Below are 57671 nucleotides of genomic sequence, written 5' to 3' on the forward strand. Positions count from 1 at the left end.
GGCAACAATGGCCATTGATTATTGTCTGATGATGTTCCTAAAACTCTTCCTTCAACGGCCAGTGGTGCTCTTATATGAGAGATAAATTCAGTGTTATTAGAATAAGGAGCTAGAATTGCTTCTAGCTCCTTATTTAGGGCTATACTTTTAATAACTAAGCCGCCCCGATCCATAATTGAAAGATACCTTGTTAAAACCACCCACCCATGGGTCCAATTTGCGACTGGAGAGAAACGCCATCAGCGGTGACAAGGCCCGTACGCGCATGCAAGGAAAGGACTGCCTTTTTATCAACCGGGGTAAGTTCCAGTTTGGCGACATACGCCTCGGGATCAGCTTCGAAATCCTTGCGGGCGGACTCATCTCTGAATATGGTCTGGACTAAATCGGCCAAGTTCATAACAACTCCTCCTTAATTAATTTTAGTTACGGATTATAAACTCAGAATGTCAACACGTCAATAGATATCAGACATATCGGTAATATTTATTTATATGGGAGTAACTGAAGGCATATTCGAAACGTCTCAATCATAACTCGGCTAAGGAAGGCTGACAATAGTACTATCGTTATGGGGGAAGAGGTGAATCGAAGAAGGAATCTGGTCGGGGTGGACGGATTTGAACCGTCGACCACCTGAACCCCATTCAGGTGCGCTACCAGGCTGCGCTACACCCCGATTTGGAAAGCGCTAGAATGTTATCATAGACATCTGGGTGTCGCAAGCCGCTTTGCCAGTCAAACATAAACCATATATAATAAGCTTACATAAAACTTGAGTGAAACGAATGGCAATACGAACTATCTGCAAATATCCTGATCCAGTACTCAGACAAAAAGCCAAAAAGATACCTCTGGTAGACAAGAGTATTCGAATTCTTGTCGAAGACATGATAGAGACAATGAAGGATAATTGCGGCTGCGGCTTAGCAGCGCCGCAGGTAGGGGTGTCCCTTCGATGTATCGTCATCGGAATGCCGGAAGAAGAACCGTATGCCATCATTAATCCTGAGTTTGTCAAACGAGTCGGAGAGCGTGAAATAGAAGAGGCTTGCCTTTCCGTTCCCGAACTTGCCGGGAGTGTTAAGCGTTCCGAGTCGGTGATCGTTAAAGGCCTAGACAAAAACGGTAAACCCATACGCGTTAAAGGACGGGAACTCCTGAGTCAAGCGTTGGAACATGAAATAGATCATCTAAACGGCGTACTGTTTATTGACCGGGTCGAATCTCCTGAAAAACTTCGTAAACGGAAAAAAATGAAAGAAGAAGAAGAGACGACCGAGACAAGCACTTCCGCCTCACCGGATAAGTAAATATGCAGAAAACATTGTTACAATGTGATTTCGACGGGACGCTGACAGAAGAAGATGTCAGCTTTTTAATTCTAGACCGCTACGCAGAAGGTGATTGGCGAGCAATACTGAAAGAGTATCAATCGGGCACGATCAGCGTCGGCGCATTTAATAACCGGGCCTTCTCTATGGTAAAACAGGAGAAAAAGACTCTTGAAACGCTTGTCTGCAATGAAGCTAAGTTACGCCCCGGTTTGATAGAACTGGTTGAGTATTGCCGGTTAAACCAGATCGAAATGGTTATCGTTTCGAACGGACTAGACTTCTATATCCGGGCATTGCTTGAGAAAAGCAGATTGAATCATATCAGAGTAATCGCAGCCACCACCGCGTTCACGCCATCAGGACTCGATTCACATTATATTGGGTCGGATGGCGGTGAATTGATGGTCGCGTTCAAAGAGCACTACACTGAGAAATTCATTGAACGTGGATTTAGAGTGTTTTACGCCGGAAACGGCCCCTCCGATATACCTGCCTCAAAACTTGCCGTACACACTTTTGCGACCGACTCGCTACTGGATTATTATATTCAGCATGGGGCTCGTCACACACCTTTTAAGGACCTGCGCGATATTGTTGAGGGCCTCAAATCCTTCTAAAGCCGCGGCCCGAAAATAGCCTCCCCCAACCTTACCAGATTAGCACCTTCTTCAATAGCAACACGGTAGGACTCGGTCGTACCCATTGACAGGTACCGGATATCCGCAAAGCCTGCGCTTTCTTCTTTGAGAGCATTGAACAAACCTCTGGCTTCAGAAAAAAATGGCCTCATCATTTCGCCTGGAAGATTCGGGCCAAGAGTCATGAGTCCTTCTAATGTTAGGTTAGGCATTTTCCCGATCTCATGAGCCAAAGCGATCAGGTTTTCAGGAGCAACACCAGATTTCCGCTGTTCTCGTGCGATGTTGACTTCAATGAATACGGGCATGATTTTGCGTGCTTCAAAGGCGCGTCGGTCGATTAAGCGAGCTAGATAGGGGCTGTCAACAGTCTCGATCACATCAAACAGTTCAACGGCTTTTTTGATTTTATTGGATTGCAGGCGTCCGATAAAGTGCCAGCAGCCTCGGGAGAGTAAATAGCGTCTGGCAGCTTCAGTTTCCTGAACATAATTTTCACCAATTATCGAAATCCCGGCATCAAACGCGGCCGCGATTTCCGCCGGCGAGCGAGATTTAGCTGCGGCAACAATAGCGACATCTCCGGGAATTTCAGCCAGCAGGCGACGGACATTATCGCCTATGGACTGCGAGGCAAAATCAGTTTGGTACCGCATTGGGGACAATACTTCATTCCAGCATTCAAAGATGATGAACATACTGAACAGGCAGGCGCCGTCAACGCTGTTCCACCTGCCAGTTCGCCCAATAATTTATGTAGTTGTTCTTTCGTCATCAGACGTTCGGCAATGTCCGTTTTAAGTTCCTCAGCAATTTCATATCTGGTTACACAGCGGGCGCAGGTCATATATTGTTTGACGCGATATTGTATTGTAGGAACAAAATAGACAGTAAGTTTCTTGCGTTCCTGATGCACCGCGAAAACCTGGTCCGACCGACAGTTGGGACAGCGAGTTACAATAAAACCCAGATGATCGCCATAGTTCTTGTTACCGAAAAGCAAGACCATAAACGAGTATAGCGGAACAATGGCGCCCATTGTCAACCTACCCGACATGAAACCTCTCTTTTGACTTAGTCGCTGTAGCTCAGCTATGTTAATATTATTCCCGTTGGGGGAGTGCCGGAACTGGCAGACGGGCATGACTTAGGATCATGTGCCGAAAGGCGTCGGGGTTCGAGTCCCCGCTTCCCCATTATTACCTGATTAACTGCATAAAGCCATGAATGAAACCGCAGTCTACGAACACCTCACAACCGAACTAAAGTCAATCAATTGCATGCATGGATTTCTGGAAATCAGAAGAGTTCCGGAATTGAAACGGGAACTCGAATCCCGGTTGCATAAAGGCCAACTTGATACTGCTTTCTTTGTAAAAAATCTTGAACGGCTGGAGGTTTCAGCGCCGACCCGTTTTGCCGAAGTCAACTCACTCATAATTATTGCCGCGCCTTTACCGCTCACGAGGTTGATTTTCGAATATCAGGGCAGAGGTCGGCCGGTACAAATTCCTCCCTTTTATGTTTTCAAAGATAAATTGGCAGCTATCCGAAAAGCGCTTGGACGAAGTTTAGGTGCCGCTGGGTATCAAATCGCAGACGCCCGGGTACCTTTGAAGTTAGCGGCGATACGCAGCGGCCTGGCACGTTACGGGAGAAACAACCTGGCTTACATCCAGGGGATGGGCAGCTTCCATAGATTGGTAGCATTTTATACCGATTTACCCGCACCGGCCGACGCCTGGTTTCGACTCAGTGAGATGGAAGAATGCACCAGTTGCGGCTTTTGTTTAGGTAACTGTCATACTGATTGCCTTAATCCCGATGCAGGCAACCGTTTTCTTGCACGAGCTGAAAAGTGTCTAACTCTTTACAATGAAGAACCGGGAGAACTGCCGAGTTGGATCACGCCCTGGCTCCACAACTCCTTGATAGGCTGCATGCGCTGCCAATCCAGTTGCCCTTTGAACCGGACCTTTATACGAAATGTTCCGATTTCTGACACGTTTAACGAACCGGAAGCTATGGCAATATTAGCGACGCCGGTATTCGGCGACCTTCCAGGAGCCCTCCAGGAGAAGTTAGTTAAGTATGATCTTCAAGACTACTATGACCTGGTGCCGCGGAACCTCAAATTCCTGCTGGAGTGGGAACTGTGATTTCCACATTGGCAGAAAAGGTGACGGATGAGCTGGAGCTTTCCGGCTATCGCGCGGCTAACGCAAGCATTGACCGACTGGCTACCATTGAACAAGAATTCCGTTCCATAGCCAACCGTGATGAATGGCGCAAATCTCCTCACCTTTCACAGCACATATTCGATTTCACTTTACCCCAAGAATATCAAGCTAAATCGATACTCGTCGTTGCAGCACCGGTCGCACCGGTTAATATCGGTTTCGTATTTGGTGGGGAATATTTTTCCTTCGATGCTCCTCCTTTGTCAGAAGACTATGAACAAGATGCCGCCAATATTTTTTCTGAGATTAAGAAGATAATCTCGCCGCAGGGATATCGCCTGTCCGAGTCCAATTTACCCACCAAGATTCTTGCCAGCCACTGCGGATTAATTTCCAACGGCGTCAACAATATTGGCTACATAGACGGGATGGGCAGCTATTTTCGGTTGAGCGCGTATTTTTCGGACATTGAACCAGGAAATGAAAAATGGCTAAATAACCACTCGGTGAACCCCAAATGCGCCGGGTGCTCAAGGTGCATCGACACCTGCCCAACAAAATGCATCGAGCGCTCCTCTTTTCAAGTAAACCGGTGCCTTTCACTTCTTTCAAAGGAACCTACCGATTTTCCGGTTTGGATAAACAGTAAATGGCATAATGCATTAATAGGATGCCGGATTTGCCAAAAAGTTTGTCCACTAAATCAGGAGGTTTCGTTTAAGGCGAGCATCGGCGCTGATTTCGATGAAACTGAAACCGCGGCAATCCTTTCAGGTGAGCCTCTGGAAAATCTCTGTTCTAAAACCAGAGAAAAACTGCGATACTTCACTCTGGAGCCATTGTACCCTGTGGTATCGCGCAATTTACGCTTATTGTTCAAAAAACATGGACTGACAGTAAATTGAATCTATCTCAAGCTGTTGATGCACTTGGAGCCAGTTTTCTCTTCAGCAATATCGGTAAAGATGCTGCCTTAAAGCTGGCCCAGTCAGCTGAAGAGCTACGGTTTGGCGCGGGGGATTTCATATTCTGGGAGGGCGACCCTCCGGTACGATTCTATATGCTTACATCCGGCCGGATAAAAGTGATAAAACACGGCTCACAGGGGCGGGAAACACTGGTAGCTGTTTTCAACCCGGGGGATATTTTTGGCGAAGTTGCGGTGTTTGAAAATAAGCCTTACCCATCCTCGGCAACAGCTTCAGAACCTTCAACTGTACTAGCCTTTAACCGCGACTCGTTCAGTTGTTTACTAACTGAGCACCCGGCAACAGCAATGGCGATGATCGGCATTTTATCTTCAAGGTTGCGGGAAGCACAAAACCGGCTCCATGACTTATCCGGGAAGAGAGTTGAACAGCGCCTGGCACGGACTTTACAAAGATTAACAGCCAAACTCGGAACTGAACTACCATTTACGCGTCGAGATTTAGCGGATATGTCCGGAACTACCATTGAGACGGCGGTACGAGTCCTCAGCAGATTTAGCGAAATGGGAATAATCACTTCCAGCCGGGGGAAAGTTACAATCAAAGACCAAGCCCGTTTGAATGCTATATCAGACGATTTGTCACAGACCCAATAAGGCTGATTCCCACTAGTTCGGAACTTGATATAAATCATATAAATACCCCTAGCCCAAGGTTATAATTAGCGCGTGTTGAGTCTGGAGGTCTAGATGTCGAGCGGGTGCCCGGGGAACGATTTCCGTAAACTCAAGGTTCGGGTTGTAAATTGCCCCGAGTGCAAGGCGGACGTTGAGATATTTTCAGATGAGTTAAGGGTGCGTTGCCAGAAATGCGGCTCGCAAGTATATATCGACCGCTTACCGTCTTGTATCGAATGGTGTGCTTCAGCAAAAAACTGTTTGGGCGACCCCCGTTGGCAGAGTATTCAAATTGAGCCTACTGAAAGGGAAACCGATGGCCATACGTAAAATTGTTCGGATTGACGAAGAAAAATGTAATGGCTGCGGGGTATGCGTACCATCCTGCGCCGAAGGAGCGATTCGGGTTATCGATGGCAAAGCAAAGCTTGTATCAGAGGTTTATTGCGATGGATTAGGAGCTTGCCTTGGTGAATGCCCTCTCGATGCCATATCCATAGAAGAACGCGAAGCCCCGGACTTTGATGAAATTAAAGCGATGAAACATGCCGCCGGAATAGAATCACAGAGAGAAACGGTACATGCTTGCCCTTCTTCGCGAGTGTTAATGTTTGGCGGACCTAAGGATCAAAAAAATAATCAAACTCAAAAGAATCATACGCCGTCAACTCTAGGTAATTGGCCGGTTCAGCTGGGATTAGTGCCGCCTCACGCTCCTTTTCTGAAAGGAAGCGAAATCCTTTTAGCGGCGGACTGCGTGCCATTCGCTTACCCGGATTTCCATAGTGAATTTCTTGAAGGAAAAAGACTGCTTATCGCATGCCCCAAACTGGATGATTACGATTCACATCTGAATAAACTGGTACAAATACTGCAACAGGCGAAACCCGTTGGTATTTCCGTGCTTCGAATGGAAGTCCCTTGCTGCGGCGGATTGACTCATATGGTTTATGAGGCATCCCGGATGGCCGGGGTAACTGTACCGATCGACGAAATCACCATCGGTATTAGAGGTGAAGTGCTTACCCGAGTGTAAGTAATAACTATCTGATTCTTGATAAATTGATGTTGACAACCATTCGGTATAAGTATATACTGAGTGGTTGTTAATTATGCTTCTAAGCCGCTTCTATCATATACAGGCTTTTCCCGGCACCATTTTCCCAAGGCTTTAGTCCGTTTTTCCTTAAGTAATCGCTTTTAAGGAGTAGACATGGTCTCATTACTGCCAGCTACCGGCTTGCCGTCGGTAGCCGCTCCCCGCAAATCATATTCCAAGATTCCGGATGTAGTGGAAGTCCCTAATCTCATCGACATCCAGTTGGCATCGTTCCGCTGGTTCATGGAAGATGCCTTAAAAGACCTGATTGAAGAGATATCGCCAATCAAAGATTTTAACGGCAATCGTATGGAATTGGAATTCATAGGTTATGAATTTCGAGAGCCCCGTCTTTCCGAAGAGGATTGCCGTGAACGCGATCAGAGCTATTCCGTTCCGCTTTACGTAAAAGCGAGATTGATCATCAAGGCCACCGGAGAAATCAAAGAACCTTTTGAACTTTTCTTCGGAGATTTGCCGCTGATGACCCGCAACGGCACATTCATCACTTCCGGGACCGAACGGGTCATCGTGAGCCAGCTTCTTCGTTCCCCGGGCGTTTATTTTACCGTTCAGGAAGATACTGCGACAGGCCGTCCTTTGTGCCATACCTCACTTATTCCTAGCCGGGGAGCCTGGCTAGAATTTGAAACCTCTAACCGTGATGTCATTTCAGTCAAGATTGATGGCAGACGAAAAATCCCGGTGACCAGTTTCCTGCGGGCAGTTGGATACGGATCCGATCAAGAACTGATCGATTTGTTTTGCGACGTGGATACCGTTTCAGAACACTCGTACATCAAGGCGTCGATCGAAAAAGATCAACTGATCCGGGACACTAACTCGGCCTTAATTGATATTTACGGCCGGCTGCGGCCTGGAGACCCCGCAAACGTGGAAAACGCGGGTAGGTTAGTCAACGACATGTTCTTCAGTCCAGAACACTATGACTTAGGCATGGTCGGCCGCTACAAAGTCAACCGCCGTCTCGGACTTAAAGATATTGTTGCCGAGGAAAACAGGGCTTTAACCAAACAAGATATCATCGCCATAATTAAACAAATCATCCGCATAAATAATGGCATAGACCATAAGGATGATATTGACCACCTAGGCAACCGGCGAATCCGTACAGTAGGTGAGCTCATTCAAAACCAGTTCCGTGTTGGTTTGCTTCGATTGGAGCGGGTGGCGAAAGAGAGAATGAGCATCGTAGCGCTCGACCAGGTTACGCCTTCAGGCCTGGTCAACATCCGGCCGGTTGTTGCCGCCGTCCGAGAATTTTTCGGTGGATCGCAACTCTCTTCGTTTATGGATCAGACCAACCCTCTTTCAGAACTCACGAATAAGCGTCGCCTTTCTGCGATGGGGCCCGGTGGTCTATCCAGAGAACGTGCCGGTTTCGATGTTCGCGACGTCCATTTCTCCCACTACGGACGTATTTGTCCGATCGAAACTCCGGAAGGCCCAAATATCGGTCTCATAGGTTCACTTGCAACTTACGCCCGGGTCAATCGGTACGGTTTTATTGAAACTCCGTATCGCAAAGTGTTTAAAGAACTACATAACCACGATTCCAGGCTTGTTGGTCTTGCTGTCCGGGAGACAATCACCGATGAATCAGGAGAGACTATTCTTTCCGCGGGCAGCGTTGTTGACAGCAAGACATTTAAAGTACTAGCTAAATTACCCGAGCGTTTGATACCGGTTGAGCCGTTCGTTTCTGATGAGATTCCCTATCTCTCAGCCGACGAAGAGGATAAATACGTTATCGCACAGGCTACAGCCCGACTAGATGATCGGGGACGCTTTTTAGATGAACGCATCGAATCCAGATTCGGCGAGCAATACCTCTACGAACCGCCGATGAAAGTCGATTATATGGATGTCTCGCCCAAACAGATATTCTCTGTGGCGGCTTCCCTTATCCCGTTCCTCGAACATGATGATGCCAATCGTGCATTAATGGGCGCCAACATGCAGCGGCAGGCGGTTCCTTTGCTTCGACCCGAAGCACCACTTGTCGCGACGGGTATGGAGATGGAGGCGGTCAGGTATTCCGGTCATGTCATTTTTGCCAGAAATTCCGGAACTGTTAAATCGGTAACCTCTGAGAAAATTGTTGTAAAAACCGACGGAAAAGGCGAAGACACCTACAAGCTAATAAAGTTTATGCGTACCAACCAAGGTACCTGCATTAACCAGCGTCCTGTGGTGTCTGCCGGGGATGTTGTGACCGCCGGTCAGGTACTGGCTGATTCTTCTGCTACGGAGAATGGCGAACTGGCTCTCGGGCAGAATGTTATCTGTGCCTTTATGAGCTGGCACGGTTATAACTATGAAGATGCCATTATCATTTCAGATCGTCTGGTCAAAGCCGATAGGTTCACCTCAATTCATATCTCAAAGCATGAAGTTGAGGCCAGGGACACCAAACTTGGCCTGGAGGAGATAACGCGAGACATACCTAATGTCGGTGAAGAATCGCTGCGCGAACTTGACGAAGAAGGCATCATCCGCGTCGGCGCTGAAGTTGGACCTGATGACATTCTAGTCGGAAAAATTACCCCCAAGGGCGAAACCGAATTATCAGCCGAAGAAAAACTGCTCAGAGCGATATTCGGCGAAAAAGCCCGCGAGGTTAAAGATACTTCGCTCAGGATGCCGCATGGCGAATGGGGAAAAGTCATTGCCGTTAAAGTATTTTCACGCGACAATGGCGACGATCTACCGGCAAGAGTAAATAAATGGGTGCAGGTGTGGGTCGCCCAGAAAAGAAAAATATCGGTCGGCGATAAGCTGGCGGGACGTCACGGCAACAAAGGTGTGATTTCTATCGTCGCTCCTTCCGAAGATATGCCGTTTTTACCTGACGGCACGCCGGTTGATGTGGTATTAAATCCCATCGGCGTCCCTTCCCGCATGAACCTGGGCCAGATTCTTGAACTACACCTGGGTTGGGCCGGACATCTGCTCGGGTTTAAGGTGCGTACCCCGGTATTCGATGGGGCGACCGACGTGGCTATCGAAGATGATTTAGCCAGAGCTTATATTGCCCAAAGCGCCGGCCTGATAAAGCTCGACTATGAGGCAAAAGATGCCAAGACGGTCGCGTCGAAAACAATTGAATGGCTAAATTCCAAGGGATGGGATGGATCGCGGACTTTCGACGATAGCCATCCGGGCTTCGGTCGTGAAACCTGTCTCCGGCTTTGGTTAGAGGAGCATGGTGTTTCAGACGCAAGGAAAATCCATGCCAACGAACTTGATGAAGTCGTTTTCAAACTGGCAAAAGAACAAAATATTTCATCCCCGATTGCGGGCAAGATGATTCTCCGAGATGGAAAAACCGGTGATTTCTTCGATCAGCCGATTACTGTTGGCAATATGTACATTTTAAAGCTGATCCACCTTGTGGAAGATAAGGTGCATGCCCGCGCTACTGGCCCGTACTCTTTGATCAGCCAACAGCCCTTAGGGGGCAAAGCCCAATTCGGCGGACAGCGATTCGGCGAAATGGAGGTTTGGACCCTGGAGGCTTACGGCGCCGCATATAACTTACAAGAAATGTTAACTATAAAATCCGATGACGTAACCGGACGGGCAAAAGCTTATGAATCTATCGTAAAAGGTGAGGATGTATCTCAACCAGGCGTACCGGAATCATTCAAGGTGCTGGTTAAAGAGCTCCAGTCCTTAGGCTTGGCGGTTGAAGTCATCAACGAAGAAGAAAAAGTATTACCCGCGGAACGACTGAAAGAAACGCCGCTGCCGGAAGAGGAGTCAGAACTGTCGGCATTGGCTAGCGAACTGACCTCACAACTTCTGGAAAGTAACGAAGACGAAGAAGAGGATACCAATAACCAAGATGAATGAAGTCATTGATTTTGACGCCATTCGAATCTCGCTTGCCTCACCGGAGCAGATCCGGAGCTGGTCGTATGGTGAAGTCACTAAACCGGAGACTATCAATTACCGGACATTGAAGCCAGAACGAGACGGCTTGTTTTGCGAACGTATTTTTGGTCCTACCAAAGACTTCGAATGCTCCTGCGGAAAATATAAGCGCATTCGTTACAAGGGCATCATCTGCGATAAATGTGGCGTGGAAGTTGCCAGGGCAAAGGTCAGGCGCGAGCGTATGGGGCATATTGAACTTGCCTGCGCCGTTGGCCACATCTGGTTTACCAGAGGCATTCCTTCACGCATCGGTTTACTTCTAGATCTTTCAACCCGCAGCCTCGAGCGGATTGTATATTTTTCCCATTATGCGATTACTTCCGTTAATGAAACTGCCCGATCTCAGGCAATAGCCGGCCTCGAGAAAGGCCGCAATATTGAACTTGACGACCGGCAAGCAGAGGTTGAAAGTAGAATTGCCGCGCTGGAATCTTCCGGAGCAGACGTTCAAGAAATCAATACCCTCAGACGGGATTTCGAGACCGAACGAGCTGAATCAGAAGAACAAACACTCAACCTGGTGGATCAACTCACCGGATTGAGGCGAGGCAACCTTTTAACTGAAAGTCAGTATTACGATCTGAAAACACGGTACCCCGACGTTTTTGAAGCCAAGATGGGTGCCGAAGCCATACTTGACCTACTAAAAACTATTGACCTTGGTCAAATGCGCAACCACCTCATACAGGAGACTCGTTCGAGTTCCGGGCAGCGGCGTAAGAAAGCCTCCAAACAGCTTCAGCTAGTTGAAGCGTTCCGCCGCTCCGGCAATAAACCCGAGTGGATGGTTTTGACGGTATTGCCGGTGCTGCCGCCCGATCTCCGCCCCATGGTTCAGCTCGACGGCGGGCGCTTCGCAACCTCTGACCTGAACGACCTGTATCGTCGGGTCATCAACCGCAATAATCGGTTGCAGCACCTCCTGGAGATCGGTGCGCCGGAGATCATCATTCGTAACGAAAAACGCATGCTGCAGGAGGCGGTAGATTCTCTCATCGACAACGGCCGTCGAGGCCGCAGTATCGCCGTTTCAGGCGACCATAAAGCCAAGTCCATTTCCGACCTGCTTCGCGGCAAGCAGGGACGGTTCCGTCAGAATCTTTTAGGCAAGCGTGTTGATTACTCCGGGCGTTCCGTAATCGTCGTCGGACCTACCCTTCAGTTACACCAGTGCGGATTGCCCAGAAGGATGGCTCTGGAACTGTTCAAACCTTTCGTCATGCATCGATTGGTGACCGATGGTTTAGCCCCGAATATTAAAAGCGCCCGCCGGCTGGTAGAACGAGCTCGGCCTGAGGTATACGATATACTTGAAGATGTTGTTAAAGACCGGCCGGTGATGCTCAATCGCGCGCCTACTCTGCACCGTTTGTCCATACAGGCCTTTGAACCAGTACTGATCGACGGCTCTGCGATACAAATCCACCCACTCGTTTGCTCGGCTTTTAATGCCGATTTCGACGGCGACCAGATGGCGGTACACCTTCCGCTTTCTAAAGCAGCCGTGAAGGAAGCTCGCGAAGCCATGCTTTCTATCCACAACATGCTGCTGCCTTCTTCCGGGGACCCGGTAGTAACACCCAGCCTGGATATGGTTTTCGGTTGTTACTATTTGACGACCATACGCCCTGGTTTGAAAGGCGAAGGCAAGCGTTTCGGTAATTTCGATGAAGTACAGCGCTACCTTGAATTAGGATTGATCGACCTTCGGGCAGAGATAAGCGTTCGCACTTCTGAAGGAGAAACACTTAAGACCTCGGCCGGTCGCATTATTTTCAATCGAGCTTTGCCTACAGGACTTTCATTCTTCAATAAACCAGTTGATAAATCCACGATCAGAAAACTTATCGGTGAATTCAAGAAAATTGTCAGCGACGAAGATATGGCACTGGCTTTAGACCGTATCAAGCAACTCGGTTTTAAGTATGCAACCAGAAGCGGTATCACCATCGCCATGAGTGACGTTGCGGTACCCGGAGCAAAAGCTGGCATTCTTTCAGCTGCCGAACAAGAGACAACAACCATTGAGCACCAATATGCCCAAGGGCTAATCACCGATGATGAGCGTTATCAAGGCGTCATTGAAATCTGGATGAAAGCTACCGAAGACGTAACTTCCGCCATCCAGAAGGGGCTTGACACAACCGGGAACGTTTACATGATGGCCACCTCGGGCGCCAAAGGTAACATCTCCCAGATTCGTCAGATGGCCGGTATGCGCGGCTTGATGACCAACCCTTCCGGGCGAATTATCGACTTCCCCATCAAGTCGTCGCTGCGTGAAGGATTGTCGGCCATTGAATACTTTATCTCCACTCACGGAGCCCGAAAAGGTTTGGCCGATACCGCTCTTCGTACTTCTGGTTCAGGCTATCTTACCCGGCGTTTGATAGATGTGACTCAAGACCTTATCATCTTCGAAGACGACTGCGGGACCATGGACGGCTTATGGATTGAAGAACCCAAAGAGAAGGGTATATTACCCCCTCTGGCGGAACGTATTTCAGGGCGTTTAGCCGCGATGCCGGTAGCCCACCCGCAAACAGGCGAAATCATAGTCGAGCGCAATGGTGAAATCGATGACACCAAGGCTAAAGAAATCTCTGCCGCCGGTGTTTCTTCAGTATATGTTAGGTCACCTTTGTCTTGCGGCTCCAGGCGAGGCATCTGCCAGAAGTGTTACTGGCGAGATCTCGGCCGCGGTCATGCCGTTGAGCACTATACCGCTGTCGGTATCGTTGCAGCCCAGAGTATCGGCGAGCCCGGTACTCAGCTTACCCTGCGGACATTCCACACCGGCGGCGTCGTCGGTATGGATATTACTACCGGCTTGCCGCGCGTTGAAGAACTTTTTGAAGCCCGGCCGCCTAAAGCTCAAGCTATCATTTCGGAGATAGATGGCATCGCCCAGGTAAAGGAATCTGAAGAGGGCAGAACAGTACAGGTTATCGCCCGGGAAACCTATCAGGACGAATATGAATTGCCCGATGGATGGAATATTGAAGTTGCAGAAGGGCAGCCAGTTGACATGGGGAGCGTCCTGGCCACCGCTCCCGACGCCGCTAAGAAATCAGCGCATCTGACCGCCGGAGGATCTGTTCTCGTTGCCCGGGTCGGCGGGCGCGTGGGTATCGAAGGCAATCGTCTAGTGATTAAGTACGAAGATATTGACGAACGCCATTACCAGGTCCCGGCTGCCTCCCATATCGCCATCAAAGACGGAGATTCGGTCAAGGCTGGGCAGAAACTAACCGACGGATCGGTGAATCCCCAGGACATCCTGGCGGTACTTGGAAAAGAGGCCGTTCAACGCTATATAGTTGAAGAAGTACAGAAAGTGTACTTCTCCCAAGGTGTTCATATCAACGACAAACACATCGAAGTAATTGTCCGCCAGATGATGAACAGGGTGCGAATCGATTCTTCTGGCGATACGGAACTCGTTCCGGGTGAGTTGGTCGACAGGTATCGTTATGAAGACAAAAATGCCAATATCTTGGCCGAGGGTGGCGAACCGGCAACGGCACACACGGTGCTGCTGGGCATCACCAGGGCTTCCCTGTCAACCGAATCCTGGCTGGCTGCCGCCTCTTTCCAGGAGACGACACGCGTGTTAACCGATGCGGCGATTCATGGAAAGAAAGATAATCTGTCCGGTCTTAAGGAGAACGTGATCATTGGCAAATTGATTCCGGCACAGTGTAAATCATGCCGAGACGCCACTGCGGATAAAGCCGCCGAGTTAGAAGCTGCCAAACTAGTTCAACTGGAACAACCAGTCATTTAATACTGAATTGACTGTGATCGAGAGGGGAAGGCATTAAAAGCCTTCCCCTTTTTGGTATCCTCGCTTCGTCGGGATATTCATTACTGGTCCTTAATCAATTGAACTGGTTGTATTGAATTTGGTTATCGGTGTATTATGACTCGGAAAATGGCAGGGCTACTGACAGTTGAGCAATAAAGAACATTTCGAAATGAAAAAGAATAAAGCCGGAACGATACGACGATTAAAATACTCATGGCTTACGGTTGCAACTCTGGGGATAATCGGTATTTCGGGATTATTCACGACGGCATTAGGGGCGCAGACGGCATCAGATTTTCAAGTCTTTGGCGTTAACCTGCAAGGTACGTCACCATGGATGAATGCCACTGGCCGAACCACGACTGACGGCCTGCTGACCACACTTGATGGGGTACTATCCATTAGCATCCCTTCCGGTACCATTATTAGAAACGCAGCAGGTCAGCCACAACCGTTCATCTCCGCTTTGGTGGAAACATCACCCCCCTCTATTGAACCACACCAGAGGATGGTTTACGCTTATTCTTTGGGGACTCCTGGAGCGACTTTCAGCCCGACTGTGGGAATGACCTTCTTTTATAATGAAACCGGCATTCCCAAGGAAATTCTCGAGTCTAATCTATTCATCGGCCAATGGGACGGTGTCCGCTGGAATCCTTTGCCAAGTCTGGTCGATACTATAGCCAACAGTGTATCTGCATCAATCACGAATTTCTCAACGTATGCGTTGTTGGGGTTCGTTCAAGTTCCCCCGGTTTTAGCCATAACCAGCCCAGTAAACGGAGCCGTGTTCGACACTGGAACGGTGACATTATCCATAGATGTTGATAATTTAACATTGTTGACTGGCACCCGCCCTAATATTGCCGGCGAAGGCCGGGTGATCTACTATCTTGACGTAGAAATTCCGGTCGAACAAGGCAAAACGGCGATTACGGCTCCGGGGACCTTTACCGACGCGGCGGTAACTTCAAAAACATGGACAAACCTGGCTCCGGGCACTCATTCTCTTGGGATTCAACTGGTACAAAATGATCGAACGCCTTTCAACCCGCCAGTCACCGCAGTATTGAACGTGATTGTTAAATCACCAGGAGCGACAGCAACCTCAACCATTCCCGCCGACAATAACGGCGACTTGAACGACAATACAATTCCCGGTTTGATGATTGGCGGAGCCCTGGTAGTCATTCTTATACTAATCCTCGTGGCGCGAAACACTTGATATTCCATTCACCTCCAATTAGTGAGATTAATTCTGATGCCTGAACGGATTATTTCTACCAAATCCGGGGCCGATGAGCCAAAGCTTGATATCAGCCTCAGGCCCAGGCGGCTGGAGGAGTTCATCGGCCAGGGAAAGATAAAAGACAACCTGGCAGTAACTATTGCCGCTGCCTGCGCCCGAAAAGAATCATTAGACCATGTGCTCCTGTATGGGCCGCCGGGTTTGGGTAAGACAACACTGGCTTATATTATTGCCCATGCGATGGAAGTCAATATCCGCATTACCTCGGGTCCGGCGATCGAGCGCCCGGGTGATCTGGCAGCGATACTCACCGCGCTTCAGCCTCACGATGTCTTGTTCATCGACGAAATTCACCGGCTTGGCCGTACCGTAGAAGAGATACTATACCCCGCCATGGAGGACTTCGCGCTTGATATCGTCATTGGTAAAGGTCCAGGAGCTAAAAGTCTGCGTTTGAAACTGCCGCCCTTTACTCTCATAGGGGCGACAACGCGCTACGCCATGTTATCCTCACCGCTGCGCGACCGTTTCGGCGCCGTATATCGCCTTAACTTCTACACCGATGGCGACATCGAGGCTGTATTAAAGCGGTCGGCGTCTATCCTCGGCGTAGAGGCATCAAGTGACGGGCTGAAAGAGATCGCCTGCCGGGCCCGCGGCACACCGCGAGTCGCCAACCGCTTATTAAAAAGGGTTCGTGACTACGCCCAGGTACGTGGCCGGGGCATTATTGACCGCGATATTGCGGTAACGGCTCTTGGACGGCTCGAAGTCGACGCTGCTGGCCTCGACAATATTGATCATCAACTGCTAGAAGCGATTATTGAAAAATTTTCCGGCGGACCGGTTGGGCTCGAGACACTGGCAGCAGCTATCTCTGAAGACGCAGACACTATCATGGATATATATGAACCTTACTTGATGCAACTCGGCTTTCTGGAACGCACACCCCGTGGCCGAGTCGCCACACCCCGCGCATACGACCATCTCAACCTGAAATACCCCAAATCGCGTCCGACTTTGGAACCCGAACCACCACCGCAAGGTTCGTTGTTATGAGTTGAGCGAACTTGCCAAGTCTTCTCGTCCATTGCTGTTGCGTCCATTGTTCCGCCTACAGCCTTAAATACTGGCGTCAGCAAGGCTTTCAAGTTACCGCCTTCTGGTATAATCCAAATATTCACCCCTTCGCAGAGCATCAACTAAGGCTGGAAGCCATAAAGACTTTCCTCAACAATACTGGCATTCCCCTTGTGATGTCGCCATGTTACGATATTGACCGCTACTTTAAGTCAACCCGCGGAAGTGAAAGCAGATGCGAAAGCTGCTACCAGATGCGTTTGGAAGCCGCCGCGACTTGTGCTCAGGACAATGGCTACGATGGTTTTACCAGCAGCCTGCTTATCAGTCCTCAGCAGCAGCACGATCGGTTAACTCGTATTGGCATCGAAGTTGCTGACCGACACAAGGTCAGATTCTATTACGCCGACCTCCGCAAGCGGTATTCTGACAGCCGCGCCCTGACCAAGTCTCAGACACTTTACCGGCAAGAATACTGCGGCTGCCTTCACAGTAGACATCAGCAGGACGGTGGACAAACCGCTAATTAATTTCCATTTACAGGTTTTGCCGCCTGTAATAGAATGTGATCATGCTTTACAAAGTGCGGCCGATGAGTCGCGATGATGTCGCTCAAGTAACGGCAATCGACCGGGAAGCATTCCCGACAATGTGGCCTCCGATGAACTACCACCGCGAACTTGAGAACCAGATGGCTTTTTATATGGTTGCAGTATATTCACCGCCACAAGAAAATGGGGGGGTGGTGTTTCCCCAGGATCCAAAACCAAGCAACTGGCTTAAGAATAAGCTTTCTAGGCACAATGTTACCGGTGCCGTCGAAACGATTGCCGGATTCGCTGGTTTCTGGATGATGGCCGGCGAGGCGCATATCATCAGTCTGGCAGTTAAAAAGGAACACCGTCGGAGAGGCCTTGGGAACCTACTACTGATTAATGTCGTTATTGAAGCGATTCAAAGAGATGCGGAGATTGTCACTTTAGAAGTCAGGACATCGAACTTTGAAGCCCAAAACCTCTATTTTAAACATGGTTTCATCAGTAAGGGCGTACGTCGAGCTTATTATACCGATAATCGTGAGGATGCTTTGATAATGACTCTTGATAATGTTAATTCTCAAGATTGTTGTCAGCGATTTGATTCAGCCAGGAAGGCGCTGGAGACAGCTCTCTAAAGCGGCTTAGCCAAGGTCTCAGCCGCTAATCGCCCTCCGGTCGACCAGTTGTATTTAGGAACATCACGAAAGATAATCGTAACTTTCTCCGGCGCAGTACCGATCTTCTCAAATTCACGAGTGATACCTTCAGAAAGCTGCTTTTTCTGGGCTATTGTGCGCCCTTCGTGCATCTCGATGGTGACTACTGGCATTCTATACCTCTCGGATGAATTTCTTTAACACCAGCGGGCATGTCTGCCAATCGCCATGAACATCAGGAGCGGCTATGACAAGGCCCCAGAGAGCATCGTCACTGTTCCTGGCCAGGTGCCACCAGTGTGTGAAACGCGGCGGGATACCGCGGGTACGAAAAACAGCCTCCTCGACACCGATGGTCTGTACCATTAACCCGGGCCACTGGGAAAAGCCGCCCTCAGGACGAGTGAACTTAATGAAAACCACCTTCCCGATCCAGTCAATTTCCAGAGTCACATCGGCTGGATGATCAGAACCGGGTAAGTGTATCCGCCCGTTGAAGATTTCCAAGTGAACTGCTACCGGCCGCCCCGGGAACGTCGCTTCATTTCCTGTTCCTGTTCAAACCGCGCAGCTTCTTCATCTGACATTGCTTCACAGCTAACGAGGCGGTTGTTGTCCATATTTATCTTAAGAACCGCACGGCATTTCCAGCATTTATAAGGTCCAATATAATAAGCGTCAGTAATCGAGAATCCGCCGGAAGTATTGCATTTGGGACACACTATATTTACCAGCATAACTACTCCTCATAGACCAGACTATACTAGACTGGAATAATGTTAGCAGTTTGAACGCTCGTAAACAAATTAGTCAGCACGTTTGATTACGAGACAAATGTTGCGAGAGAAATGTTTAACCGGCAGCCCATAACGGGCTTCCGGTCCTGATTTGATAATGATGAACCCGGCCGATTTCACTAGCTTCTCTATCTCACCGTAGGTGAACAGGTGGTAGAAGCGTTGGGCTATTTCAAAGCCAGACCTCCATGGAATATAAGTGTCTCGCCGCCGTAGCCAAAAACGTGGCTGACAAGCGTTCCAGACCGTGATAAAGGCCTCAGCTTCAGGCTTCATGACCCGGCGTATCTCCCTGAGCGCCCTCAGCTGCTCCTCTCTCCCTTCGATGTGATGCAGACTGGCCACAGCGATAGCGTTATCGAAGTAAGCTTCGGGATAGGGCAAAGCCCGCATATCAGCCTGTTTTAACTCTGCTTTGAAGCTATATTTTTTTGCGTATTTTGCGGCAAACTTCAGCATTTCAGATGATTCGTCGATACCAAATAACTCGAACAGATCTCTGAAGGGCAGGAAATCAGCACCGTGGCCGCAGCCAATGTTGATAAGCCGGCCACCCTGCCAGCGACAGGCCAGCTCATCGAGTTCGGTTTTAAAAATTGTATGATGACGGGAACCGTACCAGCCGGCGGCTATTTTATCGAAGGTAGGGGAATAAATGTTATTTGACATAACTCTCTTCAAAGGTTGACCGGCTTAAGGTATAATGGAGTATAAATGAAAAAGCTGACTCGAACAATTTCCGGAGTGACACCAGTGGCCGTCATGAGCAGGCCAGCGCCGTGCCCCGGTCGATGCATCTATTGTCCAGATTTTGAAAATACTCCCCGCAGCTATACACCACATTCTCCGGCGGTGATACGGGCGGCCGCCAGCGGTTATGACGCGGTGGCTCAAACCGCGACCCGGTTAAGAATACTCGCGGACATGGGGCACCCCACTGATAAAATCGAGCTTATTATCATGGGCGGCACTTTCCTATCGACTCCGCTGGATTATCAGGACTCATTCATCAAAGGCTGTTTCGACGCGCTCAACAACACAAAGAGTGAAACGCTGGAAGAAGCACAGCATTGTAATGAGACTGCTTTCCATCGCGCCGTGGGTCTTTGCATCGAAACTCGGCCGGATGTCTGCGACGTCGGCGAAATCGCCCGCATGATCGGCTGGGGCGTGACCAGAGTAGAACTGGGCGTTCAGACGCTCGACGAAGAAGTCTTCCGCATCGTCAATCGCGGTCACTCCACTGTCGATGTCGTTAAAGCCACCGCCCGGTTGCGGCAGGCCGGGCTTAAGGTTCACTATCATTGGATGCCAGGACTACCAGGGTCAAAGCCTGAAAACGACCTCGCATTGACCAGGGAGTTATTCGAAAATCCAGATTTTCGGCCGGACGGGTTGAAGATCTATCCGACGATGGTGGTCGAAAACACCGAACTGCAGCGTTGGCACGCAGAAGGGCGTTATGAGCCGTACCCCGATGAGGTGATGACCGGACTCATCGCCGAGATGAAAAAATTGGTGCCGCCGTATGTCCGCATCTCCCGCGTACTGCGGGACATCCCAGCCGAATACATCACAGGGGGCTTGAAAAATTCCATGCGGGACACAGTTCAGCAAAGGCTTGAAGAGCAAGGAACGTCGTGTCGCTGCATTCGATGCCGTGAATTAGGCCATCGTCAGCGACTGGTGGTGAAGGCTGGGCTGCCGTCACTGCGACGACTGGACTATGAGGCATCTGGCGGCCAAGAGGTTTTCCTGTCGTTTGAAGATGACAGCGACACGCTTTACGGATTGTTAAGATTACGGGTACAGCAGGGCGCACCTGCCATGCTTGCCGGAGGTGACGGTGTGTTTCCTTTAATCCGGGAATTGCATGTTTACGGGCCTGAATTGTCCTTAGGCAAACGTGACACTGCCTCAGCCCAGCATCGGGGCTACGGCAGGGAATTGGTACGCGAGGCTGAGAAGATTGCCCGAGACGAATTTGGCGCCAGCAGTCTGGCGGTCTTGTCCGGCGTTGGGGCGAGAAGGTATTACCATGACTTGGGATATATACTTGACTCCAGCTACATGGTGAAGCGCTTTAACCCCTACTAACCTGTAGTTCAATTGACAAAATAGGGGATTTGGGCTACGATCGTATCGTACTTAAGATATAGTACTGGCACATGACAACCGTTGACGCGCAGAAATTAGCTTTGTGTGACCTAATTTCGATTGACAAAGGTACTAATTCTGGGATACGATTAAACACCCCGGACTTGTGACTAAGGATGCAAAGGCATAACACTCATGAACGAATCGCCGGCCGTTGCTGAATACGAACTAGTCCCGGGGCACATCAGCGAATTTGCCTCAGGGATCAAAGCGCTGCATGGTGTAGATGTTAACCTCTGCTATCAATGTCGCAAGTGTACCTCGGGCTGTCCACTCACCGAGTTCATGGACATGACGCCGACACAGGTCATCCACGCAGTCCGCCTCGGACTCAAAGATATGGTACTGAATACCAACACCTACTGGCTTTGCGTCGCCTGCGGCACCTGCACCGCTCGCTGCCCCCAGGAAACAGGTTTACTTAAGGTCATGGACGCCCTGGCCAATATCGCCATCAAGGAAGGTATTGCTCCAAAAGAACGGGCCATCGCCGAGTTCTATAAGACAGGCCTTTCGATCATCGAGAATTTCGGCATGATGTATGAGGCAGGGGTCGCCGGGCTCCTCAGCCTCAAGACCGGCAACATCGGTCGTGATGCCAGAGTGGGTCTCCGAATGATGAAAAAGGGCAAATTGGACGTCATGCCCCATTTCCAGAACTCCCGGGAGATGAAAAAGCTCTTCAAGAAGGTAGCCAAGAAAGAACAGGAGTTGGCTCGGTCTTGAAATACGCCTATTACAACAGTTGCTCACTTAGGGCCACCGGCAAAGAATACTCTCATTCGCTGCGCCGGGTTTTCGATCTTCTCGGTCTTGAGCTCCAGGAACCTAAGAACTGGGTCTGCTGCGGCTCGACCCTAGCCCACAACGCCTCGGTACTGTTGGCAGATACACTACCCCTTAAAAACCTGGCCGAGATACAGAATATGGGCTTGAATGAAGTAATTGTGCCTTGTACTGCCTGTTACAATCGTTTCAAGGTTGCCCAAGCCGAAGATAAAAGCGACCTGCGCCTGAAGCATGAGATCGAAAACATCATCGGCCATAAATTCGAGCAACCAGTTGCGGTGACGCACCCGCTGGAAATGCTATCCAACGACGAAAATCTGGCGAAACTGAAAAGCTTGGTGAAACGCGACCTATCGCACCTGAAGGTTGTTTCCTACTACGGCTGCCTGCTGGTGCGCCCCCACAAGGAAACCGGCTTCCGCGACAACCCGGAGTACCCGGTGACCATGGACAATATCCTCGGAGCCGTCGGTATCAAGACGCTAGATTGGTCGCATAAGGTGGAATGCTGCGGCGGATCGCTGTCCATCACTCGGCCCGACGCGGTGTTGAAGCTGACTTCCAGAATTCTCGACGACGCCAGGGCTGTCGGCGCCGCGGCAATCTCAGTGCCCTGTACCTTCTGTCAATTAAACCTGGACCTGCGCCAGGATGACCTGAAAGCTTTAGGTAAAACCTACGATTTACCAATATTCTATTTTACCGAACTCATCGCTTTAGCCCTCGGCGTACCGGAGAAGGAACTCATGCTGGATAAGCATTTCGTTGAAGGCGAAAAACTGCTGGTGAAGGCTTAACGGTGGAAAAGACCAAGATCGGGGCAGCCCTGGTCGTCGGCGGCGGCGTTGGCGGCATGCAGACGGCCCTCGATTTGGCCGAGGCCGGCATTAAGGTCTACCTGTTGGACGAGGCGCCGGCCATCGGCGGCAAGATGGTGCAGCTGGACAAGACCTTCCCCACTAACGACTGCGCTATGTGTACCGTGTCGCCCCGGTTAGTATCCATAGACCGCCATCTCAATATCGAACTACTGACCAACTCCAAAGTTCTTGGGTACGAAGGTGAAGCCGGTAATTTCCGGATCAATGTTCTGAAGAAAGCCCGATGCGTCGATATATCGAAGTGCACCGGCTGCAACGTCTGCATCGAGAAATGTCCGACCAAGACGGCCAGTGAGTTCGACCGCGGACTGGCCAAACGTAAAGCTATCTACACCCCTTATGCCCAGGCGGTTCCCAATGTCCCGATCATCGACAAGGACAACTGCATCTATTTCAAAAAGGGCAAGGGCTGCAAGGCCTGCGAGAAGTTCTGCGAGGCCGGCGCCATCATGCTGGAACAGCAGGACGAGGTGGTCGAAATCAATGTCGGCGCTGTCGTCCTGGCCCCGGGCTACGACCTGTACGATGCCACAGAAAAGCCACAACTTGGTTTTGGCCGCTACCCGGATGTCCTGACCAGCCTCCAGTTCGAGCGCATGCTTTCAGCCTCGGGGCCGTTCGCCGGTAAGGTGATGCGGCCGTCCAGTGGAGCGTTACCCAAGAAAGTGGCCTTCATCCAGTGTGTCGGTTCACGAGAGACCTCGGCCGATTTCTGCTCCGCTGTCTGCTGCATGTACGCCACCAAAGAAGCCCTCATCCTCAAGGAACACCACCCGGAGATCGACGTTGCCGTCTTCTATATTGATATCCGCGCCTATGGTAAAGGTTTCGAGGTCTATTACGAAAGAGCCAAGAAAGCCGGGGTGCGCTACATCCGCTGCCAGCCGTCGTCCCTGAAGCAAGTACCATCAAGCAAAGATATTGTCGTCCGCTACCAGGACGAGCAGGGCCGCCTGCTGGAAGAATATTTCGAGATGGTGATGCTGTCATGCGGTCTAAGGCCATCAAAGGCCGGTCAGTCAGTGTCCGATACCTTTGGCGTCAGGCTGAATAGCGACGGCTTTTGCTTTACCGAAGGCCTCGATCCGGTGGCCACCAACATCGATGGCATTTACGCCGTGGGCGCGTTCACCGGGCCTAAGGACATACCGGAGACGGTCATCCAAGCCGGCGCCGCGGCGTCCCGGGTGCTGGCGTTGCTTTCGGAGAAACGCGGAGAATTACTCCAGGAGCGGACCTATCCCGATGAAAGGCCTGTCGACGGCGCCGAGCCGCGCACCGGCGTTTTTGTGTGCCACTGCGGCAAGAACATCGCCTCGGTGGTCAGCATTCCCGAAGTAGTCGAGTACGCCAGGACGCTGCCTCACGTCGGCTATGTCAATGACACCCTCTTTGCCTGTGCCACCGACGCCGGGGAAAAGATAAAAGAAGCCATCATCGAGCACGGTTTGAACCGGGTGGTCATCGCCGCCTGCACGCCGCGGACCCATGAAGGCCTTTTCCAGGACACCCTTCGCGAGGCCGGACTTAACCCGTACCTCCTGGAGATCGCCAACATCCGCAACCAGTGCTCCTGGGTGCACATGCACCAGCCGGCAGAGGCTACCGCCAAAGCCAAGGACATCATACGCCTCGCCGCGGTCAAGGTATCTCACCTCCGGCCGCTGCACCCCGGCCACGTCTCCGTCAGCCACGACGGACTGGTCATCGGCGGCGGGCTCGCTGGCATGACGGCTGCGCTGGGGCTAGCCGACGCCGGCTACAAGACCTACCTGCTGGAAAAGGGACGGGAACTCGGCGGCAACCTGCGGCGGGTGAAGTTCGGCGGACCGGGCGAAGAACCTCAAGCAAAGCTTAAAGAGCTAGTCGAGAGGATTAGAATCCATCCCAACATCGAGCTTCACCTCGAATCGAAGGTCACCGCCTTCGACGGTACCGCCGGCAATTTTATCGTCGATTTCAAGACTGACGGCGAGATACGGCAGGTCAAGGCCGGCGCCGTCATCGTCGCTACCGGCGCCGTAGAATACATGCCGACGGAATACCTCTACGGACAGAGCCCCAGAGTCATCACCCAACTTGACCTCGAAGAACGAGTCTCGCTCGAGAGGATCGACGCCCGCACCGTAGTCATGATCCAGTGCGTCGGTTCAAGAGACGAAAAGCACCCTTACTGCAGCCGCCTGTGCTGCGTCCAAGCCATTAAAAACGCAATCAAACTTAAAGCCCGGCAGCCGAAGACCGAGGTTTTTATTCTGTATCGCGATATCCGCGCTTACAGCCTCCACGAAGCAGAATACACCCGCGCCCGTAAACTTGGGGTGCGCTTTATCCGCTACGAACAGAACCAGCCGCCGGTGGCCAGCCAGAACGGCACCGACCTGGTGGTTTCGGTTGTCGACCCGATCCTGAATGCCCGCTTGAAAATCCCCACCGACCTCCTAGTACTTTCGACCGGCGTCGTGCCGGACGAAGATCAGGAACTGGCCCGGATGTTGAAACTGCCCCAGTCAGAAGACGGGTTCCTGATGGAGGCTCATATCAAACTGCGGCCGGTGGATTCTCCGGTGGAAGGCGTATTCCTAGCTGGTCTGGCCCATAGCCCGAAACTGGCTGATGAATCCATCGCCCAGGCCGGCGCCGCCGCCGCTAAGGCCGCCGCCATCCTGTCTAAGGAAGAGATCAGGCTCGAAGCCTGCGTCTCTGAGGTAAAAGACGAGAACTGCGACGGCTGCGCCTATTGCGTCGACCCATGCCCCTTCAAAGCCATTAACCTGGTGGAGTACATGTCCGGTGACGCCGTCAAGAAAACCGCCGAGACCGATCCGGCCAAGTGCCAGGGCTGTGGAGTGTGCATGGCCACTTGCCCCAAGAAAGGTATTATGGTCAAGAATTTCAACCTGGACGAGCTATCCGAAATGGTGGCGGCGCTGGTGTCTCCTGTCTAATGAATATTAGGATTAAATACGATGATGATGACCGAGAGTATCGAGAACACCACTGAGACCAGCTATCAGCCGCTCATCATTTGCTTCGCCTGCAACTGGTGCTCCTACGCCGCAGCCGACCTGGCCGGGGTATCTCGCATTCAGTACCCGCCCAACGTGCGCATCATCCGGGTGATGTGCTCCGGCATGGTCCACCCCAACCTGGTCATCGATGCCCTGACCAAAGGCGCCGATGGCGTGTTAATGTGCGGATGCCACCCCGGGGACTGCCATTACCGCGAAGGCAACCTTCGGGCGGAGTCCCGGGCTGAAGCCATCAAACTGATGCTTCAGGACTTTGGGCTGGAAGAAGAGCGTTACCGGCTGGAGTGGGTCTCAGCCTCGGAGGGCGCACGGTTTGCCAAAGTGGTGACCGATATGGTCAACGAACTCAAGACCCTGGGCCCGAGCCCGTACAAGATGTAAGGAGAACAATGGAACTCGCCCGCCTCTTCGATGGCAAAAAATTTATGTGGGATGGGAAGAAGTACGATACTGAAGCCGAAAGTCTGGAGCAGGAGCAGCACTACCGCTCGCTCGGCTTTGAGGTGCGATTGGCGGTGGAGGATGACGGCCATTACCTATTTACCCGCCGCGTCGTCGCCAACACCTCGGGATAATCACTCCGCCGGCACCTGTTTACCGGCTATAGCAGCAACCCGAAATAAAAGGAGGAAATGGCATGGTACGTGTAGCGGAAGAATGGTTCGCCGTCTGCGGCGGCTGCGAGGTGTCCATCCTGGACATCGGCGAGCCGCTTCTTGACCTCTTGCCCAGTCTTGAATTTGTCCATATGCCGGTGCTGATGGATCACAAACTCTTCGGCCAGACCGGTGAAAAGAAACACATGGAAATCCCCGAGGCTGATGTCGGCATCGTCACCGGCAGCATCCGCAACCAGGAGAATAAGGAACTGGCTGAAGAGATGCGCCGCAAGTGCAAAATAATCATCTCCCTGGGCTCCTGCGCCAACTTCGGCGGTATCCCGGCGCTGGGCAATATGTACAACAATGCTGAAATCTTCGATATGGCCTACCGCAAGACGGCCAGCACCGAAGCCGGCGACAACCCGTCCCAGGGCCTGCCGGCCCTGACCGACCGCGTATATTCGGTCAACGAGGTTATCAAGGTGGATGTCTCCATCCCAGGCTGCCCGCCTACTCCGGAATGGATCGCCGGCGCCCTGACCTCACTCCTCCAGGGGAAGAGTTTCTCCCTGCCTGAAAAAAGCGTCTGCGATGATTGCCCGACTGTTCGCGAGAAAAAAGCCAAAGTGGCCATACGCCGCCCGCTACAGCCCGCTGAATTCACACCCGGCCGCTATGACAACATGCGCTGTATGAATGAGCAAGGCATCCTGTGCCTTGGTCCGGCGACCCGCACCGGTTGCGGCGGTTCAGAGAAGACGCCTCGCTGCATCAAGGCCTATATGCCCTGCCGTGGTTGCTACGGCCCCATCAGGGCTGGCGCCAATCCTATGGTGGACATGATGGGCGCCCTTTCGTCGGTCGGTTTGGACCCCAAACAGATCGAAGACCGCATGGCCACTTTCAACCGCTTCATAGGCGCCGGGCGTTTGCGCCCCATGCCGGCCCGCTAATACAGGGGTAAGGAGAGAGAAAGATGAAAGAAATTGTCATACAACCTGTGTCCCGTATCGAAGGCGGGGCTAAAATTACCATTCAACTTGATGACGCCGGGAATGTCGCTGATTCCCGTGTGAGCGTCCTCGAGCTTCGCGGATTCGAACGTTTCTGCATTGGTCGACCAGTGGAAGAAATGCCGCGCATTACCACCCGTATCTGCGGAGTCTGCCCATGGTCCCACCACCTGGCAGCCGCGAAAGCCTGTGACGCGGTCTTCGGCGTCACCCCACCGCCTGCCGGGCGCAAGTTGCGCGAGTTGTGCAACAGCATAGCCTATATGGAAGAACACATCCTGCACTTCTATTTCCTGGGTGGCGGCGACTTCGTCATGGGCCCCGGGGCAGCTTACGAGGTTCGAAACGTCTTCGGCATCGCCCAGAAACTGCCGGATGTCGCCCGTAACGTTGTCAAGGTGCGTCATATGTGCGCCCATATGCTGGAGATGATCGCCGGAAAGTCCATTCATCCGGTAGCAGCAGTACCGGGCGGCTTTTCCAAACCTCTGACCGAGGCGGAGCGAAAGGAACTTATACCCATGGCCCAGCAGGCGCTGGAGCTAGCTAAGTTCTCTATGGACTACGCCAAGAAAAATATCTTCCCGGCTTACCTCGAGGTAGTTAAAACAGTTGGCGTCATAAAGACCGGCTTTTTGGGTACGGTCAAGGCAGATGGCACCCTGGATCTTTACGACGGCAAGCTCAGAATGATGGACGCCGAGGGTAAGTACGAAGACTTTGAAGCCAAAGATTACCTCGATCACATCACCGAGCATGTTGAGCCGTGGTCGTTCGTAAAGTTCCCCTACAATAAAAAATGGGGCGGCTTCTCCATGGATCCGGACAATCCCTCAGGCATCTACCGCGTCAATACACTTGCCCGGCTTAACGTGGCCGACAGGATCTCCACGCCGCTCGCCCAGGCCGAGTTGGAGGAGTTCCGCGCCGCCTTCGGGCGCCCCGTCCAAGCGACCCTTCTGTTCCATTGGGCACGCCTGATAGAACTCCTTTATAACGCTGAGAAGGCTCTTGAGCTTCTAAATGACCCTGAAATCACGTCTACCAACACCCGGGTTGCCGTAACGCCGCGAGCGGCGCGTGGTGTCGGCTGCACCGAGGCGCCGCGCGGTACCCTCATACACGACTACACCACCGACGAGAAGGGTTTATTAACGGCGGTTAATCTGATCGTGGCCACCTGCCAGAATAACGCTCCGATCAACATGTCGGTCAAGCAGGCAGCCAAACTTCTCATTAAGGATGGAAAATACGATGAGGCCATTCTAAATACGGTGGAAATGACCATCCGCGCTTACGATCCCTGCCTGTCCTGCGCCAGCCACGACCTCAACGGTCAACTGGCGTGCAAGGTGGACATCGTTGGCCCAGATGGTCAACTCATCGAGACGCTGTCCAACCAGTAATGGAATACCTGCCGGATTACTACCGCAAAGATCTATTGGTGTTGGGGGTAGGCAATCCGCTCTTTGGTGACGATGGTTACGGCCCGGCTGTGGCGGAAGAACTCAACCGCCGCGGCCGGGTACCGTCTTTCGCGGCGGTGCTGGATGTCGGCACGGGCGTGCGCGAGATACTATTCGACCTGATCCTTTCCCCGCAGCGACCTAGCGAAGTGGTCATCGTCGACGCCTTGGACTGTGGCCGGCAACCCGGGGAGGTCTTCACGGTCAAGATAGATGAGGTTCCTAAGATCAAGAGTCATGATTTCTCGCTACACCTTGCGCCATCGCTCAACCTTCTCAAGGAACTGCGGGATAACGCAGGAATCAGTGTAACAATCATTGCGGCACAACCGGAACCGATTCCAGAGATTGTCACTGCTGAGATGTCAGAACTGACACAAAAAGCCGTGGACGAAACCGCGAACTATATCGAAACTGTTTTTTTCGGGCATAAATGACTCAACCTGAAGCTCAGGCACAGGAACGCAAACGAACTCAGTGAAGCACAACCGCAGACCGTGGTTGTGAATCCGCCATACCCTGTCAGGCGTTATCGTCCGACCAATTCTGCATTATACGCTTGATGCGCTCGGCCAACTTGGGGCTGGAGCGCAGGCGCTGGATAAAGACCGGGCAAGCCTCGACCATGGAGTTTTGTACCGCCTGAGCCATACTGCCGATTAGGTTCTGCATGTTACTGTCGTCCTGGGCGGTGAAAGTGACACCTTGCTGGGCTTCCATCTGCCGCCGGATGTCATCGGCAGTGAAACGCATCGGCACCGTACAGGACTTGAACCACTGACATTCACGGCACTGGGCTATATTGTTGGCCTCCCGGAGTATATCGTCAGTCATTTCATTCTCTCACGATGTAACACCATTGATAGCGGCGTTTTTGAATGGATTCATCCTCTCCTCCGTATTATACAATATCCCTCAATCGATTTTCCCAATAGCCTGAGCAAGTTCGTTAGCGCTGTGAAAAGCTCCGGTCTTGATCTTAACGATTTGTCCTTTACTGTCGATAAAAACAGTAGTTGGTGTATATCTAATCCCGTATTTTTCAGCCACCGAAGCGTTGACGTCGCGGAGCACGGTAAAGGAATAGGTGTTCGATGCCATGAACGAATTAAGCACGGCCTCTGAATCGCGTATGGCTACGGTAAGGATGGCGGCACCGGTGTCATCCCTTTCATGCACCGCCTGAAAATAGGGCAGTTCTTCTATACACGGCGGGCAACTCAGCTGCCAGAAGTTGATGATCAATGGCTTTCCAATAAAATCAGATAGTGACACCGGTTTGCCGGTCAAGTTTTCCAAAGTGAATGCGGGAGCCTCAGTACTTGAGGAGCAGCCTGGAATGGCCAGCAGAACCACAATGCACAGCAAGCCCGCAAAGCATCGATTCAATACTTGTTGAACCATAAACCTCCTCATTATATAGTGATCAGGTTCAGATTACCGGTGAGAATCAGTGCCCCGACTGTAATAAGGGCAATGCCGCCCAGGATATAGAACCAGATGGTGAAACGGATTATACGCCGCAGAATTGGTAACGCAGAGCCAAGTGCCAGCCCGATGATCAGGAACGGGATACCCAGCCCGAGTGAATAGACCAACAATAATGAGCTGCCCTGCCATACGGTCTCGCTGGCCAGGGACAGCGTCAGGATGCTACCCAGGATGGGGCTGACGCAGGGCGTCAAGGCGAAAGTGAAAGCAGCGCCGGTGAGAAAAGAACGTGCATAGCCTTCTTTTACTGCTGGGAAATGTAGCCGTTTCTCGAAATTGAGTTGGGGGAATCGGGCGGCTAACAGCATGGAAATTCCAAGCAAGACCAGGATTGATCCAGTACCCCACCGTACAGCGACTGAATCCGGGCTGATGAATGTTCCGGTTAAACCAGCTAGTGCTCCTAAACCGGCGAAAATAACAGTAAATCCAAGGACGAAGCTCAACGAGTGAAGAAAGAACCTTGACCTCTTTATTGAAGAAACCTTCTCAGGATCCAGGAAGTCAGTCCCAGCCAACGCAGACAGATAAACCGGCACCATCGGAAGAACACACGGCGATAAGAACGAAAGTATGCCACCGCCCAAGGCAGTCAAAATATCTACGTTCTCCATGGGGTGACTCTCATTATAACATAGTGAAAACTTCATCCTTGGCGTGCGCAGTTTGCCTTTCGTTTGTCATGCTTTCATGTATCCAGGATGACAGGTGATGTTTGTTCGTGTATACTTCCATAACTGCTCAATAGTGTCCTTGTGTTGGGAGGATTCAAAGATTTGAAGGTTTATCACATAGCATATGAGCCATCGTATGAATCGGTGGATATCCACATCTGGACCAAGTGTACGCTGGATTGCCGGGCGTGTTACACAAACTGGGAACTCTATGATTTCAGTCTTTACGATGACGCAACCACAGAGATTATGAACCGGGAGCGCCAGACGCCTCCCGATAAATTCCTCACATATGACGAGGTGATTAATCTTCTCACCCCCCTTAAGATTAAGTATGCGGTATTCATGGGTACAGAAGCGGCGCTGGATCCCGAGTTACCCAGGCTTACAAAAGAGCTTCATGAGAAGTGGCATTCATATAACATCCTGCTTACAAATGGGATCGTGATGCCCGACTTGACCGATATCGATCAAGTAATTTTTAGTATCAAGGCTTTTTCCGAAGACATTTATCGAAAATATACCGGGCGCAACAATAAATCAGCGTTGAAGAACTTCGCCGAAATCGCCCGCATGGGCAAGAACCTGCACGCAGAAGTAGTCCTGATACCAGAACTTATTGAAGCCGAAGAAATTGAAAAAGTTGCTGAATTTGTAGCCTCTATTGATCCAAATATCCCCTTCCGAATCGATGCATATTTTCCTGTTCCGGAATGCCCGTGGCGGGCTGCTTCGAATGCCGAAGTGGAATATGCCGCTGAATTAGCTAAGAAGCACATGAAGCAGGTGACAATCCTCACATTGGATATGAAGCGGATCGGCGATAAAGCGGTACGCATTTTTTAGGTACAGTACCCGAACCATGAAAAGCGTGGAGGCATGATAACACGTGCCTCCACGCTTTTTTAGAGAGTTAATTTTTCTTCGACTTCCTTGACAGCTGATCATAAGCAGCGTATCATTGTAATCAAGTACACAGAATTGTAGTTAAGACAAATTGTTTATCAACCGGTTAGCGTGAATGATTCAATCATGTGAACCAGAGCAGTTCGAAAACGTTTCGAACTAACGGGTGCAAGTCCGGTGAAAGTCCGGCACAGTACCGCCTGCTGTTACTTCGATGTACTCGAAGGAGTCAGAACCCCGGCTCTGGGCAAAGGTCTCTCCGCGGATGAAGGAGGCAGGAAATGTTTAACACAGAATAAGAAAACTTGTCGGTACTGAGTGTAGATGATTTTAGAAATATATGAGGGAATAAATGTTCATGGGTAAGATATTTTCTAAACGACTTAAGGAAAAAAGAATCAGGGTTGGTCTCATCCTAATCTCCATTATCCTTGCACTGGGTATTTTACCGGGATGCGCAGAACCCGGCAGCGCAACAACACCTTCAACTACCCCTGCGACCCAAGAACCAGCCGTTGTATACCCTTTGACCATAAAAGATGGAACTCGCGATTCGAAGGGAGTGACAGTCGGACGCGAGATGACTTTCACGAGCGCCCCACAGCGCATCGTTTCACTAGCCCCTTCAAATACGGAGATTGTCTATGCGCTTGGACTCGGTGATAAACTTGTAGGCAACACCACATACTGCGATTATCCTGAAGCGGCTAAGAGTGTCGCTAAAGTCGGCGGTTATTCTACCGCGGAAGTGGAGAAGATCGTTGCTCTAAAGCCTGATTTGATTCTGGCGGCAAATATTCATGCAGCCAAGGTTGTGCCACAGTTGATCAGCCTTAATCTTCCGGTCTTCGTCGTCGATCCCAGGAGTCTGCAGGACGTCCTCGATTCCATTACCCTTGTTGGCAAGGTAACGAATGTTCAAGCTAAAGCGGCCAATGTTGTTAAAACCATGAACGATAGGATAAACGCGGTCAAAGCCAAGACTGCAACTCTACCCGATGCTGAAAGAGTACGTACACTGATGCTGATTTGGCATGACCCACCGATGACCGTTGGCCCAAACACCTTTATGTTCGAACTTATCCAACTGGCAGGGGGTACATCAGTCTCCAAAGGTATGGCAGATGGTTTTCCGACGATGGGGCTTGAATCGATTATCTCAGCCGATCCACAAGTGGTTATCACCACTGGAATGGGCGGAGCTGAGAATCTGACATTACAGTACATCAAGAATGAGCCAAGGCTAAAAGATATCCCTGCTCGCAAGGACGGTCGGGTTTATGAGGTTAACCAGGACTGGACGAACCGTATGGGGCCGCGTGTCGTCGATGGTCTGGAAGCTATGGCAAAATTGATCCATCCGGAACTATTCAAGTGAATGACATAGCTGGATGACCATCTTTGAAGTGGCCATCCAACCCCTCCGGGAGTATGATGGTTTCTAGCGAGTCGGCCGGCATAAAAGAAAAGATTAATTCCCCAACACTGGCCGTGAAATGGCGCACCCGCCTGATCAGTATGGGAATTCTGTTGGGCGGATTATTACTACTCGCGGCGTTCGCCACTACTATCGGCAGCGTCAAAATTCCTCTTGGTACTACATTCGGTATTCTTCTCGACAAACTTCCGTTCATTAATATTGACCAGACCTGGTCCGATTCGACGGCGACCATCATCAGCCAGATTCGTTTACCCAGGGTAATACTCGCCGGGGTCGTCGGAATCGCTTTATCGGTGGCCGGAGCGACCTATCAAGGGCTTTTCCGAAATCCTCTTGCCGACCCTTACCTGATTGGAGTAGCTCAAGGAGCAGCTCTTGGCGCCGCAGTCGGCTTTGTAATACCAACGGTCTTTCCCGGTCTAGAGTTCAGCATTGTTCCAATTTTTGCCGCTTTGGGCGCTTTGATCACGGTGCTGATCGTCTATACCCTGGCTCGCGTTGGCGCAGCGATTCCCGTAACGACGTTAATTTTAGCCGGCGTCGCTGTCGGTTCGCTTCTAATGGCATTGGTGTCATATGTCATCACTATCAGCGGCGATAAAATCCAGGGAATTGTTTTTTGGATGATGGGGAGTTTTTCGCTGTCCCAATGGAGTGAAGTCCAAATAGCTTTGCCAGTAGTTATCACCGGCAGCGCTTTTATCTTCCTGTTCGCGCGCTCTTTAAACATAATCCAGCTTGGTGAAGATCAGGCAAAACAGCTTGGAGTGGACGTCGAGAAGCTAAAGTTGCTACTACTAACCGCGGCGACTCTAATTACCGCGGCGGCGGTGTCTTTTGTCGGCATCATCGGCTTTGTCGGCATTATTATTCCTCATGCTGTACGTCTGATTTGGGGAGCCGATTACCGTTTTTTACTGCCTTTTTCGGCTCTTGTGGGGGCTATATTTCTAATCACTACCGATATTATCTCCCGGACCATAGCGCCATCTGAAATACCAATAGGCATTATCACAGCATTATGCGGCGCCCCATTTTTCCTCTATCTATTACGAAAACGGACCCAGGTGCTTTTCTAAGATGAAAACTCTTGAAGCTCATAACCTGACTTTAGCTTATGGAACTAAGGAAGTTGTCCATAATATGAGCTTCCAAGCAGTTCCTGGCGAAATGGTCGGCCTAGTTGGACCGAATGGCTCCGGCAAATCCACCATAATCAAAGCATTGTGCCGTGTTCTTAACCCCAGAGAAGGCTGGGTAAAAGCGAATGGGCACGATATCGCTAAAATGCACCGGCGAGAAATGGCTAAACTAATCAGCGTTGTGCCCCAGACACCAGTACTTCCGAGCGCCTTCACCGCCTTTGAAATCGTACTTATGGGCCGCAATCCTCACCTTGGGACGTTCCAATATGAAAGTAGCCGCGACCTATCCATTGCGTGGCAGGCAATGGAACGTTGCGGTGTACAGCAGTTTGCCGACCGCCGTATTTCTGAACTTTCCGGCGGAGAAATCCAATCTGTAGTCATCGCTCGAGCGTTAGCCCAGGAAACTGAATGTATTCTGCTTGACGAGCCTACAGCTAATTTGGATATTGGGCGTCAAATTGAAGTGCTCGATCTACTGAAAGAAGAATGTCATAGAAGGAACCTTACCGTCATCGCGGCAATTCATGATCTGAATTTAGCCGCCCATTATTGCGAAAAACTGGTACTTATCAAAAAAGGAACACTCTTCGCTTTCGGTACCCCCCAGGAGGTAATTACTACGGATAATATCTGTCAGGTCTACGGTCAGGGCAGCTACGTTCATACTCACCCATTGTCCGGCCTGCCGGCAGTTTTACCCAAGGTCAGTAATCTCAAGGACAACAATAAATGCGCGATTTAGAGAGCACATAAATGACATCTGAGAACCAAAACGAAATCATAGGCTGCTTCCACGGCATCACTGCCGAGATAATTCATCATCATGCCTGGGGAGTATCATCCAACGCTTTACTTCTTCACCTCCCCGAACCCGCGAGAACGCTCTCCGGACTCCAGGGCTACCGTAAAGTATCCGTGGTAGCTAACTATCATATACCACAACCGCTCTGGACGAAGCTGCATGATCCAGCGGCGGATTGGAGGGGATATTTTCGCCAGGTCTTGAAAGCCAACTCCTGCGGCAATAATCTGTCGTTGGACAACGCTACAATTCTATCCACCGGCGTCACCATGGAGCATTTAGCCTGGAGCGAGGCTACAGATGGTGATCTCTGGGCTTTGGCATTTGTTACCGCTGGAGTTGAAGGAAATGCCCTGAGAGTCGGCGTTGACTGCGGCCGCCACCATAACCCGGTGAGTACCATCAACACTATCGTTTTCTGCAGCACCGAATTGACCCAGGCGGCAATGGCTGCTTCTTTCATCACGATCACAGAAGCTAAAGTGGTTGCATTGGAAGACCTGGGAATACGCAGCAGTTATACCCCGACTCTTCAAGCCACCGGCACCGGCACTGACCAAATTGTTACGGTTTCAGGCAAAACGGAAAAGTGTACATATGTCAGTGGACATACTAAAATAGGCGCACTGATGGCCCGGGCGGTGACCGCCGCCACTAAAGAAGCGATCGCCAAGCGTCGCAAGGCATTGTGCAGCTAGGAGTCCTCATTGGACATAATCCTCATCTTGCTGGTGGCTCTTCTTGTTGAGTTCGCCATCGGCGATCCGCCTAACGCCATCCACCCGACCGCTTGGTTCGGCAAGGTCATATACCTCTTCGAGAGATTCGGCCTTCGGGGCGGTAAAACCTACCAGTTTGTTTACGGCACGGCGGCAACGTTGTTATTGGCAGCTGTCGTAGCCGCGGCAGCCTGGCTTCTGGCCGACTGGCTGAGAGACATTAATTACGCCCTTTATATTATTGCCAGCGGTGTCCTGCTCAAGATGACCTTCAGTTTCGTCTATCTCCGTAAGACGGCGCTTCATATCAAGCGGCTGATCGAAAATGACGAGACGCTAGATAAGGCTCGCTTCGAGCTTCGGGCGTTGGTCTCCCGTGACACCTCGAAACTGCCGCGGCCGTATTTGGTCTCGGCCACAGTCGAATCCGTCTCGGAGAGCCTGTGCGACAGCCTGGTGTCGCCGCTGTTTTTTTTCGTAGTAGGCAGCCTTTTCGGAACGTTCGGTCTGGCGGCGGCTTTCGGCTTCCGGGTTGTTTCCACCTTCGACAGCATGATCGGCTACCATGGCAAATACGAATATTTCGGCAAGTTCCCGGCACGGCTGGACGACGTCCTGAACTATATTCCGGCGCGGCTATCGGCGTTAGTCATCATCGCCGGTGCCTGGCTGACCAAGATGGGCGCCCGGCGAGCTTGGCGAGTAGCCAAGGTTGACCACTTGAAAACCGAAAGCCCCAACGCCGGCTGGCCGATGGCGGCGGCTGCCGGGGCGTTGGGGGTACAATTCGAGAAAATTGACCACTACCGGTTGGGCCGTATTGACCGGCCTATGACACCAGGGGTAATAGATGACTCTCTACGGTTAATCAACTCCGCCACCCTGGTTTGGTTCATCATTTGCTTCGCCATCGGAGGGGCGTATATTGCTCTCGCCAAGGCCTGAGGTCGCCGCGCTCAAATCCTGCTACCACGGAGGGCCGAATTATGCTGAGTTCGAGCGCCTTGGCATCCGTCCAGAAGAGGTCATCGATTTCAGTTCCAACTCAAACCCGTACCCCTTAATGTTAGAATTTTCTCTCGATGACGTGGTCATTGACCATTACCCCGATTCTGACTCAACAGACCTGCGTCGGCTTATAGCCGCGGAAAATGGCGTCAAACCAGAAAACGTCATCGTGGGCAGCGGCAGCACGGAGATTATCAGGCTAATCGCTCAAGCATATTTTAGTCAGAGCGACAGCGTATTGATTTGCAAGCCAACTTTCGGCGAATACGAAATCGCTTGCCGAATCGCTGGAGCCCAAGTTATCGACTTATGGGCAGAAGAACGCTTCGATTTTCGATTTGATGCCGGGCGCGTTGCAGCGCTGATTCAACACCTCCGAACAAAAGCGGTATTCATTTGTAATCCCAACAACCCAACAGGACAATATCTTTCGCTTTCAGAAATTGAACATATATTGGAAGTAAACCCTTCTTGCCTTTTGGTTCTTGATGAGGCATATATAGCGTTCACCAAAAACTCATGGAACTCCGTGGATTTGCATTCTAACACTAATCTGATAATCATACGCAGCATGACCAAAGACTACGCTTTAGCAGGCTTACGTCTAGGGTATGCTATCGCCGATGAGTTGATTATTGCCAATTTAGAAAAGGTTAAACCGCCGTGGAATGTAAATGCGATAGCCCAGCGCGCCGGAATTCAAGCACTGCGCGATAAAAGATATTTGAACAGGAGCGAGCGTTTGGTGAAGCGGGGGCGGGACTATCTGATTGATGAATTCTCTGCTCTGGGATTTCACATCGTCCCAACAATGACAAATTTCTTTCTTATGGAAGTTACGGACGCGAAAATATTCAGATCAGATTTATTGAAAAAAGGACTTATTGTACGCGACTGTGCCTCTTTTGGATTACCTCAGTATGTACGAATTGCTCCCCGAACTTTACCAGAGTGCCGAAGGCTAGTTCATGCGATTAAATCCAGGGATTGACATCATCCATCGAAAACGTTACAATAACTAACAATTGAATATGGGCTTACGGCGCTCGAATAGAGCTTAATTGGGAAGTCCGAGAGAATCGGACGCGGTCCCGCCGCTGTAACTGGTGACGAAACCGGCATTTAGCCACTGTCCCTAATCAGGATGGGAAGGCGCCGGGAATAGGCCTGAACCAGAAGCCAGAAGACCTGCCGTAGAAACAACGCCCTCGAGGAAGGGTTCGGGAGATGGTAAATCCCTGAACCGATGCAGGTTCGGGGATTTGTTTTTAGATTCCTCGGACTAGCATATGGTCCGGGGATTTTTATTTTACCAAAAATGAAAACCGCAGTCTTGATACAACCTGGAATCCTGAAAGTCCGCCGGACAAAACGCCCAGCTTGTCCTCAGCGAGGTCTTGTTGTTAAGGCCACCTGTTGCGCTATTTGTTCCAGCGATGCCCGCATGGTTTTAACCGGACATCAAGGATTAGTTTATCCTAGAGTCCCCGGCCACGAAATCGCCGGCGTTGTATGTGAGAGCAGGAACAGGGCATTTAACATTGGCGACCGCGTTCAAATCTATCCCGGCATCAATTGCGGGTATTGCGCGGCGTGTCTGCGAGGCGACACTCGAAGGTGTGCTTCCCTCAAAACCCTTGGGTTTTCAGAAGACGGCGGCTTTTCTGAATACCTGCCAGTGACAGATACTTCGGTTCTGTCCGGCGGGGTGAACTTGATCCCCCAAAATATCACTGATGAAGAAGCCGCCCTGACCGAACCACTCGCCAGCTGTATCAACGCACAGGAAAAAACCAGAGTAAAAAGAGGCGACACCGTATTGATCATTGGTGGAGGACCGTTAGGGTTATTGAATAGCTTCATAGCCCGGAAAATGGGCGCGGAGAAGGTGCTGATAAGTGAAAGGAACGAGAAACGTCTCGCTCTGGTTAAGGAGCATGGTCGAGCAGACAGAGTTATCGACGCCGGTCTGGAACGATTGCCAAAGATTGTCAGTGACGAGACCGGAGGCCAGGGAACCGACGTCGTGATTCTCGCATCAAACCATTCAAATATCTCAAACGTGCTTCCTCTTTTAACGGCCGGCGGGAGGCTGTCGTTATTCTCCAGCCTCTCGAGGGAGTCTGCAGCTACCTGGTTTGACGTCAATCACCTCCATTACCGGGAGTTAGAAGTCTCCGGGGCTTTCGGATCTACCGCCGCCCAGAATGCTGCCGCCCTCAAAATGATTGGGGAAGGCCTCCCGGTCGGGGCGTTAGTCACGAAACGGGTAGGTTTAGAAGAGATCATGGACGGAATTCGATATACAAGCGATTGCGAGGGTCTCAAAGCAGTGATCCACCACAGGCAATAGATTCACACGAGAGGAGACAACGAACAGATGGAACAACTACCCATTGAATCTACGAGAGAAAGGGGAACAATATGAAAGACAATCTTAAAGACTTCGGAGCGGGCGTAGCTATGCTTATCAGTAAAGGCAACCTGACACGGCAGAAAACAAAGGAAATGTTTGATCAACTGATGGCTAATACCCAGCCGGACCTGCAGCAGGGAGCGTTCCTAGCAGCTTTAACGGCAAAAGGTGAAACCGCAGAAGAGATTGCCGGAGCCTGGCAATCCATCTACGAAGGAGATACCGTTCGAGTCAGTTTAAAGACACCAAGACCTATCATCGACAATAGCGGTACCGGCATGGATAGCTTAAAGACTTTTAACGTCAGTACAGCGGCCGCGGTTATTGCCGCTGCGGGCGGCAATTATATGGCCCGGCATGGGGCCAGGGCATTGACTTCAACTTGCGGCACAATTGATATCTGCGAAGCTCTCGGCGTTGACGTTGAATGCGATATCGATGTGGTGAAGCAATCCATTGAAGCGACGGGAATCGGCGTTTTCAATGGTATGAGCGCAAAGGTCCATCCCCAGGCACTCTTTCGGATCCTATCTCAAATCAGGTTCGGCACTACGCTTAACATCTCGGCATCATTGTCCAACCCGGCGCTTCCACGCCATGGCGTCCGGGGTGTGTATACTCGAAGCCTAGTTGAACCGGTTGCCCGAGTCATGCGGGAGATCGGTTATAAAAGAGCTTTAGTATTCCATGGTTCCAATGGTTGCGGCCGGGGCATGGATGAAGTGTCTATATTCGGCGAGACATATGTCGCAGAACTTTTAGATACATCTGAAATCGTTACCTACACTATTACTCCAGAGGTCTTTGGTGTTAACAGCGCTACCGAATCCGACGTTTATCCGCTGCAAGATCGTCAGGCTGAGGCGAGAAGGTTGGTGGAAATTCTCGCCGGGAAAAGGACAACATCAGACTACCAGATGGTTTGCGCCAATGCCGCCCCCATATTCTGCGTAGGAGGGCAGGTGAACGATATTGCACATGGGTACCGGCTGGCTCAGGACATTGTCCAATCTGGCAAAGCGATCAAGAAACTTCGCGATTGGGTTGCTTCGCAAAACACCGAACCCGAGTCCGGACTCGGTAGACTTGATGAAATTATCAGTTCTATACAAACGGTAAAATCTAAATCATAATATACGGAAAGGAAGAAGTAATATGTCACAACTTTTAGCCAAAACCATCGCTGCTATCAAACCCCTGGACAAGACAGCCATGGAGAAAGCAGCAACGCGGCAGGACATCCTGACCAAGCCGCAAGGCGCACTCGGGCGACTGGAAGAGATATCCATCAGGCTGGCTGGGATCCAGGGCAAAGCCATACCTGTCATCAAAACAAAAGCGGTGATAACCATGGCCGGGGATCACGGTGTAGTAGCTGAAAAAGTTGGCAACTACCCTCAGGAAGTCACCCCCCAGATGGTTTTGAACTTCGTTCGCGGCGGGGCAGCTATCAATGTCATCGCCCGACAGATTGGCGCCCGTGTCGTCGTCGTAAACATGGGTGTTGCAGGTGATCTGCCGGCTGATATCCGGGTGGTCGACAAGCGTGTCGCAAGGGGTACCGGGAACATCGCCCGAGGGCCGGCGATGACCGAAGCTCAGGCCATTCAGTCAATAGAAGCCGGCATTGAAGTGGTCAACGCCGAGATCGATAAAGGACTCGACATTGTCGGTACCGGCGACATGGGGATCGGCAATACCACGCCTTCCGCTGCCATCTGTGCCGTCATGAGCGGACAGTCGGTAGACAAGGTCACAGGCCGCGGCACCGGCCTGTCGGACGAGCAACTTCAGCATAAGATCAAGGTCATCGAAAAAGCCATTGCCGTCAACAAGCCGGATGCCAAGAACGGTATTGATGTCTTGTCGAAAATAGGCGGGTTTGAGATCGGCGGCATCGCCGGAGTTATCCTTGGGGCTGCTGCTCGCGGCGTGCCGGTTGTGGTCGACGGCTTCATCTCGGGTGCCGGTGCCCTGATCGCCGAGGCTTTGGCGCCGCAGGCCAGGGAATACATGTTCCTGGGTCACTTGTCAGTCGAGCCCGGCCATCGTATCATGGCCGATAAGCTTGGCTTGAAACCAATCGTCACGCTCGACTTACGTCTGGGCGAAGGCACCGGAGCGGCTTTCGGTATATTCATCGCCGAGACATCGGCCCGGATCCTGGCTGAGATGGCGACTTTCGGAGAAGCCGGCGTTTCAGAAAAAGCAGAATAACAAATAAAAAGGGGAATAAGCAGAAAATCGAAACCTTTGTTTTATTCAAAGGGGTGAGGTAATCACCATGTCATTCCTGGCTGCATTGCGTTTCCTGACCGCCATTCCCATTCCTTTCAAACGGGAACAATGGGACCGGCCGCTCACCCAGCAGCAGTTTGCCCGTTCGCTGGTGTACTACCCGCTGGTCGGCTTGATCATCGGCGGTATCTTGTGTGGACTATATTGGCTGTTTTCCACGTTCCTGCCTTCGATATTAACCTACGCTTTGATCGTTAGTTCACTGGCGTTTTTAACAGGTGCCCTTCATCTCGACGGTTTGATCGACACCTTTGATGGGTTAGCGGGCGGCCACCGGTCGCCAGAGCGGCGTAAAGAGATCATGAAAACACCAGACGTCGGCGCTATGGGGGTCGTCGCGGGAGTGGTGGCGTTACTGCTCAAATTCGCGGCGCTAGCTTCAATCCCCGAGAGCCATATTTATGCCGCCCTTGTCTTGATGCCTGTGCTTTCCCGTTGGTCCATGGTTTACGCCGTCTTTCACTATCCCTACGGCAGAGGCGCTGGCATGGGCAAAGAACTGAAAAGCGGCTCCAGCGCTTGGGTACTGCCTACTGCAAGTGTGACAGCAATAATATTCGTCGCTATTGCCGGCGGTTGGCTGGGTGTGATCTCGATGGCTTGTATCTGGCTCCTGACAGTGGTGCTAGCCGGATTTTTCCAAAGCAAGTTTCAGGGACTTACCGGAGACAACTACGGCGCCATCAATGAAATCATCGAGTTTGCTGTGCTTCTTTTAGTCGTGCTATTCTCTTTTAACAATTGGCTTTAACAGATAAATAACTTATATCGCCCCCCTTAAAGTAATCGTTCCCAGCTTTGTCAGAAGGGTTCAAATTCGGGTTGGAATGATACGAAGGCCTAAAGAAGGACTTTGAGTGAAACTAATACTGATACGCCACGGAAAGACGGCTACAGATAATCCGGAAAAATGCCACGGCTCCACGGACATCGATCTATCCGAAGAAGGCTACCAACAAGCGGACAAGCTGGCTGAAAGGTTCAAAGGCCAACCAATCGATGCAATATATGCTTCGACGTTGAAGCGAGGGGCAGTCACCGCCAACATCATCGCAGCGGAGCTCCACCTGAATGTTGTATCGGCGCCAGAACTCAACGAGGTTGATTTCGGTCAGATCGAGGGCATTACTTTCGAGGAGGCTTGCGAGCTTTACCCCGATGTAACTGAGTTGTGGCGGTGTGGCAGCACCCAGTTATGTTTTCCAGCAGGTGAAACGTTCACCGACTTTGCTACCAGGGTGGTGAGTTTCATTCCGACACTTCGTCGCCATAGTAGCGACGAGACGATCATGTTAGTCGGTCATGGCGGACCTTACAAGGTACTGGTAAGCAGCTTGTTAGGACTGCCTTTGGAACACTACTGGAAGTTCAGGTTCGACATGGCATCGGTCAGTATCATAGATATCTATCCGACAGGGGCTGTACTTGGCAAACTAAGTGACACCTCCCATCTGGTTTAATGGAAAAGGTGAGTGATGAAGAAAAGATCTGTTTTGCTTATAGGCGGGGCGCGCAGCGGCAAAAGCAGCTTTGCTGAGGAAATGGCGCGGCAGGTAGGTGGTGAAGTACTATTCGTAGCTACTGCCGAAGCCAGAGACGAGGAGATGCGACGTCGCATCGAAGTCCACCAAAAGTCGCGGCCGGCGCATTGGTACACCTTAGAGGCACCATGCCGGGTGGGTAGCTGTATCTCCCAGGACGGCCACAATCTGAGTGTGGTGGTTTTAGATTGCATCACCCTACTGGTGAACAACATTCTCTGCCAACATATGGCGGTTCACGGCGAAGACGTGGATGAAAAGGCGGTAGAAAATGATGTGAAAACAGAGATTTCGGCCATAATCGATTGCATTCACCAAAGTTCGGCGACCTATATCCTGGTCACCAATGAAGTCGGCGAGGGCATTATACCGCTTGGAGCAAGCACCCGCATCTACCGCGATGTACTTGGAAGAGCAAACCAGATGCTGGCGCGAGCTGTCGATGAGGTATATTTGATGGTGGCGGGGATACCGCTGCGAGTGAAACCCCAAGGTCAGTCCTATTTCGACAATCGATGATAACTAAATCACAAAGAGTCTCGGCGTTGCATTAGATCCCTCGATACATTAAGATGACATAAAACGATAAGAGGCGGCTCGAATGAGCCGCCTCTTATTTTTCAATATCTTGGTTAGATCAATTTATCGATCTTGGTCTGGAGCGAACTCTCCGGCACGGCGCCGACGACTGTCTCGGCGACTTTGCCTTCTTTGAAGAACATCAGGGTGGGGATGGACATAACCCGGTACTGGCCGGCGGTCTTCTGGTTCTGATCCACGTTGATCTTACAAAACTTGAACTTTTCCTTATGCTTCTCTTCCAGCTTGTCGATAACGGGAGCTACCATGCGGCAAGGACCGCACCAGGGAGCCCAAAAGTCCACCAGCACCGGCAGCTTGGATTTCATCACTTCGGCATCAAATGTATCGTCAGAAACTTCCAGTGGCATGTTTAACTCCTTCTGAAAACTATACTCCAAGTGTAACCTGTTGCCAGGGATAGGTCAATAGAAAACCAGCCGGTCTACATCACGCGTTCGTGGTGAGCTTGTCGAATGAAGACGGTTTTCATCAACTCAAACACAACCAATCAAAGCGTCGACCATGGCCCGCAACTGATCTGGGGTGAAGCCCTTGACGACAATGCCGGCTTTGGGGCAGGTAGCCATGCAGACGCCGCAGCCGCGGCATTTAACCGGGTTCGATTCGACCAGCTTTTTCAGTTCGCCGTCCTTCATGAACTCGACCAGAGTCAGGGCGCTGAAGGGACAAGGTTCGACGCAGTAGGCGCAGCCGTCACAGTTCGTCTCGATGACCTCGGAAACTCGTGGCTCCAGGTCGATGCGGCCCTTAGCGATGGTGGCCAGGACGCGCGCCGCCGCGGCCTGTGCCTGGGCAACGGTCTGGGGGATGTCCTTGGGTCCCTGGGCGCATCCGGCAATGAAAACACCATCGTTCATGGTTGCCACCGGATCCAGCTTGGGATGACGCTCCAAGAAGAAGCCATCGGCGCTGCGTGACAGGCCGAAGAGCCGTCCGACGGCCTCGGTGTCCTTTTGGGGCTCGGCAGCCACTGCCAGCACTACCATGTCCACCGGCACCCGCAGCACGGCGCCCTGGAGGGTATCCTCGACGATGACGATGAGCTTGCCGGGAGTTTCCTCACCCGTGGTCTTGTCGGTGATCTCGGCTACCTTGCCGCGGACGAAATTGACCCCTTCATCGCCGACGCGCTTGTAGAACTCCTCATAGCCCTTACCGGCGCAACGCAGGTCGATATACATCTGGTAGACGCTGGCGCCGGTGCGTTCCTGGATCAGATGGGCTTGTTTCAGGGAATACATGCAACAGATCTGGGAGCAGTACTCGTGGTAGTTTTTATCTCGGCTGCCGACGCAGTGGACGATGGCCACAGATTCCGGCTTGCGGCCGTCCGTGAGCCTGATCTCGCCGCTGGTGGGGCCGGAGGCGCTGGCCAGCCGTTCGAGTTCAAGGCTGGTGATGACATTTTCAAATCTACCGTAGCCATAGTGCGATATCGTTGACGGGTCGAAAGTATCATAACCGGTGGCTACAATGATGTTACCGACTTCGATCTCAACGCTTTCAGCTTTTTGATTAAAGTCGATGCATTTCGCATCACAGGCTTCGACGCACTGCCGGCAGTCCGAGCAGCCGGCGCAGTTGAGACAGCGAGCCGCCTCTGCCATGGCCTGAGCCTGGCTGAACGTGAGTTCAGTCTCGGAGAACGAACCGGTGTCGATGGCAGCGTGAGGTGGCTCTACCCTTTGCGCCCTGGCGACGCCCTTCAGCGACGGCTGGACCACATTGAGCCGCGGCTTGCGGTCGATTGCAAGATCCTTTCCGTTCAGGTAGCGGTCGATGGAAACGGCGGCTTCTTTGCCCGCGGCGATGGCTTCGATGACGGTGGCCGGGCCGGTAATGGCGTCGCCGCCGGAGAAAACGCCCTCGATGCCGGTCGCCAGGGTAACAGGGTCGGCAGTGATGGTGCTGTTGGTCCGCCGCGGCAGTTCGGTGAAGCTACTTGCAGCAACGGACTGGCCGACGGCGACGATGACGTTATCGGTCTGGATGTCGAACTCGCTGCCAGCGATAGGCACGGGCCGACGGCGTCCGGAGGCGTCCGGTTCGCCCAGTTCCATACGGATGCAGCGCAGCCCGGCAGACTTGCCATTTTTTTCGATGACGGCCACCGGCGCGGCGAGTAGGGTGAGCCTGACGCCCTCGGACTCGGCGGCAGCGACTTCTTCAGCGATAGCTGGCATTTCCGCCCGGGAGCGGCGGTAGACAATAGTCACATCTTGAGCGCCGAGGCGGACAGCGGTCCGGGCGGCGTCGATGGCGGCGTTGCCGCCGCCGATGACGGCCACTTTTTCGCCCACCGGCGGCGAATCCCCTTGCCTCACCTGCTTGAGAAAGCCAAGCGCGTCGTACACGCCTTCGGCTGTTTCGCCGGTGATGCCGAGCTTCAGGCTTTGCCAGGCGCCGCAGGCGACGAAGACCGAGCGGTAACCGGCGTCTTTGAGTTGCTCAATAGAATCGGCACGGATGCCGGTCTTGATATCAGCACCGAGTTCCTCGAGATAGGCGATATCGTTGTCCAGGGCTGCTTCCGGCAGCCGGTAGACGGGTATGCCGTAGCGCAGCATGCCGCCGGCCTTTTCATCGGCCTCGAACACGGTCACCGGGTAGCCGAGTTTCAGCAGGTCATAAGCGCAGGCCAGGCCAGACGGACCGGAACCGACTACCGCCACTTTCTCGGCGCGGCTGATCGACGGCGTCCCCGGTGTGCGGCCGTTCTCGATTTCATATTCAGCAATAAAGCGCTTCAGGGCACGGATAGAGACAGCTTCATCGACATCGCTGCGGCCGCATTCGGCCTCACAGGGGTGGGTGCAGACCCGGCCGCAAACGGCGGCGAAGGGCATTGTCCGTCGTACCACCTCGAGGGCCTCGGTGAATTTGCCCTGGGCGATGAGGGCGATATATCCTTGAGCGTTGACCCCGGCGGGACAGGCGGCGCGGCATGGCGGCGTACCGCGTCGGTCGATAGTGTAGGTGTTGGGCACGGACTGGGGGAATGGGCGGTATGCAGCTTTGCGATCAACCAGTCCCAGGTCGAACTCCGATGAGATCGACACCGGGCAGACGGCGGCGCAGTCGCCGCAACCTTTGCAGTCTTTCTCTCGGATGTATCGTGCCTTGCAGTTGACCGTCACCTTGAAGTTACCGGCGTGCCCGGATACCGTTGAAACCTCGCTGTAAGATAATAGCTCTATGTTGGGGTGCTGGCCGGCCTGACTCATCCGGGGCGTGGAGATGCAGGCGGCGCAGTCCAGGGTGGGGAAGGTCTTGTCCAGTTGCGCCATGTGGCCGCCGATGGTGGGGCTTTTTTCGACCAGGTAGACCTTACGGCCGGACTCGGCGATCTCCAGGGCGGCGGTGATGCCCGCGATGCCACCGCCGACGACCAGGGTCGACGGATTGACCTCGATGCTGCGGGGCTCGATCGGTTCCTGAAGGCCGACGCGGCGTAGGGCAGCGCGTACGGCGTCTTTAGCCTTTTGAGTGGCGGCGGCCGGGTTCTCGCGGTTGACCCAGGCGCAGTGCTCCCGGATGTTGGCGATCTCCAAGAGGTAAGGGTTCAGACCGGCGTTTTGTAGCACGCGGCGGTAGGTCTTTTCGTGCATGGTCGGGGAGCAGGCAGCGACGACGATACGGTTAAGACCAAACTCGGCGATGTCTTTCTTAATGATGTCCTGGCCGGGATCGGAGCAGGTGTACTTGTTGGCGCGGGCGATGACCACGGCGGGCAGAGTCCCGGCGTACTCGGCGACGGCGGCGACATCGACGACGCTGGCGATGTTGATGCCGCAGTGGCAGACATAGACGCCGGTCCTGATTTCTTCGGCCATGAGAGCCTCCTAAAGTTTTAAAGAGCGCGGGCTATCAGCTCGCTTATATCGATTACCGAGAATTTTTCGGATAAGGACTGATTGAGGGCGGTGTCCCGGAAATTGGATAGGCAATAGGGACAGGCGGTGACCAGGGTGTCGGCGCCTGTAGCCGCGGCCTGCCTCAGGCGCTCCTCGCAGAAGCGTTCGCTCCGAGGCGTTTCCATCCAGATGCGCCCGCCGCCGCCGCCGCAGCACAGGCTGTCGGCTCTGGCGGGTTCCATCTCGACGAGTTCGGCGCCGGAGGCGGCGATCAACCGCCGCGGCTCATCATACATACCGCTGTGGCGGCCGAGGTAGCAGGGATCATGGTAGGTGGTTTTCCCTGTGATGGCTGAGGGGAGGGGCAATCGTCCCTGGTCGACGAGTTGGGCCATGAGCTGGCTGGTATGAACAATTTCGAAACGTCCGTCGAGTTCGGGGTACTCGTTCACCAGCGTGTGATAACAGTGGGGTGAGTTGACGACAATCTTGCGGACGCCGCACTCCTTGAAAAGTTGGATATTGACCCCGGCAAGCTGTTTGAAAAGTTCTTCGTCGCCGGCCTTGCGCACCGATTCGCCACAGCAGGAAATACCTTCCAGAATGCCGAAATCGACGCCCGCGGCGGAAAGAACCCCGGCAGTGGAACGGCCGACGTTTTTCATCGCCGGGTCGAATGCGGTATAGCAGCAGGGGAACAAGAGGTATTCGGTCGACGCGTTAAAAGCCTTGACGCCGAGGCCTTCCGCCCAGGCGTTGCGGTTCTCGCCGGCTTCACCCATGGGGTTGCCGGCGGCGGACAGGTTGCGCAGGGCGCCGGACAGCGCGGTGGGGGCCTCAGCGATGCCCATGCCGATAACCGAACGCCGCAGGGCGCGCATCAGCTCGATGATGGGTACGCCCCGGGGGCAGCGCTGGACGCACTTGTTGCAGGTGACACAGCGCCACGTGGCGTCGGATTCGAAATCGGTCAGGCCCATCCGGGCTTCCTGGAACATTTTCCTGGGCAAGAATGAAAAGTGGTCCCGCCACGGGCAGGTGGCGGAGCAAGTGCCGCACTGAAAGCATTCGGCGAGGGCGGCTCCACCGCTTTCCTTGATCAGTTCTACCACCTCTTGGAACGGCGCCTTGGCAGTCAATAGACACCTCCCTAGATAATTGAACGTTCATTCAATGTTTCCGGATTATATCACACGATGTGGCAGGAATAAAACAAGTCATGGAGAGAATAAGCTAACTCGAGAGCGAACAAATTCTACACAGCCTGATCAACAGCCACGTCATCCCACCAACCGCGTCAAGTTAAAACCAAGCATCAACGATCACGCCGGTTAATAGGAATGTTCGGGTTGCTCGGTGGTGGTAGGCACCTCAACAGTCACTGTTGTTCCCTCGCCAGGGTTAGACTTTATAGAAAGCCTAGCGCCTATAAGCTGGGCTCGCTCCTGCATACCGGTAAGGCCTAGCTTCCCGCTGACCGCCAAATCACCGATGCGATCCGGGGGATGGAAACCGCGGCCGTTATCTTTGATGATGACAACAGTAATTTCCGGAGTAAAATCAACAGTAACCACGGCCCGACTTGCCATGGCGTGCTTTCCGATATTACGCAGTGATTCCTGAACAATGCGGAAAAGAACGAGTTCTACCTCCGGTGCGAACCTACGCGGCTCACCATTTACATGAAGCTCTATCTTGAGTTTGTAGTGTTTAGCCAGTTCCGGGACGAGCCAGTCTATTGCGGGAATGAGTCACAAATCATCGAGAACGGATGGTCTAAGGTCCTGACTGAAACGGCGGACGCCGGATAAGGTGCGGTTGACATGTTGGTGCATATCCTCGAGGTAAGCTTCATCGCCTGACGCTAACGCGGGGTGGAGAGACATGAATCCGTCGATCTTGCGGGAAATAGCGATCAAGTCCTGGGCTGTTTCATCGTGAAGTTCTTGAGCAATTCGGCGGCGTTCTTCTTCTTGAGCGATAGTGATCTGCTTAAGATAAAACCGTAAGTTTTGCTGCATCCGTTGCAGTTCGCGCTGGGCATTCTCCAGTCGCAGATAGGCAACCTGGCGGTGTTTCTTATCCGTTTCGTAGCTCTCCAGCCACAAATTGACTACCAAACCGATAATAACTATGCCGACAACCTCTATGATCTCATCGGGATATGAAGTTACTTCACCGATGAAAATATTTGGCACGATAATCGCCACAGCGATTAGCAGTGCCAGCAACCCGACGCGCATACCGAATACTAGGGCAGCATAAGTTACCGGCAGCAGCATGATCAGCCGGCCGAACGAGTGTCGGGTTAACGACAGAAAAGAATCAGGATCAAGAATATCAATAAAGGGAATTAATTGCGGGTACTGCAATAAAAAGCCGCCGGTGAATAGCAAGACTAGCAGCCAGAAATGGAAATTCAGGAATATCCTGGGCAAGCGGCGGCGCCGTTTACCGGATTTATCAACGGTCTCCGTCACCCGGGTGAAAGTGGCGCTTACGGCAACTCCTCCATATAGAACCAACCCCGTTTAAGACCGTAAAGGATTGCTTCGGTTCGGGATGCTACGGCTAACTTCTTGAAGATATTGGATAGGTGGGTCTGCACTGTCCGGTTGCTTACGAAAAGCTGCTCAGCGATATCACGATTACTGACACCCTTTGCGGCCAATTTCAACACTTCCATCTCACGCTCGGTCAGAGTACTGGCTGGCGATTCCTCATCTAATTTGACAGCTTTGGTTTTTAGATGGTCAATGACACGGCGGGTAGTTGACGGCTGTAAAATCGATTCGCCTGAGAAGACGGCTCTAATAGCGTCAATAAGCTGATTACCGCGGACATTTTTAAGAAGATAACCCGCTGCGCCAGCTTCAAGCAAGGCCATAATGTATTGGTCGCTGTCATAGGCGGTCAGGATCAGTACTGCGGTGGTCGGCAGAAATTTCTTTATTTGCTTGGTGGCCTCGATGCCATTCATATTGGGCATAGCTATATCCATGACTATGACGTCAGGCCGGTAGATGCGGGCTAACTCCACAGCCTCAACTCCGTCGGAAGCTTCGGCCACCACCTTCATGTCCGGCTGGCGCTCCACCATCTCCTTGGTACCCTCCCGGACAATGACGTGATCATCGGCTAGGAGGACCTTGATCTTTTCAATACTTTCCATAATATCTGCCATATTATTATATTCCGGGATCAGATCGATGTCTATCGTTTAACATGCTGGCAGGCTGACAAGAAGGCAGCTATAGATTGGCATAAGACGGCGATGTCTTCGGTGGGCAAGTAGTGAGAAATTGAACTATCGAACAATACTGAGCCTTCGGTCTCGAAGTCACCGTCGCCAATCCATAGTACCCAAAACATAACCACCCGAGGTAAAGCTTGGATAGACACCGCAGCGTCCCCGAAGACGGCCGGTTCGCCTCCTAAAGCCTCGGCCGAAACAAAAAGGTTCTCTGGCTTATCTCCGTATCGGGCGAGAACCGGGGCGACGGCCCGTTTGTCAAAGTTAGGGGAGTAAGCAAGGCCGCCCGGCAGTTCTTTGAATGATAACAGGTTGCCGGTAGCTGTGGTACCGTCAGCAGTCACCAGGTAGTGCAAAATGACTAGTTTATCGGTCATGGACAAAGTCCGCTCACCTGATTCAACTGTTCGGTGTTGGAGATCAATGGCTACATCAGTACCGATGAAAGTAAGTTGCAAAGTCAGATCACCGTTTCTGATTGCTCCGGCGCTGCGGCAGACGCCATCTAAGTCCAGCTGTGATAGTCTGTCGAAAGCCAAACGGTAGGACTGATCATATGCTCGTTCGTAACCGCCGGGAGAAGGTAGCGAGGGAACATCCATCCGGCGACTATACCTCGAGCCAAGAGTGAGAGTAAAGCGTGCGCCCGGTAAGGACTTTCACTGTCTTGACATAATCCTGCTGCCATTTAGCTAAATAAGACAAGTTGAAAACTTCACCATCTAATGTTCTATGAACGAGATCGACAATATCCGGCCGTCGGCCTCGAGCGATGTCGAGAAGTTCCTTATCGAAGGAATCGACGATGGCAGCATAGAGGCCACGGCGCATCAGCATTACCAAGTAGGTGCGGTTAAGGATCGACCGCAGAGGTGTCGGCGTGCCGTTTGAGATATTAGACAGGCCGACGACTGATTTGCAACCGGGGCAGATCTCTGGCAATACGGCCAGAAATTCTGTACAGGTGTTAATTTGCGCGATATCCCCGGAGATAGGTGTGACAATAGGGTCGATCCAAATATCTTCGTTGGGTATGCCATGTTCGTTAGCTTTGTAAACGAGATCGACGGCCAGCAAGCAGCGCTCATCGACATCCCGCGGCATACCCTCAATACCCCAGAGCAGGCCGATCATTTCGGCGCTGTATTGTTTGACTAATGGCAAAAGCGTTTTTAGGCGCTCAGGCTGAAGCGACACTGAGTTGACCAAGGCGCGCTGGCGACACAATCTGAGTCCTTCTTCGATAGCAATTGAATTAGTGGTGTCTAACGACAACGGCAGGCAGGAAACCTCCTGAACGATGTTTACCAGCCATGACATCAGCTCGACTCCGGTCTTTTTGGCCGGACCGATATTCAAGTCGAGCATATCCATCCCGGCTCTGGTCTCGAAAGCGACTAATGACTCTATGGGCTCTTTTCGACGCTCTTTTAACGCCGGCCCGATGGTCTGCGACATGACATTGATATTCTCGCCGATGAGAATTACCATCGCCGATCCCTTAGCTCTTCCAATTGGTCTTGAGATAAGACAGCAGATGGGCGGCTTCCCTGGGACCGACCATGATCTCCCAGCCGGGAAGTTCCTCTTCCAAACCACCGCTCTCCATTGCGATGTACCCAGGGATGATGATCTTTCGGTGTTTGACTTTGGCGGCAATCCCTGATTTTTTGATGAAACCGGCGATGTTGTCGGCGCCGAATTTGCCCGCCGCCCAAGCGGTCATAACCGATAACCCCTCGGTGTCTTTAATCAACAAATGGGCTGGGACTCGAGTGTTTTCAATCTCACCCGAGACAATGAAATAGGTCAGCGAGAAATTGCAGGTGACGGCTACCGGTGAATTCTCGTCCGGCCCGTTGATTTCGTAGATCCCTTCAGCGGTGGTTTGCGGCCGCTGGGGATCAGCGTAAAGGTTCATCCGAGCGACCATAAGGGGGAACAAAGTTTCGCCCTTGAAATCAGACAGAACGATGATACCAGCGTATTTGGCGACCATGACCGAAGCTATCAGCGCCTCTTTGAGCGGGTCATCGGTCATCTCACACGGGAAAGCGATGGCAGGATAGCCCAGCAAACGAAATTTCTTCATCAACGCCAGACGTCGGATAGCCACCTGATCGGCCAGGGCTTGTTTAAGGTTTCTTGCGCCTGAATCCAGAATGATATCCCTGACGCCCAATTTGACCAGCCGGTCGGTCAATTCCGCTAGGCCGTCAAAGTCGTTGCTCCGCGCCACAACCGGCAATGCCATGTCAATGGCGATCGGAGCGACTAAATCGAAGTTGGCGGCTGTAACGGCACACAAAACCGGCTTGCGTTCAGCACAGGCTTCGGCCGCGGCAAGGCAGCCGTCTACATCCTCACACTGTAATATGATGCCGGCATCGGACTCGGTCCGAGCGCGCCGGGCAAGTGCGGCATAGGTCTCCGGGTTGCCTGATTGGTATTTTAAGACCACCAGTTCTGGTCGTAGAGTAGCGCCAACCCGATTGAAGACATACTCCTCCAAACTTTTCAGCCGACGCCCGATCTCGATATCGGACATGGTATCGCTTATAACCACGGCCAGTCCCGGAGGGTTTTCGAATCGCTTCTCATGGCGGTAAAGTACCGTCTCGCCCCCGATCTTCAGTGGTTTGCCGCCGGTGGCGATAGAGATTGGCCGGATGGGCGGCGCCGAAGCCTCTTCCAGCTTACCCTTGGATTCGGCGCTGACGAAGGGGCAGGCGGCAAGTTCAGCCTTGCCAGCCGCCAGACTCATGGCGAAAGCCAGACAGGTAGGCACGCCGCACTTACCGCAATTGGTTTTGGGTAGATACTTAAATATCTCGATACCGGACAAGGCCATCAGGTGTCTCCTTTGGTTATATCAAGGGTTCAAGTGACAGGGCCGGGTGGTTCTTTGCGGTCAAGAACGGCAGGATTTCTTCTTCGGTAGTGCCGACTGTTTCGTCAGCGATGCGATCGAGGAGGTCCGGAATGCCAATCTCTTCCGCCCTTTCGTTGAAGAGTTCGGCGATTTCCTCTTTCAACGACCGGGGCATCCATACAAGCCGTTTGATGCCGCCTTCAGCGGCTAAATATTTACGCTGGGTAATATTGTATTTGGAATGCCCGACGAAGCCAGGAGTGGTGACGCCGCCGCCGATAGTACCGGCCAAGGTTGTAAATTTCATGCCGCAGGGCGTCATGTCGTTGAACTCCCGGTTGACGGTCATCACCCCATTGCACATCGGCAGAATAGAAGAAATACATTCCATACAGCCGCATGCGGTCATAGGGTCAGAGATGATTGAGTAGAAATTATAATGGTCAATCTTACCGCGCGATGCCTTGAACACATATTCGTTGACACCCTTCCATTGGCCGAGCCGGGCGTCGATAGTCTGGCCTTTTGGCACAGGTTGATTTGGGCCGGTTGGAGCTATGTCGAACGAGGCTTTGCAGTCCATCCAATTATAGGAGCCACACAATCCGGTGCGCTCCGGGCTGATAACGCAGACGTGTGACGGGGCGAAGGACTGGCATAACAGACAAGAGTAGAAAGTATCGGTTGTTTCATCGGTCATGCCCTCGATGCGAGCATCGCGCGCAGCATAGATCTCCCTAGCCTTGGCGGCTACAGCCGACACATCGTCTTTATTGGTGTATATCTTGACCTGGACTTTATCGAATATGCGGCCAAAGTCCTGGTGCAGTTTCGCGTGGAGCAACTTGCCTATGTGGGCCAATCGGAAGCCTTTCTCTACGGCTGCTTTACTGACGCGTAGCCAGGCGATGTCACGCTGGCCAAGGTGCATCACCCCCTGGGCGTAGTTTATAAGATGGTGTATCTGGCGTTCGAGAATAGGTTCGTAGTCTTCTTGCATCTGCCGTCCGGCCACCTCAATTACGATAGCTAAGGGCAGCCTGCTGCCGGCCGGGACATCAGTTATTTCTGGGCCAATAACTTCCACAAAACCGTCAATGACTTCATCTATCGGTTTAGAAGTGACCCATTCCACCATTGATGTCCGGCCCCCACCGCACTCCAGATATACGCCTTCTCCCCTGACTCGTTCGCCCTCGAAAGCCGGCCCATAGGCCACCGGCACAGGAACCTGCGTGACGACAACTTTAACGCCGCGAACGTCGGCAGCACGAGCCACGATAGTGTCATGCCGAACTCCAGAAATTATGCTGGGCAGAATCTCAGGTATCGGTGTGTCGGCGATAATTGGAAAACCAAAGTTAAGTGCGCCAGCGGCAGTGGCGTACCATTCGTCGCTAACGTCACCGAGGGCAATGACAAATGCCGCAACCCGGTTCCTGCAATACTCAAACAATTTGCGGTAATCACCGGGAGCAACACCACCAAACGAGAGAGCAACACGGACGGCGAAGCCAATGGCAAATATTGTCGCGGATACCTCCGGACCAAATGGTACCAGCCGGGTCGACCAGCCGATCTGCGTACCAGCGCTGACCAGTTGCTCAGACAAACATCGGCCATCATTTGAGGCACTCATGAAAGAGTAGAAATTGCGTTGTTGCAAATCTGCGGCGATGGAAGCAGCGATTTTTTCATCAGGCGCCGAGCCGAGAATAGCGGCGAAACCCGGAACACTTCCATCCACGAACTCTACGCCGCGTTTTCGGAGGATAACATCATCAGCAGCGCCAAGCCAGAGCGTGTCGTGTGTCGGATCTTCGCTTTGTGTATAAATATGAGGTGTCTCCAAATACCGGATAGCTTCAATCAATTCTTCGGCGAACAATGCCGCCAGTCCGGCGTCAAGAGTCGGGCCAAGATACGCCAACGGGTTATTTCCCCCTGCCTTAGGCGGCAATAAGGCTCGACTGCGAATAAGGACTGTCTCCATGTCAGCGAGGGTCTCGACTTTTAGTCCCGTGGCAGCGTAGATAACCGGTAGAAAATAGGCGGTGTTGGGGAAACCGACTTGTCTAACAGCCCCCCAACGCTTTTTCGCATGTTGCCAGGCGTTTTCGGCGTCTTCAACAAGCTTGTAAGCCCCGCGGATGACGGCAAGATATATTATCTTCGACATGTGGCTGTTCTATTCCAATTCCAGTTAGATACTGAGGTCACTTATCAATTCCTTGATCAGCTTGATGGCTTCCGGATGGCGCATGATCAAAATATCGGCCCCGGCTAGCAGCAGGATGGTAGCACTCATTGCTTCCAGGGTGATGCCGCGCCTGCTCGGGTCACCCAAGCGCGGATCCTCCGTTTCTGAGACTTTAGCTTCTTTAGATTTCCATGTCTCGCGAGCGATGTTGCAGATTAGGGGGAACTGCAGCTTGTCGTCCTGCTGAGTAAGCGCTGCCATGCGGATACGCTCCATCACAGAATAGGCATATTCGATTCCATAGCCGATTGCACTGACCGTGGGGTCCATGATCATGTTACCGGGATTGACCCCCAGGTTGCCCATCAGAATATTGAGTTGCTTGGCCAGGTTGATATCTATCGGGCTCGAAGCGATAACGGTGTGCCCGTAAGCCATCGCCGCGGCGCTTATCTTCTTGTAGTCACCTTCTTCGACTGGCCCAAGGACTAAGCGGCGGTTCTGGGTCGTTTCGGCTACTACCCTCAGCACTTCGGTGTCTTTATCATGGTTGGCGGTGCCCCAGACGATCAACGGCACATCGACGGCAGCGGCGACTTTTTGGACCACCCGAGCAGCTTCCTCACTGCTGCGGTTACTGCCGTTGGGATCGGTGCTCTCGAGTTGAAGGCAGATCATTTCTGCGCCGTAGACTTCAACGCATTTCCCTGCCCATGCCACTGGATCGTCCAGTACATCAGCAAATGGGAAGACCGCCGCTTCAGGCCAATCAACAGGGCGTTCATCGTAAACTTCCATAGCGATTCTGGGGTGGTTAGGCATGGCTCCTTCGAAGGTGTAAAAGGGGAAGCAGGTTTCACCCCCGACGGTAACGGTATTGTCGCTCCCTCCCAACGATACAGAGCGAATGCTGCCAGTGTAATTGAGCTTTGGGATTTCGACGGCCATGTTACCTCGCTTGTATTCCAGTACAGTATTTGCGGAGTCTTAAGGGTTGCCTCGGATAGACAACTGAAGTATTAGATTCCGGTACCAGCTTAAACAGAGTACGTACTCGCAGGCGGTAAATACCAACTGTCAAATACAGTTCGAAGCCGAGCCCGCTTGATCTGCCATCAACATTAAGCCGCGCTGCTACGAAATTCCGTGGGCTAGCTTGGCCGCCTTTACCGTATTGGCCATCAGCATAACGATAGTCATCGGTCCGACACCGCCCGGAACCGGGGTAATGGCGCCTGCTACAGCCTTAACATTATCAAAATCGACATCGCCGCACAAGATACGCTTCCCCTCAGCCGTTTTGCCAATTTCGTTGGTGCCGACATCGATAACCGTGGCACCCGGTTTAACCATATCGGCGGTAATGAAACGCGGTTGGCCGATGGCGGCGATGAGAATGTCAGCGCGACGGGTGTGGGCGGCGATATCGCGGGTGGCGGAGTGGCAGATAGTTACAGTGGCATTAGCTCCTTGTGCCTTTTGCATTAGTATATTTGCCACCGGCTTGCCGACAATGTTTGAGCGGCCGACGATAACCACCTCGGAGCCGGATGTTT

At 52.2% G+C, this 57671-nt stretch carries 56 protein-coding genes, 2 tRNA genes and 1 riboswitch (2 of these 59 only partly in view); of the genes, 35 read left to right on the forward strand and 23 right to left on the reverse strand.

Features of this window, described 5'->3' with window-relative positions:
• The 3 genes from DEALK_RS06890 to DEALK_RS06900 form a co-directional block, all read right to left on the reverse strand.
• On the reverse strand, positions 1 to 173 hold the 5' end (the start) of the coding sequence (locus DEALK_RS06890) for a polyprenyl synthetase family protein (protein WP_083496396.1). The gene continues 802 nt to the left of window position 1, outside the view; 173 of the gene's 975 nt are visible here — the first part of the coding sequence; its start codon is at positions 171 to 173; its stop codon lies beyond the left edge, outside the window.
• Between the two features lie 17 nt (positions 174 to 190).
• Positions 191 to 400, reverse strand: a complete 210-nt coding sequence (locus DEALK_RS06895) for a hypothetical protein (RefSeq protein WP_058439523.1) — start codon at positions 398 to 400, stop codon at positions 191 to 193.
• A gap of 202 nt (positions 401 to 602) precedes the next feature.
• A tRNA-Pro gene (locus DEALK_RS06900) sits at positions 603 to 679 on the reverse strand.
• Positions 680 to 788: 109 nt separating this feature from the next.
• On the opposite strand from DEALK_RS06900, the gene def reads away from it, so the two are divergent.
• Both def and DEALK_RS06910 read left to right on the forward strand, forming a co-directional pair.
• Positions 789 to 1313, forward strand: coding sequence for a peptide deformylase (def, locus tag DEALK_RS06905; RefSeq protein ID WP_058439524.1), 525 nt, complete (start codon positions 789 to 791; stop codon positions 1311 to 1313).
• Positions 1314 to 1315: 2 nt separating this feature from the next.
• Positions 1316 to 1954 carry an HAD-IB family phosphatase gene (locus DEALK_RS06910; protein ID WP_058439525.1) on the forward strand — a complete coding sequence of 213 codons (639 nt, stop codon included), beginning with the start codon at positions 1316 to 1318 and terminating at the stop codon, positions 1952 to 1954.
• Here DEALK_RS06910 and DEALK_RS06915 read toward each other — a convergent pair.
• Together DEALK_RS06915 and DEALK_RS09820 are read right to left on the reverse strand one after the other, a co-directional pair.
• Positions 1951 to 2631, reverse strand: a complete 681-nt coding sequence (locus DEALK_RS06915; protein WP_058440082.1) for a YggS family pyridoxal phosphate-dependent enzyme — start codon at positions 2629 to 2631, stop codon at positions 1951 to 1953. The two genes, DEALK_RS06910 and DEALK_RS06915, sit on opposite strands and share 4 nt — an antisense overlap.
• Positions 2595 to 3014: a zinc-ribbon domain-containing protein gene (locus DEALK_RS09820; protein ID WP_244881591.1), complete on the reverse strand. Its 420-nt coding sequence runs from the start codon at positions 3012 to 3014 to the stop codon at positions 2595 to 2597. The genes DEALK_RS06915 and DEALK_RS09820 overlap by 37 nt, the downstream gene beginning before the upstream one ends.
• Positions 3015 to 3089: 75 nt before the next feature.
• Between DEALK_RS09820 and DEALK_RS06925 the strand changes: the two genes are divergently transcribed.
• From DEALK_RS06925 to rimI, 11 genes are all read left to right on the forward strand, one after another.
• Positions 3090 to 3171: transfer RNA gene (locus DEALK_RS06925), tRNA-Leu, on the forward strand.
• 27 nt (positions 3172 to 3198) lie between these two features.
• Complete coding sequence (locus DEALK_RS06930) at positions 3199 to 4134, forward strand: hypothetical protein (RefSeq protein WP_058439527.1); 936 nt, start codon at positions 3199 to 3201, stop codon at positions 4132 to 4134.
• Positions 4135 to 4142: 8 nt separating this feature from the next.
• The gene (locus DEALK_RS06935) at positions 4143 to 5060 is read left to right on the forward strand and encodes a 4Fe-4S double cluster binding domain-containing protein (protein WP_144437090.1); all 918 of its coding nucleotides are present in this window, start codon (positions 4143 to 4145) and stop codon (positions 5058 to 5060) included.
• On the forward strand, positions 5057 to 5740 hold the full coding sequence (locus DEALK_RS06940) for a Crp/Fnr family transcriptional regulator (RefSeq protein ID WP_058439529.1): 684 nt from the start codon (positions 5057 to 5059) through the stop codon (positions 5738 to 5740). The genes DEALK_RS06935 and DEALK_RS06940 overlap by 4 nt, the downstream gene beginning before the upstream one ends.
• Positions 5741 to 6077: 337 nt before the next feature.
• Positions 6078 to 6797 carry an ATP-binding protein gene (locus DEALK_RS06945; RefSeq protein ID WP_058439530.1) on the forward strand — a complete coding sequence of 240 codons (720 nt, stop codon included), beginning with the start codon at positions 6078 to 6080 and terminating at the stop codon, positions 6795 to 6797.
• A gap of 177 nt (positions 6798 to 6974) precedes the next feature.
• Entirely contained in the window at positions 6975 to 10736 is a 3762-nt protein-coding gene (gene rpoB, locus DEALK_RS06950) for a DNA-directed RNA polymerase subunit beta (protein ID WP_058439531.1), read from the forward strand.
• Positions 10729 to 14607: a DNA-directed RNA polymerase subunit beta' gene (gene rpoC, locus DEALK_RS06955; protein WP_058439532.1), complete on the forward strand. Its 3879-nt coding sequence runs from the start codon at positions 10729 to 10731 to the stop codon at positions 14605 to 14607. The genes rpoB and rpoC overlap by 8 nt, the downstream gene beginning before the upstream one ends.
• Positions 14608 to 14773: 166 nt before the next feature.
• Positions 14774 to 15853: a hypothetical protein gene (locus tag DEALK_RS09985; RefSeq protein ID WP_133240189.1), complete on the forward strand. Its 1080-nt coding sequence runs from the start codon at positions 14774 to 14776 to the stop codon at positions 15851 to 15853.
• 36 nt (positions 15854 to 15889) lie between these two features.
• On the forward strand, positions 15890 to 16936 hold the full coding sequence (gene ruvB, locus DEALK_RS06965) for a Holliday junction branch migration DNA helicase RuvB (protein WP_058440083.1): 1047 nt from the start codon (positions 15890 to 15892) through the stop codon (positions 16934 to 16936).
• Positions 16937 to 16947: 11 nt separating this feature from the next.
• Positions 16948 to 17487 (forward strand): epoxyqueuosine reductase QueH, encoded by a 540-nt coding sequence (locus DEALK_RS06970; RefSeq protein ID WP_058439534.1) that lies wholly within the window; start codon positions 16948 to 16950, stop codon positions 17485 to 17487.
• A gap of 41 nt (positions 17488 to 17528) precedes the next feature.
• Positions 17529 to 18131: a ribosomal protein S18-alanine N-acetyltransferase gene (rimI, locus tag DEALK_RS06975; protein ID WP_058439535.1), complete on the forward strand. Its 603-nt coding sequence runs from the start codon at positions 17529 to 17531 to the stop codon at positions 18129 to 18131.
• Here rimI and DEALK_RS06980 read toward each other — a convergent pair.
• From DEALK_RS06980 to DEALK_RS06995, 3 genes are all read right to left on the reverse strand, one after another.
• Positions 18128 to 18325 (reverse strand): tautomerase family protein, encoded by a 198-nt coding sequence (locus DEALK_RS06980; protein ID WP_058439536.1) that lies wholly within the window; start codon positions 18323 to 18325, stop codon positions 18128 to 18130. The two genes, rimI and DEALK_RS06980, sit on opposite strands and share 4 nt — an antisense overlap.
• A gap of 1 nt (position 18326) precedes the next feature.
• Positions 18327 to 18659, reverse strand: a complete 333-nt coding sequence (locus DEALK_RS06985; protein ID WP_058439537.1) for a hypothetical protein — start codon at positions 18657 to 18659, stop codon at positions 18327 to 18329.
• A 299-nt stretch (positions 18660 to 18958) separates the two neighbouring features.
• Entirely contained in the window at positions 18959 to 19618 is a 660-nt protein-coding gene (locus DEALK_RS06995; RefSeq protein WP_058439539.1) for a class I SAM-dependent methyltransferase, read from the reverse strand.
• 45 nt (positions 19619 to 19663) lie between these two features.
• Between DEALK_RS06995 and DEALK_RS07000 the strand changes: the two genes are divergently transcribed.
• The 9 genes from DEALK_RS07000 to DEALK_RS07040 all read left to right on the forward strand — a co-directional run bounded on the left by DEALK_RS07000 (position 19664) and on the right by DEALK_RS07040 (position 29326).
• Positions 19664 to 21046, forward strand: coding sequence for an elongator complex protein 3 (locus DEALK_RS07000; RefSeq protein ID WP_058439540.1), 1383 nt, complete (start codon positions 19664 to 19666; stop codon positions 21044 to 21046).
• Between the two features lie 195 nt (positions 21047 to 21241).
• Positions 21242 to 21832 carry a 4Fe-4S dicluster domain-containing protein gene (locus DEALK_RS07005; protein WP_058439541.1) on the forward strand — a complete coding sequence of 197 codons (591 nt, stop codon included), beginning with the start codon at positions 21242 to 21244 and terminating at the stop codon, positions 21830 to 21832.
• Positions 21829 to 22692 carry a CoB--CoM heterodisulfide reductase iron-sulfur subunit B family protein gene (locus DEALK_RS07010; RefSeq protein ID WP_058439542.1) on the forward strand — a complete coding sequence of 288 codons (864 nt, stop codon included), beginning with the start codon at positions 21829 to 21831 and terminating at the stop codon, positions 22690 to 22692. Before DEALK_RS07005 ends, DEALK_RS07010 begins: the two co-directional genes overlap by 4 nt.
• Before the next feature lie 2 nt (positions 22693 to 22694).
• Complete coding sequence (locus tag DEALK_RS07015; protein ID WP_244881592.1) at positions 22695 to 25724, forward strand: FAD-dependent oxidoreductase; 3030 nt, start codon at positions 22695 to 22697, stop codon at positions 25722 to 25724.
• Positions 25725 to 25751: 27 nt separating this feature from the next.
• Positions 25752 to 26189 carry a hydrogenase iron-sulfur subunit gene (locus tag DEALK_RS07020; RefSeq protein WP_058440085.1) on the forward strand — a complete coding sequence of 146 codons (438 nt, stop codon included), beginning with the start codon at positions 25752 to 25754 and terminating at the stop codon, positions 26187 to 26189.
• Positions 26190 to 26197: 8 nt separating this feature from the next.
• The gene (locus tag DEALK_RS07025) at positions 26198 to 26383 is read left to right on the forward strand and encodes a hypothetical protein (RefSeq protein ID WP_058439543.1); all 186 of its coding nucleotides are present in this window, start codon (positions 26198 to 26200) and stop codon (positions 26381 to 26383) included.
• Positions 26384 to 26445: 62 nt separating this feature from the next.
• Positions 26446 to 27363, forward strand: a complete 918-nt coding sequence (locus tag DEALK_RS07030; RefSeq protein WP_058439544.1) for an NADH-quinone oxidoreductase subunit B family protein — start codon at positions 26446 to 26448, stop codon at positions 27361 to 27363.
• Positions 27364 to 27386: 23 nt separating this feature from the next.
• A complete protein-coding gene (locus DEALK_RS07035) occupies positions 27387 to 28829 on the forward strand; it encodes a Ni/Fe hydrogenase subunit alpha (protein WP_058439545.1) in 1443 nt (480 codons plus the stop codon).
• The gene (locus DEALK_RS07040; protein WP_058439546.1) at positions 28829 to 29326 is read left to right on the forward strand and encodes a hydrogenase maturation protease; all 498 of its coding nucleotides are present in this window, start codon (positions 28829 to 28831) and stop codon (positions 29324 to 29326) included. The genes DEALK_RS07035 and DEALK_RS07040 overlap by 1 nt, the downstream gene beginning before the upstream one ends.
• An 85-nt stretch (positions 29327 to 29411) precedes the next feature.
• Here DEALK_RS07040 and DEALK_RS07045 read toward each other — a convergent pair whose 3' ends face one another.
• The 3 genes from DEALK_RS07045 to DEALK_RS07055 form a co-directional block, all read right to left on the reverse strand.
• Complete coding sequence (locus DEALK_RS07045) at positions 29412 to 29723, reverse strand: hypothetical protein (RefSeq protein WP_058439547.1); 312 nt, start codon at positions 29721 to 29723, stop codon at positions 29412 to 29414.
• Positions 29724 to 29804: 81 nt separating this feature from the next.
• Complete coding sequence (locus DEALK_RS07050) at positions 29805 to 30293, reverse strand: peroxiredoxin family protein (RefSeq protein ID WP_058439548.1); 489 nt, start codon at positions 30291 to 30293, stop codon at positions 29805 to 29807.
• Positions 30294 to 30304: 11 nt separating this feature from the next.
• Positions 30305 to 30994 (reverse strand): cytochrome c biogenesis CcdA family protein, encoded by a 690-nt coding sequence (locus tag DEALK_RS07055; RefSeq protein ID WP_058439549.1) that lies wholly within the window; start codon positions 30992 to 30994, stop codon positions 30305 to 30307.
• A gap of 204 nt (positions 30995 to 31198) precedes the next feature.
• Here DEALK_RS07055 and DEALK_RS07060 point away from each other — a divergent pair, with 204 nt between their 5' ends.
• From DEALK_RS07060 to cobU, 13 genes are all read left to right on the forward strand, one after another.
• Positions 31199 to 31900 carry a radical SAM protein gene (locus DEALK_RS07060; RefSeq protein WP_240608154.1) on the forward strand — a complete coding sequence of 234 codons (702 nt, stop codon included), beginning with the start codon at positions 31199 to 31201 and terminating at the stop codon, positions 31898 to 31900.
• Between the two features lie 412 nt (positions 31901 to 32312).
• Positions 32313 to 33338, forward strand: coding sequence for an ABC transporter substrate-binding protein (locus tag DEALK_RS07065; protein ID WP_083496400.1), 1026 nt, complete (start codon positions 32313 to 32315; stop codon positions 33336 to 33338).
• Positions 33339 to 33394: 56 nt separating this feature from the next.
• A complete protein-coding gene (locus tag DEALK_RS07070; RefSeq protein ID WP_240608152.1) occupies positions 33395 to 34480 on the forward strand; it encodes a FecCD family ABC transporter permease in 1086 nt (361 codons plus the stop codon).
• A 1-nt stretch (position 34481) separates the two neighbouring features.
• Positions 34482 to 35291, forward strand: a complete 810-nt coding sequence (locus tag DEALK_RS07075; RefSeq protein ID WP_058439551.1) for an ABC transporter ATP-binding protein — start codon at positions 34482 to 34484, stop codon at positions 35289 to 35291.
• 11 nt (positions 35292 to 35302) lie between these two features.
• The gene (locus tag DEALK_RS07080; protein ID WP_058439552.1) at positions 35303 to 36049 is read left to right on the forward strand and encodes an adenosylcobinamide amidohydrolase; all 747 of its coding nucleotides are present in this window, start codon (positions 35303 to 35305) and stop codon (positions 36047 to 36049) included.
• 9 nt (positions 36050 to 36058) lie between these two features.
• The gene (cbiB, locus tag DEALK_RS07085) at positions 36059 to 37015 is read left to right on the forward strand and encodes an adenosylcobinamide-phosphate synthase CbiB (RefSeq protein ID WP_058439553.1); all 957 of its coding nucleotides are present in this window, start codon (positions 36059 to 36061) and stop codon (positions 37013 to 37015) included.
• The gene (locus DEALK_RS07090) at positions 36996 to 38069 is read left to right on the forward strand and encodes a pyridoxal phosphate-dependent aminotransferase (RefSeq protein ID WP_240608150.1); all 1074 of its coding nucleotides are present in this window, start codon (positions 36996 to 36998) and stop codon (positions 38067 to 38069) included. The genes cbiB and DEALK_RS07090 overlap by 20 nt, the downstream gene beginning before the upstream one ends.
• A gap of 32 nt (positions 38070 to 38101) precedes the next feature.
• Positions 38102 to 38288, forward strand: a riboswitch (cobalamin riboswitch).
• A gap of 108 nt (positions 38289 to 38396) precedes the next feature.
• Complete coding sequence (locus DEALK_RS09635) at positions 38397 to 39431, forward strand: alcohol dehydrogenase catalytic domain-containing protein (protein ID WP_065128852.1); 1035 nt, start codon at positions 38397 to 38399, stop codon at positions 39429 to 39431.
• Between the two features lie 71 nt (positions 39432 to 39502).
• Positions 39503 to 40627 carry an anthranilate phosphoribosyltransferase gene (trpD, locus tag DEALK_RS07100; RefSeq protein WP_058439556.1) on the forward strand — a complete coding sequence of 375 codons (1125 nt, stop codon included), beginning with the start codon at positions 39503 to 39505 and terminating at the stop codon, positions 40625 to 40627.
• Positions 40628 to 40649: 22 nt separating this feature from the next.
• Positions 40650 to 41711 carry a nicotinate-nucleotide--dimethylbenzimidazole phosphoribosyltransferase gene (cobT, locus tag DEALK_RS07105; protein WP_058439557.1) on the forward strand — a complete coding sequence of 354 codons (1062 nt, stop codon included), beginning with the start codon at positions 40650 to 40652 and terminating at the stop codon, positions 41709 to 41711.
• A 67-nt stretch (positions 41712 to 41778) separates the two neighbouring features.
• Positions 41779 to 42543, forward strand: a complete 765-nt coding sequence (gene cobS, locus DEALK_RS07110; protein WP_058439558.1) for an adenosylcobinamide-GDP ribazoletransferase — start codon at positions 41779 to 41781, stop codon at positions 42541 to 42543.
• Between the two features lie 106 nt (positions 42544 to 42649).
• Entirely contained in the window at positions 42650 to 43252 is a 603-nt protein-coding gene (locus tag DEALK_RS07115) for a histidine phosphatase family protein (RefSeq protein WP_058439559.1), read from the forward strand.
• A 15-nt stretch (positions 43253 to 43267) separates the two neighbouring features.
• Entirely contained in the window at positions 43268 to 43852 is a 585-nt protein-coding gene (cobU, locus tag DEALK_RS07120) for a bifunctional adenosylcobinamide kinase/adenosylcobinamide-phosphate guanylyltransferase (RefSeq protein ID WP_058439560.1), read from the forward strand.
• Positions 43853 to 43965: 113 nt separating this feature from the next.
• Here the strand turns inward: cobU and trxA are convergent, their stop codons facing one another.
• The 12 genes from trxA to folD form a co-directional block, all read right to left on the reverse strand.
• A complete protein-coding gene (gene trxA / locus DEALK_RS07125) occupies positions 43966 to 44283 on the reverse strand; it encodes a thioredoxin (protein WP_058439561.1) in 318 nt (105 codons plus the stop codon).
• Between the two features lie 126 nt (positions 44284 to 44409).
• The gene (locus DEALK_RS07130) at positions 44410 to 47769 is read right to left on the reverse strand and encodes an FAD-dependent oxidoreductase (protein WP_058439562.1); all 3360 of its coding nucleotides are present in this window, start codon (positions 47767 to 47769) and stop codon (positions 44410 to 44412) included.
• Positions 47770 to 47786: 17 nt separating this feature from the next.
• Positions 47787 to 48929, reverse strand: coding sequence for a (Fe-S)-binding protein (locus DEALK_RS07135; protein ID WP_058439563.1), 1143 nt, complete (start codon positions 48927 to 48929; stop codon positions 47787 to 47789).
• A gap of 192 nt (positions 48930 to 49121) precedes the next feature.
• Entirely contained in the window at positions 49122 to 49538 is a 417-nt protein-coding gene (locus DEALK_RS10270) for a sensor histidine kinase (protein WP_338032946.1), read from the reverse strand.
• A gap of 3 nt (positions 49539 to 49541) precedes the next feature.
• Entirely contained in the window at positions 49542 to 50270 is a 729-nt protein-coding gene (locus DEALK_RS10275; protein WP_244881595.1) for a sensor histidine kinase, read from the reverse strand.
• Positions 50271 to 50287: 17 nt separating this feature from the next.
• Positions 50288 to 50974, reverse strand: a complete 687-nt coding sequence (locus DEALK_RS07145; protein WP_425479149.1) for a response regulator transcription factor — start codon at positions 50972 to 50974, stop codon at positions 50288 to 50290.
• Between the two features lie 29 nt (positions 50975 to 51003).
• Positions 51004 to 51582: a DUF3786 domain-containing protein gene (locus tag DEALK_RS07150; protein WP_058439564.1), complete on the reverse strand. Its 579-nt coding sequence runs from the start codon at positions 51580 to 51582 to the stop codon at positions 51004 to 51006.
• 70 nt (positions 51583 to 51652) lie between these two features.
• Entirely contained in the window at positions 51653 to 52534 is an 882-nt protein-coding gene (locus DEALK_RS07155; protein ID WP_058439565.1) for a dihydropteroate synthase, read from the reverse strand.
• Positions 52535 to 52544: 10 nt separating this feature from the next.
• The gene (gene acsC, locus DEALK_RS07160; RefSeq protein WP_058439566.1) at positions 52545 to 53894 is read right to left on the reverse strand and encodes an acetyl-CoA decarbonylase/synthase complex subunit gamma; all 1350 of its coding nucleotides are present in this window, start codon (positions 53892 to 53894) and stop codon (positions 52545 to 52547) included.
• A gap of 16 nt (positions 53895 to 53910) precedes the next feature.
• Positions 53911 to 56094: an acetyl-CoA decarbonylase/synthase complex subunit alpha/beta gene (acsB, locus tag DEALK_RS07165; RefSeq protein WP_058439567.1), complete on the reverse strand. Its 2184-nt coding sequence runs from the start codon at positions 56092 to 56094 to the stop codon at positions 53911 to 53913.
• Between the two features lie 24 nt (positions 56095 to 56118).
• Positions 56119 to 57063 (reverse strand): acetyl-CoA decarbonylase/synthase complex subunit delta, encoded by a 945-nt coding sequence (locus tag DEALK_RS07170; protein WP_058439568.1) that lies wholly within the window; start codon positions 57061 to 57063, stop codon positions 56119 to 56121.
• 186 nt (positions 57064 to 57249) lie between these two features.
• On the reverse strand, positions 57250 to 57671 hold the 3' portion of the coding sequence (gene folD, locus DEALK_RS07175; protein WP_058439569.1) for a bifunctional methylenetetrahydrofolate dehydrogenase/methenyltetrahydrofolate cyclohydrolase FolD. 466 nt of this gene lie beyond the right edge of the window; the window shows 422 of its 888 coding nt (coding positions 467–888); the start codon falls outside the window, past its right edge — the gene reads right to left on this strand; it ends in the stop codon at positions 57250 to 57252.

It is taken from the genome of Dehalogenimonas alkenigignens (genome assembly GCF_001466665.1).
GTDB classification, from domain to species: domain Bacteria; phylum Chloroflexota; class Dehalococcoidia; order Dehalococcoidales; family Dehalococcoidaceae; genus Dehalogenimonas; species Dehalogenimonas alkenigignens.

Bases quoted from the DNA above. Each gene is read 5' to 3' on its own strand.
- DEALK_RS06895 (WP_058439523.1), bottom strand. From the start codon at position 400: ATGAACTTGGCCGATTTAGTCCAGACCATATTCAGAGATGAGTCCGCC.
- def (WP_058439524.1), top strand. From the start codon at position 789: ATGGCAATACGAACTATCTGCAAATATCCTGATCCAGTACTCAGACAA.
- DEALK_RS06910 (WP_058439525.1), top strand. From the start codon at position 1,316: ATGCAGAAAACATTGTTACAATGTGATTTCGACGGGACGCTGACAGAA.
- DEALK_RS06915 (WP_058440082.1), bottom strand. From the start codon at position 2,631: ATGCGGTACCAAACTGATTTTGCCTCGCAGTCCATAGGCGATAATGTC.
- DEALK_RS09820 (WP_244881591.1), bottom strand. From the start codon at position 3,014: ATGGGCGCCATTGTTCCGCTATACTCGTTTATGGTCTTGCTTTTCGGT.
- DEALK_RS06930 (WP_058439527.1), top strand. From the start codon at position 3,199: ATGAATGAAACCGCAGTCTACGAACACCTCACAACCGAACTAAAGTCA.
- DEALK_RS06945 (WP_058439530.1), top strand. From the start codon at position 6,078: ATGGCCATACGTAAAATTGTTCGGATTGACGAAGAAAAATGTAATGGC.
- rpoB (WP_058439531.1), top strand. From the start codon at position 6,975: ATGGTCTCATTACTGCCAGCTACCGGCTTGCCGTCGGTAGCCGCTCCC.
- rpoC (WP_058439532.1), top strand. From the start codon at position 10,729: ATGAATGAAGTCATTGATTTTGACGCCATTCGAATCTCGCTTGCCTCA.
- ruvB (WP_058440083.1), top strand. From the start codon at position 15,890: ATGCCTGAACGGATTATTTCTACCAAATCCGGGGCCGATGAGCCAAAG.
- rimI (WP_058439535.1), top strand. From the start codon at position 17,529: ATGCTTTACAAAGTGCGGCCGATGAGTCGCGATGATGTCGCTCAAGTA.
- DEALK_RS06980 (WP_058439536.1), bottom strand. From the start codon at position 18,325: ATGCCAGTAGTCACCATCGAGATGCACGAAGGGCGCACAATAGCCCAG.
- DEALK_RS06995 (WP_058439539.1), bottom strand. From the start codon at position 19,618: ATGTCAAATAACATTTATTCCCCTACCTTCGATAAAATAGCCGCCGGC.
- DEALK_RS07000 (WP_058439540.1), top strand. From the start codon at position 19,664: ATGAAAAAGCTGACTCGAACAATTTCCGGAGTGACACCAGTGGCCGTC.
- DEALK_RS07005 (WP_058439541.1), top strand. From the start codon at position 21,242: ATGAACGAATCGCCGGCCGTTGCTGAATACGAACTAGTCCCGGGGCAC.
- DEALK_RS07020 (WP_058440085.1), top strand. From the start codon at position 25,752: ATGACCGAGAGTATCGAGAACACCACTGAGACCAGCTATCAGCCGCTC.
- DEALK_RS07025 (WP_058439543.1), top strand. From the start codon at position 26,198: ATGGAACTCGCCCGCCTCTTCGATGGCAAAAAATTTATGTGGGATGGG.
- DEALK_RS07030 (WP_058439544.1), top strand. From the start codon at position 26,446: ATGGTACGTGTAGCGGAAGAATGGTTCGCCGTCTGCGGCGGCTGCGAG.
- DEALK_RS07035 (WP_058439545.1), top strand. From the start codon at position 27,387: ATGAAAGAAATTGTCATACAACCTGTGTCCCGTATCGAAGGCGGGGCT.
- DEALK_RS07040 (WP_058439546.1), top strand. From the start codon at position 28,829: ATGGAATACCTGCCGGATTACTACCGCAAAGATCTATTGGTGTTGGGG.
- DEALK_RS07045 (WP_058439547.1), bottom strand. From the start codon at position 29,723: ATGACTGACGATATACTCCGGGAGGCCAACAATATAGCCCAGTGCCGT.
- DEALK_RS07050 (WP_058439548.1), bottom strand. From the start codon at position 30,293: ATGGTTCAACAAGTATTGAATCGATGCTTTGCGGGCTTGCTGTGCATT.
- DEALK_RS07055 (WP_058439549.1), bottom strand. From the start codon at position 30,994: ATGGAGAACGTAGATATTTTGACTGCCTTGGGCGGTGGCATACTTTCG.
- DEALK_RS07065 (WP_083496400.1), top strand. From the start codon at position 32,313: ATGTTCATGGGTAAGATATTTTCTAAACGACTTAAGGAAAAAAGAATC.
- DEALK_RS07070 (WP_240608152.1), top strand. From the start codon at position 33,395: ATGGTTTCTAGCGAGTCGGCCGGCATAAAAGAAAAGATTAATTCCCCA.
- DEALK_RS07075 (WP_058439551.1), top strand. From the start codon at position 34,482: ATGAAAACTCTTGAAGCTCATAACCTGACTTTAGCTTATGGAACTAAG.
- DEALK_RS07080 (WP_058439552.1), top strand. From the start codon at position 35,303: ATGACATCTGAGAACCAAAACGAAATCATAGGCTGCTTCCACGGCATC.
- DEALK_RS09635 (WP_065128852.1), top strand. From the start codon at position 38,397: ATGAAAACCGCAGTCTTGATACAACCTGGAATCCTGAAAGTCCGCCGG.
- trpD (WP_058439556.1), top strand. From the start codon at position 39,503: ATGAAAGACAATCTTAAAGACTTCGGAGCGGGCGTAGCTATGCTTATC.
- cobT (WP_058439557.1), top strand. From the start codon at position 40,650: ATGTCACAACTTTTAGCCAAAACCATCGCTGCTATCAAACCCCTGGAC.
- cobS (WP_058439558.1), top strand. From the start codon at position 41,779: ATGTCATTCCTGGCTGCATTGCGTTTCCTGACCGCCATTCCCATTCCT.
- cobU (WP_058439560.1), top strand. From the start codon at position 43,268: ATGAAGAAAAGATCTGTTTTGCTTATAGGCGGGGCGCGCAGCGGCAAA.
- trxA (WP_058439561.1), bottom strand. From the start codon at position 44,283: ATGCCACTGGAAGTTTCTGACGATACATTTGATGCCGAAGTGATGAAA.
- DEALK_RS07130 (WP_058439562.1), bottom strand. From the start codon at position 47,769: ATGGCCGAAGAAATCAGGACCGGCGTCTATGTCTGCCACTGCGGCATC.
- DEALK_RS07145 (WP_425479149.1), bottom strand. From the start codon at position 50,974: ATGGCAGATATTATGGAAAGTATTGAAAAGATCAAGGTCCTCCTAGCC.
- DEALK_RS07155 (WP_058439565.1), bottom strand. From the start codon at position 52,534: ATGGTAATTCTCATCGGCGAGAATATCAATGTCATGTCGCAGACCATC.
- acsC (WP_058439566.1), bottom strand. From the start codon at position 53,894: ATGGCCTTGTCCGGTATCGAGATATTTAAGTATCTACCCAAAACCAAT.
- acsB (WP_058439567.1), bottom strand. From the start codon at position 56,094: ATGTCGAAGATAATATATCTTGCCGTCATCCGCGGGGCTTACAAGCTT.
- DEALK_RS07170 (WP_058439568.1), bottom strand. From the start codon at position 57,063: ATGGCCGTCGAAATCCCAAAGCTCAATTACACTGGCAGCATTCGCTCT.